Origin of the sequence: Rhizobium sp. BK316 (assembly GCF_014193695.1) — a bacterium.
Lineage (GTDB): Bacteria > Pseudomonadota > Alphaproteobacteria > Rhizobiales > Rhizobiaceae > Rhizobium.
This window is the reverse complement of sequence record NZ_JACHZR010000010.1, coordinates 56,769-112,730: the sequence shown is the minus strand read 5'-3', so window position 1 is coordinate 112,730 and position 55,962 is coordinate 56,769. Positions and strand designations below refer to the sequence as shown.

The 55,962-nt window shown below is 58.2% G+C and carries 50 protein-coding genes (1 of these 50 cut by a window edge); 24 read left to right on the top strand and 26 right to left on the bottom strand.

Annotated elements, in window-relative coordinates:
- Positions 1 to 99: 99 nt before the first annotated feature.
- The 3 genes from FHT87_RS30810 to FHT87_RS31355 are packed head-to-tail and all read right to left on the bottom strand — an operon-like array spanning position 100 to position 5,979.
- The gene (locus FHT87_RS30810) at positions 100 to 3,579 is read right to left on the bottom strand and encodes an error-prone DNA polymerase (RefSeq protein ID WP_183734549.1); all 3,480 of its coding nucleotides are present in this window, start codon (positions 3,577 to 3,579) and stop codon (positions 100 to 102) included.
- Positions 3,576 to 5,024, bottom strand: coding sequence for a DNA polymerase Y family protein (locus tag FHT87_RS30805; RefSeq protein WP_348649400.1), 1,449 nt, complete (start codon positions 5,022 to 5,024; stop codon positions 3,576 to 3,578). Before FHT87_RS30805 ends, FHT87_RS30810 begins: the two co-directional genes overlap by 4 nt.
- 10 nt (positions 5,025 to 5,034) lie before the next feature.
- A complete protein-coding gene (locus tag FHT87_RS31355; protein ID WP_246699698.1) occupies positions 5,035 to 5,979 on the bottom strand; it encodes a hypothetical protein in 945 nt (314 codons plus the stop codon).
- Between the two features lie 162 nt (positions 5,980 to 6,141).
- On the opposite strand from FHT87_RS31355, the gene FHT87_RS30800 reads away from it, so the two are divergent.
- A complete protein-coding gene (locus FHT87_RS30800; RefSeq protein WP_183734551.1) occupies positions 6,142 to 6,579 on the top strand; it encodes a metallopeptidase family protein in 438 nt (145 codons plus the stop codon).
- A gap of 2 nt (positions 6,580 to 6,581) precedes the next feature.
- Here the strand turns inward: FHT87_RS30800 and FHT87_RS30795 are convergent, their stop codons facing one another.
- Together FHT87_RS30795 and FHT87_RS30790 are read right to left on the bottom strand one after the other, a co-directional pair.
- A complete protein-coding gene (locus FHT87_RS30795) occupies positions 6,582 to 6,788 on the bottom strand; it encodes a DUF1737 domain-containing protein (RefSeq protein WP_183734552.1) in 207 nt (68 codons plus the stop codon).
- A complete protein-coding gene (locus FHT87_RS30790) occupies positions 6,788 to 7,693 on the bottom strand; it encodes a CoA ester lyase (protein ID WP_183734553.1) in 906 nt (301 codons plus the stop codon). Before FHT87_RS30790 ends, FHT87_RS30795 begins: the two co-directional genes overlap by 1 nt.
- 113 nt (positions 7,694 to 7,806) lie before the next feature.
- On the opposite strand from FHT87_RS30790, the gene FHT87_RS30785 reads away from it, so the two are divergent.
- The 3 genes from FHT87_RS30785 to leuD all read left to right on the top strand — a co-directional run bounded on the left by FHT87_RS30785 (position 7,807) and on the right by leuD (position 9,309).
- Complete coding sequence (locus FHT87_RS30785) at positions 7,807 to 8,037, top strand: hypothetical protein (protein ID WP_007824784.1); 231 nt, start codon at positions 7,807 to 7,809, stop codon at positions 8,035 to 8,037.
- A 110-nt stretch (positions 8,038 to 8,147) separates the two neighbouring features.
- Positions 8,148 to 8,567, top strand: a complete 420-nt coding sequence (locus tag FHT87_RS30780; RefSeq protein WP_183734554.1) for a glyoxalase/bleomycin resistance/extradiol dioxygenase family protein — start codon at positions 8,148 to 8,150, stop codon at positions 8,565 to 8,567.
- 133 nt (positions 8,568 to 8,700) lie between these two features.
- Positions 8,701 to 9,309 carry a 3-isopropylmalate dehydratase small subunit gene (gene leuD / locus FHT87_RS30775; protein ID WP_183734555.1) on the top strand — a complete coding sequence of 203 codons (609 nt, stop codon included), beginning with the start codon at positions 8,701 to 8,703 and terminating at the stop codon, positions 9,307 to 9,309.
- Positions 9,310 to 9,377: 68 nt separating this feature from the next.
- On the opposite strand, the gene FHT87_RS30770 is transcribed toward leuD, so the two are convergent.
- Entirely contained in the window at positions 9,378 to 10,310 is a 933-nt protein-coding gene (locus FHT87_RS30770) for a pyridoxal-phosphate dependent enzyme (RefSeq protein ID WP_183734556.1), read from the bottom strand.
- Positions 10,311 to 10,491: 181 nt separating this feature from the next.
- Between FHT87_RS30770 and leuB the strand changes: the two genes are divergently transcribed.
- Complete coding sequence (leuB, locus tag FHT87_RS30765) at positions 10,492 to 11,604, top strand: 3-isopropylmalate dehydrogenase (protein WP_183806471.1); 1,113 nt, start codon at positions 10,492 to 10,494, stop codon at positions 11,602 to 11,604.
- A gap of 192 nt (positions 11,605 to 11,796) precedes the next feature.
- The gene (lpxE, locus tag FHT87_RS30760; protein WP_183734558.1) at positions 11,797 to 12,531 is read left to right on the top strand and encodes a lipid A 1-phosphatase LpxE; all 735 of its coding nucleotides are present in this window, start codon (positions 11,797 to 11,799) and stop codon (positions 12,529 to 12,531) included.
- 86 nt (positions 12,532 to 12,617) lie between these two features.
- Here the strand turns inward: lpxE and FHT87_RS30755 are convergent, their stop codons facing one another.
- Positions 12,618 to 14,504, bottom strand: a complete 1,887-nt coding sequence (locus tag FHT87_RS30755) for an MFS transporter (protein WP_183734559.1) — start codon at positions 14,502 to 14,504, stop codon at positions 12,618 to 12,620.
- A 261-nt stretch (positions 14,505 to 14,765) separates the two neighbouring features.
- Between FHT87_RS30755 and FHT87_RS30750 the strand changes: the two genes are divergently transcribed.
- The 3 genes from FHT87_RS30750 to FHT87_RS30740 all read left to right on the top strand — a co-directional run bounded on the left by FHT87_RS30750 (position 14,766) and on the right by FHT87_RS30740 (position 17,111).
- Positions 14,766 to 14,975, top strand: coding sequence for a hypothetical protein (locus FHT87_RS30750; protein WP_183734657.1), 210 nt, complete (start codon positions 14,766 to 14,768; stop codon positions 14,973 to 14,975).
- Between the two features lie 110 nt (positions 14,976 to 15,085).
- Entirely contained in the window at positions 15,086 to 16,120 is a 1,035-nt protein-coding gene (locus FHT87_RS30745) for an aspartate-semialdehyde dehydrogenase (protein WP_183734560.1), read from the top strand.
- Positions 16,121 to 16,289: 169 nt separating this feature from the next.
- Positions 16,290 to 17,111, top strand: a complete 822-nt coding sequence (locus tag FHT87_RS30740; RefSeq protein ID WP_183734561.1) for a lytic transglycosylase domain-containing protein — start codon at positions 16,290 to 16,292, stop codon at positions 17,109 to 17,111.
- A 275-nt stretch (positions 17,112 to 17,386) separates the two neighbouring features.
- Here FHT87_RS30740 and FHT87_RS30735 read toward each other — a convergent pair whose 3' ends face one another.
- Positions 17,387 to 18,034 carry a carbonic anhydrase gene (locus FHT87_RS30735; protein ID WP_183734562.1) on the bottom strand — a complete coding sequence of 216 codons (648 nt, stop codon included), beginning with the start codon at positions 18,032 to 18,034 and terminating at the stop codon, positions 17,387 to 17,389.
- Between the two features lie 58 nt (positions 18,035 to 18,092).
- Positions 18,093 to 18,968 carry a pyridoxal kinase PdxY gene (pdxY, locus tag FHT87_RS30730; protein WP_183734563.1) on the bottom strand — a complete coding sequence of 292 codons (876 nt, stop codon included), beginning with the start codon at positions 18,966 to 18,968 and terminating at the stop codon, positions 18,093 to 18,095.
- Positions 18,969 to 19,243: 275 nt separating this feature from the next.
- On the opposite strand from pdxY, the gene FHT87_RS30725 reads away from it, so the two are divergent.
- Positions 19,244 to 24,022, top strand: coding sequence for an NAD-glutamate dehydrogenase (locus tag FHT87_RS30725; protein ID WP_183734564.1), 4,779 nt, complete (start codon positions 19,244 to 19,246; stop codon positions 24,020 to 24,022).
- A 29-nt stretch (positions 24,023 to 24,051) separates the two neighbouring features.
- Positions 24,052 to 25,437 carry an MFS transporter gene (locus FHT87_RS30720; protein ID WP_246698186.1) on the top strand — a complete coding sequence of 462 codons (1,386 nt, stop codon included), beginning with the start codon at positions 24,052 to 24,054 and terminating at the stop codon, positions 25,435 to 25,437.
- A 47-nt stretch (positions 25,438 to 25,484) separates the two neighbouring features.
- Here the strand turns inward: FHT87_RS30720 and purH are convergent, their stop codons facing one another.
- Positions 25,485 to 27,101: a bifunctional phosphoribosylaminoimidazolecarboxamide formyltransferase/IMP cyclohydrolase gene (gene purH, locus FHT87_RS30715; protein ID WP_183734566.1), complete on the bottom strand. Its 1,617-nt coding sequence runs from the start codon at positions 27,099 to 27,101 to the stop codon at positions 25,485 to 25,487.
- Here purH and FHT87_RS30710 point away from each other — a divergent pair.
- Positions 27,100 to 27,297, top strand: coding sequence for a hypothetical protein (locus tag FHT87_RS30710; RefSeq protein ID WP_183734567.1), 198 nt, complete (start codon positions 27,100 to 27,102; stop codon positions 27,295 to 27,297). The two genes, purH and FHT87_RS30710, sit on opposite strands and share 2 nt — an antisense overlap.
- Here the strand turns inward: FHT87_RS30710 and FHT87_RS30705 are convergent.
- From FHT87_RS30705 to htpX, 3 genes are all read right to left on the bottom strand, one after another.
- Positions 27,294 to 28,961 (bottom strand): heparinase II/III family protein, encoded by a 1,668-nt coding sequence (locus tag FHT87_RS30705; protein WP_183734568.1) that lies wholly within the window; start codon positions 28,959 to 28,961, stop codon positions 27,294 to 27,296. The genes FHT87_RS30710 and FHT87_RS30705 overlap by 4 nt on opposite strands.
- A gap of 102 nt (positions 28,962 to 29,063) precedes the next feature.
- Complete coding sequence (locus FHT87_RS30700) at positions 29,064 to 30,455, bottom strand: RsmB/NOP family class I SAM-dependent RNA methyltransferase (RefSeq protein ID WP_183734569.1); 1,392 nt, start codon at positions 30,453 to 30,455, stop codon at positions 29,064 to 29,066.
- Positions 30,446 to 31,408: a zinc metalloprotease HtpX gene (htpX, locus tag FHT87_RS30695; protein WP_183734570.1), complete on the bottom strand. Its 963-nt coding sequence runs from the start codon at positions 31,406 to 31,408 to the stop codon at positions 30,446 to 30,448. Before htpX ends, FHT87_RS30700 begins: the two co-directional genes overlap by 10 nt.
- Positions 31,409 to 31,519: 111 nt before the next feature.
- Here htpX and FHT87_RS30690 point away from each other — a divergent pair, with 111 nt between their 5' ends.
- On the top strand, positions 31,520 to 31,744 hold the full coding sequence (locus tag FHT87_RS30690; protein ID WP_183734571.1) for a DUF1674 domain-containing protein: 225 nt from the start codon (positions 31,520 to 31,522) through the stop codon (positions 31,742 to 31,744).
- A 48-nt stretch (positions 31,745 to 31,792) separates the two neighbouring features.
- Positions 31,793 to 32,236 (top strand): thermonuclease family protein, encoded by a 444-nt coding sequence (locus tag FHT87_RS30685; protein WP_183734572.1) that lies wholly within the window; start codon positions 31,793 to 31,795, stop codon positions 32,234 to 32,236.
- Between the two features lie 32 nt (positions 32,237 to 32,268).
- Here the strand turns inward: FHT87_RS30685 and acs are convergent, their stop codons facing one another.
- Positions 32,269 to 34,224: an acetate--CoA ligase gene (gene acs, locus FHT87_RS30680; RefSeq protein WP_183734573.1), complete on the bottom strand. Its 1,956-nt coding sequence runs from the start codon at positions 34,222 to 34,224 to the stop codon at positions 32,269 to 32,271.
- A gap of 233 nt (positions 34,225 to 34,457) precedes the next feature.
- Between acs and FHT87_RS30675 the strand changes: the two genes are divergently transcribed.
- The gene (locus FHT87_RS30675) at positions 34,458 to 35,159 is read left to right on the top strand and encodes a DUF1013 domain-containing protein (protein WP_112544952.1); all 702 of its coding nucleotides are present in this window, start codon (positions 34,458 to 34,460) and stop codon (positions 35,157 to 35,159) included.
- A 71-nt stretch (positions 35,160 to 35,230) separates the two neighbouring features.
- Here FHT87_RS30675 and FHT87_RS30670 read toward each other — a convergent pair whose 3' ends face one another.
- Together FHT87_RS30670 and FHT87_RS30665 are read right to left on the bottom strand one after the other, a co-directional pair.
- Positions 35,231 to 36,166 carry a flagellin gene (locus tag FHT87_RS30670; protein WP_183734574.1) on the bottom strand — a complete coding sequence of 312 codons (936 nt, stop codon included), beginning with the start codon at positions 36,164 to 36,166 and terminating at the stop codon, positions 35,231 to 35,233.
- A gap of 415 nt (positions 36,167 to 36,581) precedes the next feature.
- Positions 36,582 to 37,241, bottom strand: coding sequence for a YggS family pyridoxal phosphate-dependent enzyme (locus FHT87_RS30665; protein WP_183734575.1), 660 nt, complete (start codon positions 37,239 to 37,241; stop codon positions 36,582 to 36,584).
- Positions 37,242 to 37,437: 196 nt separating this feature from the next.
- Between FHT87_RS30665 and leuS the strand changes: the two genes are divergently transcribed.
- Genes leuS through holA form a run of 3 tightly spaced genes read left to right on the top strand, consistent with a single transcriptional unit; the run spans position 37,438 to position 41,635 of the window.
- Positions 37,438 to 40,068 carry a leucine--tRNA ligase gene (gene leuS / locus FHT87_RS30660; RefSeq protein ID WP_183734576.1) on the top strand — a complete coding sequence of 877 codons (2,631 nt, stop codon included), beginning with the start codon at positions 37,438 to 37,440 and terminating at the stop codon, positions 40,066 to 40,068.
- Positions 40,058 to 40,579, top strand: coding sequence for an LPS assembly lipoprotein LptE (gene lptE, locus FHT87_RS30655; protein ID WP_183734577.1), 522 nt, complete (start codon positions 40,058 to 40,060; stop codon positions 40,577 to 40,579). Before leuS ends, lptE begins: the two co-directional genes overlap by 11 nt.
- 12 nt (positions 40,580 to 40,591) lie before the next feature.
- Positions 40,592 to 41,635 (top strand): DNA polymerase III subunit delta, encoded by a 1,044-nt coding sequence (gene holA, locus FHT87_RS30650; protein WP_183734578.1) that lies wholly within the window; start codon positions 40,592 to 40,594, stop codon positions 41,633 to 41,635.
- On the opposite strand, the gene FHT87_RS30645 is transcribed toward holA, so the two are convergent.
- From FHT87_RS30645 to hemE, 8 genes are all read right to left on the bottom strand, one after another.
- A complete protein-coding gene (locus FHT87_RS30645; protein WP_183806469.1) occupies positions 41,636 to 42,517 on the bottom strand; it encodes a ParB/RepB/Spo0J family partition protein in 882 nt (293 codons plus the stop codon).
- Positions 42,518 to 42,550: 33 nt separating this feature from the next.
- Complete coding sequence (locus FHT87_RS30640; protein WP_183734580.1) at positions 42,551 to 43,345, bottom strand: ParA family protein; 795 nt, start codon at positions 43,343 to 43,345, stop codon at positions 42,551 to 42,553.
- A gap of 19 nt (positions 43,346 to 43,364) precedes the next feature.
- Entirely contained in the window at positions 43,365 to 43,982 is a 618-nt protein-coding gene (gene rsmG, locus FHT87_RS30635) for a 16S rRNA (guanine(527)-N(7))-methyltransferase RsmG (RefSeq protein WP_183806467.1), read from the bottom strand.
- A gap of 28 nt (positions 43,983 to 44,010) precedes the next feature.
- Positions 44,011 to 45,885, bottom strand: coding sequence for a tRNA uridine-5-carboxymethylaminomethyl(34) synthesis enzyme MnmG (gene mnmG / locus FHT87_RS30630; protein ID WP_183806465.1), 1,875 nt, complete (start codon positions 45,883 to 45,885; stop codon positions 44,011 to 44,013).
- Between the two features lie 65 nt (positions 45,886 to 45,950).
- Complete coding sequence (gene mnmE / locus FHT87_RS30625) at positions 45,951 to 47,273, bottom strand: tRNA uridine-5-carboxymethylaminomethyl(34) synthesis GTPase MnmE (RefSeq protein WP_183806464.1); 1,323 nt, start codon at positions 47,271 to 47,273, stop codon at positions 45,951 to 45,953.
- Between the two features lie 105 nt (positions 47,274 to 47,378).
- Entirely contained in the window at positions 47,379 to 48,644 is a 1,266-nt protein-coding gene (gene rho / locus FHT87_RS30620; protein ID WP_029868909.1) for a transcription termination factor Rho, read from the bottom strand.
- 196 nt (positions 48,645 to 48,840) lie between these two features.
- Positions 48,841 to 49,377: a protoporphyrinogen oxidase HemJ gene (hemJ, locus tag FHT87_RS30615; RefSeq protein ID WP_183806462.1), complete on the bottom strand. Its 537-nt coding sequence runs from the start codon at positions 49,375 to 49,377 to the stop codon at positions 48,841 to 48,843.
- Positions 49,377 to 50,414: a uroporphyrinogen decarboxylase gene (hemE, locus tag FHT87_RS30610; protein ID WP_183806460.1), complete on the bottom strand. Its 1,038-nt coding sequence runs from the start codon at positions 50,412 to 50,414 to the stop codon at positions 49,377 to 49,379. Before hemE ends, hemJ begins: the two co-directional genes overlap by 1 nt.
- Before the next feature lie 401 nt (positions 50,415 to 50,815).
- Here hemE and FHT87_RS30605 point away from each other — a divergent pair, with 401 nt between their 5' ends.
- Genes FHT87_RS30605 through dnaQ form a run of 5 tightly spaced genes read left to right on the top strand, consistent with a single transcriptional unit; the run spans position 50,816 to position 54,435 of the window.
- Positions 50,816 to 51,637, top strand: a complete 822-nt coding sequence (locus FHT87_RS30605) for a pyruvate, water dikinase regulatory protein (RefSeq protein WP_183734586.1) — start codon at positions 50,816 to 50,818, stop codon at positions 51,635 to 51,637.
- Positions 51,638 to 51,671: 34 nt separating this feature from the next.
- A complete protein-coding gene (locus FHT87_RS30600) occupies positions 51,672 to 52,271 on the top strand; it encodes a Maf-like protein (RefSeq protein ID WP_183806458.1) in 600 nt (199 codons plus the stop codon).
- A complete protein-coding gene (locus FHT87_RS30595) occupies positions 52,264 to 53,121 on the top strand; it encodes a shikimate dehydrogenase (protein ID WP_183806456.1) in 858 nt (285 codons plus the stop codon). The genes FHT87_RS30600 and FHT87_RS30595 overlap by 8 nt, the downstream gene beginning before the upstream one ends.
- Positions 53,121 to 53,732, top strand: a complete 612-nt coding sequence (gene coaE, locus FHT87_RS30590) for a dephospho-CoA kinase (protein WP_183734589.1) — start codon at positions 53,121 to 53,123, stop codon at positions 53,730 to 53,732. Before FHT87_RS30595 ends, coaE begins: the two co-directional genes overlap by 1 nt.
- Entirely contained in the window at positions 53,725 to 54,435 is a 711-nt protein-coding gene (dnaQ, locus tag FHT87_RS30585; protein ID WP_183734590.1) for a DNA polymerase III subunit epsilon, read from the top strand. Before coaE ends, dnaQ begins: the two co-directional genes overlap by 8 nt.
- Positions 54,436 to 54,493: 58 nt before the next feature.
- Here dnaQ and secB read toward each other — a convergent pair whose 3' ends face one another.
- A complete protein-coding gene (gene secB, locus FHT87_RS30580; RefSeq protein ID WP_007813799.1) occupies positions 54,494 to 54,976 on the bottom strand; it encodes a protein-export chaperone SecB in 483 nt (160 codons plus the stop codon).
- A 98-nt stretch (positions 54,977 to 55,074) separates the two neighbouring features.
- Complete coding sequence (locus tag FHT87_RS30575; RefSeq protein WP_183734591.1) at positions 55,075 to 55,593, bottom strand: FxsA family protein; 519 nt, start codon at positions 55,591 to 55,593, stop codon at positions 55,075 to 55,077.
- 126 nt (positions 55,594 to 55,719) lie between these two features.
- On the opposite strand from FHT87_RS30575, the gene FHT87_RS30570 reads away from it, so the two are divergent.
- Positions 55,720 to 55,962, top strand: the 5' portion of a protein-coding gene (locus FHT87_RS30570) for a Tim44/TimA family putative adaptor protein (RefSeq protein WP_183734592.1). The gene runs 462 nt beyond the window's last position; 243 of the gene's 705 nt are visible here — the first part of the coding sequence; the start codon lies at positions 55,720 to 55,722; its stop codon lies beyond the right edge, outside the window.

Genomic DNA, 55,962 nt, shown 5'->3' with positions numbered 1-55,962 from the left:
GCTATGACAAGTTGCTCGCAAACTTCATGGGCTTCGTCAAACTCGCCGCTATCGCCATATGGCTCAAATAGTTAAATCGTCACCGCTGCCTAGGGACCATCAGTGGAAATTGCGCCCGCGCGGCATGACACTTGCGGTCTCGGCGAGATCGCCATCCCTCGCCCTCTCCGGCGATCGTCCATCCCCGATCCTTCTGACCAATTCATCCCTTGCCAGTGCATCAGCTTTTTTCTGCTGCCGATGATCTTGCGTCGGTCGCAACACCTCGTCCGAACGCTCGCTCACACCGAAACGTCTCGCCTCGCGCTGAAGGATGCCGAGCAGCGGAGTCATATCTTCGATATGTTCGACGACAGTATGGATGACACCACTCTGGCTCTGCAGCCGGCCGACGATTTTTACCAATCGCGCTCCCATGACGACTGATCGGTATTTTTCGAACATTTTCGGCCAGACGATCGCATTGGCAACACCAGTCTCGTCCTCCAGCGTCATGAAGATCACGCCGCTGGCAGAGCCCGGCCGCTGGCGCACCAACACCAGCCCCGCGATCGTGACCCGCTTCCCATTCGCGACGCGTAGCAGATCGACATTGCGCGTCACGCCTGCCTTGCGTAGCTCCTCCCGCAGGAAGGAAACGGGATGGGCCTTCAGCGACAGTGACAGGTAGCGGTAGTCCTCGATAACCTGTTCTCCCGGCAGCATGTCCGGCAGCTTCGCCTGAGGTTCGGGCTGAAGATCGATATGGCGGACCTGCTCGAAAAGCGGCAGCTCCTCAGTCGCACTCTTCACATCCAGCGCCCGAACCGCCCAGAGTGCCTGGCGTCGTGACAGCCCGATGGATTGGAAGGCATCCGCATCCGCCAGCCGTTCGATAGCAGATTTCTGCAGGCCGGAGCGCAGCCAGAGATCACGTACCGAATTATAACCCTCTCCGCGATTTTTCACGAGTTGCTCCATATCGTCAGAGGAAACGCCCTTGATCTGCAGAAAGCCGAGCCGAACAGCATGACGAGTCTTGATGACCTCTCGCATCTCGCCATGACGGAAATCGATCGCTGCCGGCTCGAAAGCCGCCTCCTCCAGAGTGCATTCCCAATTCGACAGATTGATATCTGCCGGCAGGATTTTCACCCCATGCTCACGTGCATCCCGCACCAGTTGAGCCGGCGCATAAAAGCCCATCGGCTGCGAATTCAGCATCGCCGCACAAAAGACATCGGGATAATAGGCCTTCAGCCATGAGGAGGCGTAGACGAGCAGTGCGAAGGAAGCGGCATGGCTCTCCGGAAATCCGTATTCGCCGAAACCTTTGATCTGGTTAAAGCATTGCTGCGCAAACTCGCGGTCGTAATTCTTTTCGACCATGCCATCGATGAACCGCTTTTCGAAATTACCGATCGTGCCGGTCCTTTTGAAGGTCGCCATCGCCCGTCGGAGCCGATCTGCCTCGGCAGGCGCAAAACCTGCCGCGGTGATGGCGATCTGCATAGCCTGTTCTTGAAACAGCGGAACTCCAAGCGTTCTCTCGAGCACCGTTTCCAGTTCCTTGCTGGGATATTTGATCGGAATGTTCTTTTTCTTGTCTTCCCGACGCTTCAAATAGGGATGAACCATGTTGCCCTGAATCGGCCCAGGCCGGACAATGGCAACTTCGATGACAAGGTCATAGAATCTATCGGGCTTAAGACGCGGCAGCATACTCATCTGCGCCCGGCTTTCGATCTGGAAGACACCAAGCGTATCCGCTCGCCACATCATCCTATAAACCGCCTCACCTTCCTTTCCATGCTCCTTATGGCCGAGATCGGCGAGCGTCTTCTTTACTTCGTAATGCAGCTCAAGCAGCGTGAAAGCTCGTCGCAGGCAAGTGAGCATACCGAGCGCCAGCACGTCCACCTTGAGGATTTCAACATTGTCGAGATCATCCTTGTCCCACTCGATCATGTAGCGATCCGGCATCGCCGTCTTCATGATCGGCACCACCTCATCGAGCCGGTCCCGCGTGATGACGAACCCGCCGACATGCTGGGTAAGGTGACGGGGAAAACTCAAAAGCTCGGAAGCATATTTCAGTACGTTCCGTGTCACCGGATCCTTGATATCGAGGCCGGCCGCCTTCGCGTCCCGCTCCGAGAGATTATCCTCCGACCACCCCCAGACGAGACTACTGATCGCCGACTGTACATCTTCCGACAGACCAAAGGCCTTGGCGACTTCACGGCCTGCCGAACGGGTACGATAGCTGGTAACAGCAGCCGTCAGACCGGCATGCTCGTGGCCATATCTTTTATATATGGACTGAATAACCTCTTCCCGCCGTTCATGCTCGAAATCGACATCAATATCCGGCGGCTCGTGGCGATCCATCGAAATGAAACGGTCGAAAAGGAGGGTACATTTTTCAGGATTAACTTCCGTAATTTCAAGGCAGTAGCAGACAACAGAATTGGCGGCCGAACCACGTCCCTGGCAGAGAACCTTGAGCTCATAACGAGCATGATGAATGATCTTGTAAACCGTCAGGAAATAGGAAGCGTAATTCTTGTCGCCGATGAGCTTTAGCTCGTAGTCGATCTGCTTGGCCACTTTCTCCGGAACGCCATCAGGATAGCGTATTAGCGCACCCGCTCTCGTCAGCCTCACGAGAGTTTCCTGTGGCGTTTCACCTGGATCGTTTTCAGGGGGATAATTGTGTTTCAGCTCGTTCAGCGAAAAACTCAGCTTGCTGAAAAACAACTGCGTATTCTCGACCGCATCTCTGTAATCCCGGAAGACCCTGGATATTTCACGTGAATCCTTGAGATACCGCTCTCCATTGGGCGCCAGAAGGAACCCGGCTTCCGATATCTCCACATGCTCCCGAATTGCGATCACGACATCCGAAAGTGGCCGACGCTCTGGATGGTGATAGAGCGGCTGATTAGTCGCAATCAGAGGTACCCGGTTGCGGGCGGCAAGCATGGCAAGTACTGCAAAAGCCTGCCGGTCGCAGCCGTCATAGGCTGGTGACAGCACCATGAAAAATGCCTTGCGGAACCGTTTTCGGAACCGTTCCAGATATTCTTCAAGAGCAGGCTGGCGGTTCGGATCATTCACGACGGCCCGATCCGGGACGAGGGCAAGCATCATCTCGTCGCCCCATTCCATAAGCTCTGCTTCCGTCAGGATACAGGTTCCCTTGACCGCTTCTTCCTTCAGATTGCCCGCGCTCAGAAGGCGGCAGAGATTTGCCCAGCCTTTCCGGTTGCGCGGATAGGCAAGGACATCAGGTGTTCCATCCGAAAAAACGAGGCGGGCGCCCGGCTGAACCCGGATAGGATCAAGAATGATCTTCGTTTTTCCTTTCTTCTTCGCCTCGGCTAAAATCGCATCCCTGTTCCTGTATCTCTCCTCAAGCTGCTGTGCCTGCGCATGGGCGCGCACCACGCCGGCAACCGAATTCCGGTCCGCAACGCCGAGGCCGCCGAGCTTCAGGCAGGCGGCCTGTACGACCATCTCCTCCGGTTTCGAAGCACCTTCGAGAAACGAAAAATTCGTCCTCGTACCGATCTCGAAGAATGCGGGTTCGGACCTCATGCAAAAACCCCATGCATAAACCAGCGGGGAGCAGGCTCCTCACCGTAGAGACCTCGGCGATAGATCCAAAAGCGATGGCCAACCTCGTCCTCGATCCGGAAATAGTCGCGCGCCTGGACATCGTCGCCATCAATCCACCATTCCATGGCGATCCGTTCCGGCCCTTCGCTTCTTGCGACCTGATGCTGCATGCGCCGCCAGCGGAAAGTCTGCGGTGCACCGTCAGGCACTTCGGAAAATGCAACCTCGACAGGCTCGGGCGTTGCAAAGAGCCGCAGAGGCCTCTCCTCGCGGAAAGGGAGGGCGTGGCCCTGCTCTGTTTTGCCCCGAGCCGGAAGGCTTTCCATTGCCGGCACCGTGATCACGGCGCGTTCAGGCACGTGGCTCTCGCGAAGTTGAAAACTCTGCAGGCAATCCGCGCCAAGCCGCGCCGCAACACGGTCGACAAAACTCGAAAGCGAGATTTCCCCTTGCCGATCGCCTTCGAAATCGCCCTGTGCATCATTGAACGGATCATGCCGCAGCACGTTCAGGCGCAGGATCTCGAAACCATAGCCGGCATCGATATCGTCGTAGATAACCTGCAGCCGCTCCGAAAATAGCCCTGCGACGAGCTTCGGTTCGCGAATTGGCCGCGAAGCGCCGACGGAAATGCGGAAAACCCTGCCATCGACGCGAAACAGCACCAGCTCGAACACCCTTCCACCAGCGCCTCGCGCCTCCAGTGACGGTTTCAGTGACACGGCAACCTGTCCGGTGACGGCAAGGATCTGTTCTTCCGTTCCGATCGGCTCGACCAGGCGGCGTTCGGACGAAAGGCTGGCGACGGGACGCCGGGGCGAGATCGGCTCTTCCTCGCGTCCCAGTGCTTGATCGAGGCGCAGCAGCAGTGTCGGCCCGAAGCGGCGGGTCAGCGGCGCCCGTGGCGCATGGATGACGTCGCCGACATATTTGAGGCCGAGCTTCCTCAAGGCATCGACAGTCTGGCCTTCCAGCCGTAAGGCCGCGACGGGCAGCGGCATCAGCATACGCTCACTCTCCTCATCCTCCACGACGACGCCTTGTCCGAAGCGGGAGACGGCCCAGGAAAGACCCGGCGATGAGGAGATCGCGCCGCGCACATCGAGCCCCATATGGAAGAGCCGCGACAGGATATCCTTGAGAAGCGCGCTTTCACCGCCGAAGAGATGGGCACAGCCGGTAATATCGAGAAACAGCCCGTCCTTACCGTCGAGCGCTACCATCGGCGTATAGCGGTCGCACCAGTCGGCGATCGCTTCCAGCAGCCGGCGGTCGGCCGCAGGATCCTCTTCCACGACATCGAGCGCCGGATACATGGCGCGCGCTTCGGCAACGCCCTGTTCCTTCCTCAATCCCAGCTTCTCGGCGAACTCGTCCAGCGCCGTCAGCCGCATGGCATTGTTGAACTTGCCGGAACAGACGATCGGTGACGCTTCAGGACGCCCTTTCGAACGCCAGGACAGACCCCATCGCTTGCGCGCGATGCGGTCCGTCGCCAGATGCGGAAAGCTGAGCGCCAGAATGCGCTGACTGTTCGCCTGGAGGACGAGCGAAACCTGGTTCGTCGACGGGGAGAAATTCGCGTTCATGGGGGTTCCACTCCAGAAGAAAGGAGAGCGGGGCCGGATTGCGGCTCTTCTCCAGCGTGAGACGGAAAATCGGATTGCCGATGCTGCCGGAAAGTTTTGATCCGTCCGGCAGCGGCCGCAGGTCAGACGGCGCCGGTTCGACATGCAGGCGGAAGGCAGCGCTGCTCGCCTCCTCCTCCCCGGCCTGGCGGACGAGAAAGAGCGGACGACGGACGGCGCGTGCCCTGAGACTGAGCCGGCGGCTTTCGGTCAGGCCGAAATGCAAGGGATTGCCGCGCACTTCGAAGACGATGGCCGAGAAGGCAGCACTTTCGATGGCCACTTCCGCCAGCCAGAGCGCATCCTCCAGCTTGCGCGGCGCGGCATGGAAAAACCTTTCCGGCTTCAGCCCGAAATCCTTCAGCCCCGGAGCATAGGGGCGACCCGCCTCCAGTGTGCCGACGGCATCACCGATCCAGAGCAACGGCAGCAGCCTGCCGGTGTCCTCCTCCTGCTTCTGCAGTCGCGCCGCAATGGCCATCGCCAGTCCACTCGCCGCCCCTGCATCGCCGGAACTCGCCGCGCGGAACTCGGTAATCGCATCGAGCTGCAGACCGCCTTCCAGGGCCTTATCGAACGGTTCAATGCCAAAAGACAGCCGAGGCAGAATGTGCTCCTGACGGCTCTCGCGTCCTTCCGCCAGGGTTTCCCGTTCCGCCGCAGCAAGCGCCGGCGCGGGTTTTCCCTCCAGTCGGGCAATGGTTTCGCGGAGCGCAAAAAGCCGCTCGCGCGCCAGGGCGGTCTGCGCCATGGCGTTCTCTCCATCCGTCTTGTTCCTGTTATGTTCTTATAGATTCCAGAGCTCTAATGAAGAGTCAATGATCATTTCATAAGAATTTATTCCTGCCTTTGATTCCACACTCGAAAATCGGCGATAAAGGCTTTATATGGGCCGACAAAGGAAGGAATACTTATGGCCCGCATAGACCAGAGCGATGATTGGCAAGACCGCCATGCGCCGACGATCAGCACCTTCGAGTCGCTGGCAATGGAGGCCTACAGTCACCTGCCGGACGAATTTCGCAAGCTGACGACCAATCTGACCATCGAAATCGAAGACTTCCCCGATGACGAAGTTTTCGAGGATATGGCGCTGGAAACACCCTTTGACCTGCTCGGCCTTTTCGAGGGGCGCGGCATTTCGGAGCGCTTTACCGTGGAAACAGGCGAGATGCCGAACCGCATCCGCCTCTATCGCCGTCCGATCCTCGATTACTGGGCCGAAAACGACGAAACACTGGGTGATATCATCACCCATGTGCTGATCCATGAAATCGGCCACCACTTCGGCCTCAGCGACGATGACATGGAGCGCATCGAGGCAAGCGCCGAAGAAGCGGCCGAACGCTGACCTTATTGCTCGGACAGCTTCATGTCCGGATGATAATCCTTGCCCTCGACCTCCTTGACGACCGACTGGCCGCACTGCATCTGGCCAGTCGCAGCATTGAAGGCATAGGTGGGCGAACCGGACAGCGACCAGCCCTTGTTCAGCACCGCCGTCACCTTGTGGCAGAAGGAAGCGTCGTCGGGACCGGTCAGGAAGCGATAGAGTTTCATCAGGCGGGCTTTCTTGCAGAAATCAGGCGAGCTTTATGGACTAGAGCTTCCGCCTGGACAAGATGCAGCCGCTCGATCATCCGTCCGTTCGCATTGATGACATTGAGTTCCTTGGTGACCGGATCGGCGAAGGCGGCAATGATGGCCTCCGCCTCCGCAATCTCTTCCGCGCTCGGCCCGAAATGCCGGTTGGCGGCTGCAATCTGCGCCGGATGGATCAGCATCTTGCCGGCAAAGCCCATGGCGCGGCCCTGCCCGCATTCGGCATCGAAGCCATCGCTATCCCGGAAATCGTTGAACACGCTGTCGAGCGCATCGAGACCATAGGCCTTTACCGCCAGAACGACCTGCATCAGCCAGGGCACGAGATAGGTCCGCCCCGACTGCGGCAAAACGCCCGTTTCCTTGCGCAGATCATTGAGCCCGACGACCAGACAATCGACCCGCGATCCCGGCGTGCGACCGGATTCGGCAATCGCTGCGGCATTCAGCACGCCGCGCGGCGTCTCGATCATCGCCCAGATGCGCAATTCCTCCGGCGCATAAGCCTCGGCAAGCAAGTCGCTGATATCAGTCACATCCTGTGGCTCATCCACCTTTGGAAGCAGAACGGCATCGGGCGAAAGCGCCTTGACGAGTTCCAGATCCGCCAGCCCGAATCCGGATGACAAAGAATTGATACGGATGATCCTTTCCTTGCTCTCGAGCGGAGGCCCGGCAAAAAAGGCCTTCAGATTGTCTCGCGCTTCTGCCTTCTTCTCGGGCGCGACGGAATCCTCCAGATCGAAAATAACCGCATCGCAATCAAGGGAATGGGTCTTTTCAAGCGCCCGCGCATTGATGGCGGGCACGCTCAGCACCGAGCGGCGCAGACGCTGGGAACGAAGAGGTGGTGTTCGGCTCATGAACAATTAGTGCCAAGCTTCGCAAAGCCCTGCAAGACAACAAAAAGCCATGCTTACCTTGCAGAGAGGAAAAAGAAGGACCACATTCCTTTCCGTAGAAAGGTCTCTAACCAATGCAGAACATTCGCTCCATCTTCTTCATGCTTGCCGGCGCCACCGTTTTCGTGGCCATGCTGCTTCTTACCTTCTCGGTCACACTCGCCGTCGGCGGCATCCTGACCGTGCTCATGGTCGGCCGCGCCCTTTCGATGAAGATGAAGCCCGCTCCCGTCCGTGCCCGCGCCGATGGCAAGCGCGAGATGCGCATCTGGAACGACGGCCGCGGCACGATCATCGATCTCTGATCGCTTTTCGCTGAAAATTCTGACCGACATTGTCGGCTCACGTTCCCATACTACGTCCTTGAAGCAGCCAGGCATTCGGCCGGCACTTTAAAAACGAATGGAGGACGAGCATGGATGCGACGGAGAGCAACCAGACCAAGATGCCGCCGGTCAAGAATGGGCTGCTTCCCTATCTGACGGTCGACGGCGCAGTAAAGGCTGCGGAATTCTACAAGAAGGCTTTCGGCGCCGAAGAAGCCTATCTCGTACCATCAGATGAAAGCGGCCGGACGATGCATGTGCATCTCTATATCAACGGCAGCTCGCTGATGCTGTCGGATGCCTATCCGGAATATGGCCACCCCTTCAAAGGCCACGAGGGCTTCGCCATACAATTGGTGATCGACGATATCGATTTCTGGTGGGACCGCGCAGTCGCTGCCGGCGCCGAAGTCGTCATGCCGGTCGAACTGATGTTCTGGGGCGATCGCTACGGCCAGCTTCGCGATCCGTTTGGCGTCCTCTGGGGCCTGAATGCACCATCGAAGTAAGAAGACACACAATTGGCCGGCTGCGCGAAACGTCGCGTGGCCTCCGTCAGCGAAAGATTCTTCTTCATTTCGGCGGAAAACTGGAATAGATGCAAAATCAGAAAGTACGTTTTGCTGAAATGGAGCATGGGTCATGGATAAATTCGTGAAGCTCACGGGCGTTGCAGCGCCCCTGCCGGTCGTCAATATCGACACCGACATGATCATTCCGAAGGACTATCTGAAGACCATCAAGCGCACCGGCCTTGGCAAAGGCCTTTTCGCCGAAGCCCGTTACAATGAAGACGGCTCCGAAAACCCTGATTTCGTGCTGAACAAGCCGGCCTACCGCGATGCCAAGATCCTCGTCGCAGGTGATAACTTCGGCTGCGGCTCCTCGCGTGAGCATGCTCCGTGGGCACTGCTCGATTTCGGCATCCGCTGCGTGATCTCCACCAGCTTCGCCGACATTTTCTACAACAACTGCTTCAAGAACGGCATCCTGCCGATCAAGGTCAGCCAGGAAGACCTCGACAAGCTGATGGACGATGCCGAGCGCGGCTCCAACGCTGTTCTGACCGTCGACCTTGAAAACCTCGAAATCACCGGTCCGGACGGCGGCTCGATCAAGTTCGCCCTCGATGAATTCAAGCGTCACTGCCTGCTGAACGGTCTCGACGATATCGGCCTGACGATGGAAAAGGGCAAGGCGATCGACGACTTCGAAAAGAAGAACGTCGCCTCGCATCCCTGGGCCGCCTGAGCCCCGACGAATTGCCTATCAATCAAGCCGGGCTTCTCGCCCGGCTTTTTCTTTTCTTTGGTCGCAGCTCAGAGAAACTTCTCTTTCCAGGCATCAAGCTTTTCGAGCGACACGCCGATGCCGCCGCAAACTTCGATCAGCGGATTGTCGAAGCGGGAGAGCAGACCGGCATGCACGTCCGCAACGGCAAGCGCCGCACCGCAGGCCGGCTCCACCAGAATGCGCTGCGCGTCGGCAAATTTCAGGCAGGCGGCCACGGCATCGGCATCGCTGACGAGAACGCTTTCGATCGGATGATGTTTCGGCAGGTCGAAAACATATCGCGCCACCTGCCGCGCGCCAAGCGACGTGGCAATCGAGGTGATGGCCGGAAGCGAAACACGCTCATTGGCCTTGAGGCTGGCATTGAAGGAGGCCGCCCCTTCTGTCTCGACGGCAATAACAGGCACGTCGGAAAGCCCGTTCCGCTTCAACCCTTCGACAATGCCGGCAAGCAGCCCGCCACCGCCGACACTGGTAACGACGCAATCGAACTTGGCACCCTTCGCGACGACTTCGTCGATCAGCGTGGCATGGCCATCCCACAGGAGCGGATGGTCGAAAGGATGCACATAAGTCGCCTTGCGGTTCCCAGCAAGTTCGATCGCATGCGCATTGGCCTCATCAAAGACAGATCCATGGACCAGCACATTGGCGCCCGTTGCGGCAATCGTCCGGCGCACGTCCGGCGCCGTCGTCTCTGGCACCACGATGGTGACCGGCACGCCGAGCGCCCGCCCGGCATAGGCTGCCGCAATGCCGGCATTGCCGCCGGAGGCGCAAAAGATCTCGCGCGCACCGTTTTCAACCTCGTGCTGGCAAAGCCGGCCGACCCCCCGCAGCTTGAAGCTGCCGGAGGGCTGCAGCGCATCGAGCTTCAGCCAGAGCGGCTTGCCGCTGAGGCTGTAATCAGCCGCGGTTTGGACGAGGGGCGTATCAAGATGGAGAGGCGCGAAAGACATGGGAGAATATCCGGAAAAGAACAGGCAGGGCTGTCGTTCTAGCCCGTTTACGGCCACGGGAGCAACCTTGCCGGACATCACATGACGCGGAGGCAAGCGTACCGATTCACCCTTTCTCTCGCTTGAAATGCCCATTTCCGGGGTCTAAGAAACCGCAACCTGTTTTTCCGCGGAGGCTTTCATGACAGTGCGCAATCTTTTCCTGCTGCCGGGCGACGGCATCGGCCCCGAAGCCATGGGCGAGGTCCGCAAGATCATCGCCTATATGAACGAGGCAATGAATGCCGGCTTCGTCACCGACGAAGGCCTCGTTGGCGGCTGCGCCTATGATGCACATGGTGCGGCAATCTCCGAAGACGACATGAAGAAGGCGCTTGCCGCCGATGCCGTGCTCTTCGGCGCCGTCGGCGGCCCGAAATGGGATAGTGTTCCCTACGAAGTGCGCCCGGAAGCTGGCCTGCTGCGCCTGCGCAAGGATCTGGAACTCTTCGCCAATCTGCGTCCGGCGATCTGCTATCCCGCACTTGCTTCCGCTTCCTCACTGAAGCCGGAACTGGTCGAGGGTCTCGACATCCTCATCATCCGCGAGCTGACGGGCGGTGTTTACTTCGGCGAGCCGAAGGAAATCATCGATCTCGGCAATGGCCAGAAGCGCGGCATCGATACCCAGGTTTACGACACTTACGAGATCGAGCGTATCGCCGGTGTCGCCTTTGAAATGGCCCGCACCCGCAACAACCGCGTCTGCTCGATGGAAAAGCGCAACGTCATGAAATCAGGCGTGCTCTGGAACCAGGTCGTGACCGAAACGCATAAGGCGAAATATTCCGACGTGCAGTTGGAGCATATGCTGGCCGATGCCGGCGGCATGCAGCTCGTGCGCCAGCCGAAGCAGTTCGACGTCATCGTCACCGATAACCTCTTCGGCGACATGCTGTCAGACGTTGCCGCCATGCTGACCGGCTCGCTCGGGATGCTGCCGTCGGCCTCGCTCGGAGCACCTGACGGAAAGACGGGCAAGCGCAAGGCGCTTTATGAGCCGGTTCACGGCTCGGCACCTGACATTGCCGGCAAGGGTATCGCCAATCCGATTGCCATGATTGCCTCCTTCGCCATGTGCCTTCGCTATTCCTTCAACCTGGTCGAGGAAGCAGATAACCTTGAAAAGGCGATAGCCAACGTGCTCGACAAGGGTATCCGCACTGGCGACATCATGGCACCAGGCAGCCGCCAGGTCGGCACCGTCGAGATGGGTGACGCCATCCTCAACGAGTTCAAGGCACTTTCTGCCTGATATTTCACGTGAAACGCTTTCGGCCCTTCGCACCCGTGCGGAGGGCTTTTTAGTTGGCACGGTCTTATCCATCGGCGTCCAGAGCGGTCGTTACCAAGATTAAAAAGAATTATCTGAGGAAGCCGTTCTCTGTCGTAATCCTGTGCATTTTTACCGCCTATCTCATACCCAAGGGTTATACGGATAGTAGGAATGCGGGAACTTTTAGTCTCCTTGGACAGGCGCTGGCGCAGAAATGGATGCGTCATGCCACCATTGCGGTGGCGCGCATGTCTTTTCATTACGCTGAACGCCGTCACCCTTTCCATGCTGATCTTCGATGCACCGATTGGTGCCGGCCACCTGCCGGAACCCATTCAACGCTTCGGGGAGATGTTGACCGATTTCGGCGATTCCGCCTGGCTGATCCTCACCAGCGTCCTGCTCTTCTTCCACGGCAGAGCTGGCTACAAGCTCTTGAAAAGCGCAAGGGCCAAGGCCCAGGCGCTCTATGTAAGCTGGATCGGCGCCTATCTGTTCACGACCGTCGTCTTTTCCGGCCTGCTCGCAAACCTTCTGAAACGCACGATCGGTCGCGCGCGCCCCGAACATTTCCAGGATCTCGGCGTGCTTTCCTTCACGCCCTTCTCCGGCCATGCAGCACTGGAGAGCTTCCCGTCAGGTCATTCGACCACGGTGGGCGCTTTCTTTGCCGCCCTTGCCCTGCTCTTCCCGCGCTACCGGGTTCCCTTTATCGCTTGCGCCATCTGGTTCGGCATGACGCGTGTCATGGTCGGCGCGCACTATCCGAGCGATGTCATTGCCGGCCTCGCCTTCGGCGCCTGGTTCTCGCTGCTGACGGCAATCGTCTATGCCCGTTACGGCCTGCTTTTCAAACTTGCGCCGGATGGCTGGCCGATGTCCAAGCGATACTTCCCAGACGCATAAGAAATGGCGCCTGAGAAAATTGGCACATGAAAAACCCGGCGCCTTTCGAGCGCCGGGGTCTTTGATTTCAATATGTTCGCCACGCCTTAATCCAGCGCATGAATATCCCGGTTCTTGGTTTCCGGCAGGAACAGCACGCCGATGACCAGCGTGATCGCCGCGAAGACGATCGGATACCAGAGGCCATAATAAATGTTGCCGGCGGCCGCACTCATCGCGAAGGCCGTAGCAGGCAGCAGGCCGCCGAACCAGCCGTTGCCGATATGATAAGGCAGCGACATGCCGGTATAGCGAATGCGGGTCGGAAAGAGCTCGACCAGCAGGGCCGCGATCGGGCCGTAGACCATCGTCACGTAGAGCACGAGCACGAACAGGATGGCGGTCGTACCAACCCAGTTGACGCGAGCAGGATCGGCCACCATCGCGAACGAACCACCGCCAGGGATCGTGAACACGGCCATGTCTGTGATGCCTTTCGCCTCATCCGCCGTCAGCAACTTGCCGGCAACGAGTTTGTCGGCTGGCAGTGTTTCCTTCTGACCGGCGCGTATCGCATCGGCGTTGAGAGCGAGTTCCGGATTGGCGGCAATGAAGGCATCGAGCTTGGCATCCGCAACCCTAGCCGCACCGCGCTTCAGCGGGTAGCCAGCATCATGAAGAGCAAGATTGACGTTCTTTTCGAAGGCCGCATTGGTCTTGGCCGCATCGGCACCGGCTGCGACGGCATCGAAACTGGTGATCGTACGATCACCGATCTTCACGATTGCTGGCTGGCCGGCCGGACCTGACACCACATCATAAGGCACCGAGTTTTTGGTCAGAAACGCTGTTGCGATATCGCAAGAACTGGTGAACTTGGAGGTGCCCGTCGGATTGAACTGGAATCTGCAATCCGCCGGATCGGCCGTTACCGTTGCCCGGATCGTCGCCTGTGCCTCAAAGAGAGCTGGATTTGCCGTGTAAGTCATCGCCTTGAACAGCGGGAAGTAGGTGACCGCCGCAATCAGCAGGCCCGCCATGATAATCGGCTTGCGGCCGATCCTGTCCGACAGTCCGCCGAAGATGACGAAGAATGGCGTGGCGAGGAACAGGGCGATCGCCACCATGATGTTGGCCGACTGCAAATCGACCTTCAGCACGTTCTGCAGGAAGAACAGGGCATAGAACTGACCGCCGTACCAGATGACCGCCTGGCCCATGGTAGCGCCGAGAAGCGCGATCAGCGCGATCTTGGCATTCTTCCACTGGCCGAATGCTTCCGTCAGCGGTGCCTTCGATCCCTTGCCTTCCGCCTTCATGCGCTGGAAGGCGGGTGACTCGTTCATCTTCAACCGGATCCAGACGGAAATACCGAGCAGGACGACCGAAACGAGGAACGGAATACGCCAGCCCCAGGCGGCGAAGGCGGTCGAGCCCATGATCGACTGGACCGTGACGATGACGATCAGCGACAGGAAAAGGCCAAGCGTTGCCGTCGTCTGGATCCAGGACGTAAAGTAGCCGCGGCGGCCGTTCGGCGCGTGTTCGGCAACATAAGTCGCCGCACCGCCATATTCGCCACCGAGAGCCAAGCCCTGCAGCAGGCGCAGGCCGATCAGGATGATCGGAGCTGCGATGCCGATTGAGGCAGCCCCCGGCAAGATGCCGACCAGGAAGGTCGACATACCCATGATGAGAATCGTCACCAGGAAGGTGTATTTACGGCCGACGAGATCGCCGAGGCGGCCGAAGACCAATGCGCCGAACGGACGCACGAGGAAGCCCGCAGCGAAGGCGAGCAGCGTGAAGATGTTACGCGTCGCTTCCGGATACTGGGTGAAATAGGTCGCGCCGATATAGGTGGCGAGCGAACCGTAAAGATAGAAATCATACCATTCGAAAACCGTGCCGAGCGACGAGGCGAAGATGACCTTCTTCTCCTCGCCCGTCATCGGACCGGCTTTCACACCGTCGACGCTTGCGACATCTGCCATTGTCTGTCCTCCACAGAGTGATGAGCAACGATCGCGGCCTACTCTCCTCACAGCATACTTCTGGCCACGACACGCCTGACGGAAGTTTGACAGAAAAGACGAGTCAGAAAGAGGGATGCTTTGGGATTATGACTTTAGTCTAATTTTTGTGCGTGGATCACCGCAGGTACGGCACGCCCCGCGAAAACCGCGAGAAGCATACGCATGGACCCCCTCTGTTTTTCGTTGCAGTCATTACAACGGGGTCGATGCCGCCCGGCAATGGTGCCCTCTGCCTGCTCCAACTGCATGCGCAAAAACCTTGACTCCTGTGGAAAACCTTTTATGAGCAACGGTGGAAAAGGAATATCCATGGTTCGCTACGAGCACGCCATCGCTGAGCACAATCACCCGGCAGAAGATGCCGGGCTGGATTTTGCCGTTCCGGTTTCTTCCAAAACCAAGGCCAAAACGACGACGAAAACCGTCTGACGTCTCTGGCCTGCCGCTCTCTCCCCGGCCCGGCTGGGGACAGGAAGCCGCGATAATTTCGCGCTTCCCCCTCACGGACAAGAGGAGAGAAGAGAAAGAGAGCTTGAGAAATGGGTTTCAAAGTTGCAGTTGCGGGAGCGACCGGAAATGTCGGGCGGGAAATGCTCAACATTCTCTCCGAGCGCGGTTTCCCGGCCGATGAAGTCGTAGCACTTGCCTCGGCCCGCTCCCAGGGTACGGAGGTTTCCTACGGCGACCGGACGCTGAAAGTCTCCAACCTGGAGAACTACGATTTCTCCGACACCGATATCTGCCTGATGTCGGCCGGTGGCGAAGTTTCCAAGCGCGTCTCCCCGAAGATCGGCCAACAGGGCTGCGTCGTCATCGACAATTCCTCGGCCTGGCGCTATGACGCCGAGGTGCCACTGATCGTTCCGGAAGTAAATCCGGACGCGATCTCGCTTTTTACCAAGCGCAACATCATCGCCAACCCGAATTGCTCGACCGCCCAGCTCGTCGTTGCGCTGAAGCCCTTGCACGACTTCGCCAAGATCAAGCGTGTCGTCATCTCCACCTATCAGTCGGTCTCCGGTGCCGGTAAGGATGGCATGGACGAGCTCTTCAACCAGACGCGTGCCGTCTTCGTTGCCGATCCGATCGAGAACAAGAAGTTCACCAAGCGCATCGCCTTCAACGTCATCCCGCATATCGATACCTTCATGGAAGACGGCTATACGAAGGAAGAATGGAAGGTTCTGGCTGAAACGAAGAAGATGCTGGACCCGAAGATCAAGGTGACCTGCACCGCGGTTCGCGTTCCCGTCTTCATCGGCCATTCGGAATCGGTCAACATTGAATTCGAAAACGAAATCACCGCCGACCAGGCCCGCGATATCCTGCGCGAGGCACCGGGCTGCCTCGTCATCGACAAGCGCGAGGACGGCGGTTACATCACGCCTTACGAATCTGCCGGTGAGGACGCGACCTACATCTCGCGCATCCGCGAGGACGCAACCGTCGAGAACGGCCTCAACATCTGGGTGGTCTCCGACAACCTGCGCAAGGGTGCAGCTCTCAACGCCATCCAGATCGCCGAACTGCTCGTCAATCGGGGTCTCGTCAAGCCGCGCAAGCAAGCAGCCTGATACCATTTGTAAACCATAATATGCTAAAGCCCTGCTCGACGAGTGGGGCTTTTTCGGGCAAATACCGCCGTATAAGCGTTCGCTAAAAGGCGACCGTGACAAAATCGCCGGTGACTGGCATTCTCTTGCCCGGCCCGAAAGCTATGCAGATCGAGAGCGGGGTTTCTCAATGCGCATGACAAAATTGATTCTGGCGGCCGCCGCGGCAATGGGCGTCCTCCATGCGGTACCGGCGTTCGCGCAAGGTGCCCAGTGCGGTAACACCAGTGCCGGTTTCGAGGCCTGGGTTGCCGATTTCAAACAGACGGCGGCAGCCAATGGTGTGAGCCAGTCCGTCCTCAGCCGCGCCTTCGCCAATGTCAGCTACAACAAGCCGACGATTTCGGCCGACCGCGGCCAGAAGAGCTTCAAACTATCCTTCGATGCTTTCATGAAGAAGCGCGGCGGTGCCGCCATCATCTCTCGCGGACGGTCGATGAAAGCCGCCAACCAGGCTCTTTTCGCCTCGATCGAGCGCCGCTTCGGCGTTCCGGCCGGTCCGCTGATCGCCATCTGGGGCATGGAAACCGGCTTCGGCAGCTATATGGGCAACCAGCATACGATGTCCGCAGTCTCTACCCTCGCCTATGATTGCCGCCGCTCGGAATATTTCACAGACCAGCTTTATGCAGCCTTGCAGCTCGTTTCGGAAGGCTATCTCAGCCCGCAAGCCCGAGGTGCTGCCCATGGCGAAATCGGCCAGACGCAATTCCTGCCACGCAACGTGGTGCGTTACGGCGCTGACGGTGACGGTGACGGCCGCGTCGACATGGTCGGTTCCCGAGCCGACGCGCTGGCCTCGACCGCCAATTTTCTCAAGGGCCATGGCTGGCGTGCCGGCGCCGGCTACCAGCCGGGCGAACCGAACTTCGTAGCCATCCAGGGCTGGAACGCCGCAACGGTCTATCAGCAGGCAATCGCCTATATCGGCCAGCAGATCGACGGCAATTGAAGAGACGTCCAGTAGGAAAAAGATACGGCGCCGCATGCGAATGCGGCACGGGCAAGAACATCGGCAAAGAGATGGTTATTTTCGAGCGCGTGCCTACTGCATGAGTGAGGAGCGGATCAACACCACTCCTTCAAGACGAACGGCAGCAGGATAGCGACCGGCACTGCCCTACTTGTATTCTTGAATTTCACCACTTCGAAATTCATGACCAATCCGCGCGCGTAGCACTCCACAAGCGAGCTTATTGGAATATCTTAAAAGACCGATAAAGCGGTCTATCCCCAGATTTCGGGACGGATGAAGTCGAGTGTCTCAGAATCCATCACCCAGAGCTCGCCGGTCGAAATATCGAACCAGGCGCCATGAAGCTCCAGCTTACCTTCTTCCTCGAGCGCCTTGATATCAGGAAAAGTCCTGAGATTACTGATCGAGTTGCGGATGGAGACCCGCTCCAGCGCGGTCTGCCGCTCGGCCTGCGTCATGACGTCGTTGCTGCCGATCTGTTCGGCGGCCGGGCGGACGAGCGACATCCAGCGACCGATGAAATCGCCCGGCGACAAAGGCTCGGCATCGGGATCGAGTGCTGCGCGAATGCCGCCGCAGCGGCCATGACCCATGACGACGATATTCTTGACCTTCAGGGCCTGCACAGCGAATTCGAGTGCTGCCGACGTGGAATGGAAATGGCCGTCCGGTTCAAAAGGCGGAACCATGTTGGCAACGTTGCGGATAACGAAGAGTTCACCAGGCCCTGCATCGAAGATCAGTTCGGGGGCCGCGCGCGAGTCGCTACAGGCAATGACGAGCGTTGTCGGGTTTTGCCCGTTTTCCGCAAGCTGCCGATACCGATCGCGGGCATCGGCATAGCGCCCGCTCATGAAGTTGCGATAACCAGCCAGAAGGGAGTTGGGAAAGCTCATCATGCCCCTGGATTAACGCGCGCGTGAGCCAAGATCAATGCTGCGCTGCAAAGCGTGGGGCCTATTTTTTCCGCCGTTGGGCAGGATGGAGGAGGTGACGCATCTGCACCATTGCCATGGGCGTCGAAAGACTCGAAGCATCGCTTGCCAGCATCAGTTCGCTACTGCCGCGCTTGACGGCGCGCGCCAGCACTTCGAACACGCTTGCGGTCGCCAACTGCAGCGCCTTTTCGTCCTCCATTCCCGAAAGCAGGCGGGACAGGAAGAGAGCCGCGAGCAAATCCCCGAGGCCATTCGGTGGGTTCTCGACGACACGATGTTCGGCAAGCAGGGCATGTTTCCCGGAGAGATAGAGGTTACCGGTGCTGCCCGTCATCATCGGCACTGCCGACGTGACCAGCATGCGCGAAGGGCCGAGCGCGAGTGCAGCTTCCATGACCGCACTGTTATCATCAAGCGCAGCGCCCGAAAGCCAGGCAAGCTCGTAGCGGTTCGGCGTTGCGAGCGAGGCAAGCGGTATCAAGTGGTCACGGATCGCCTCGGCCGTTACCTCCGGCACGTAGAGGCCACCAAGATCGCCCATGACTGGGTCGCAGACATAGAGCAGTTCTGGGTCCTTCTCACGCAAGGACGCAACGAGTTTCGCAACAGAGCGAGCCTGGGCCGCATTGCCGAAATAGCCCGACAGGACGGCCTTGACCTCGCCGATCCACGGTGCGCGGATGAGATCGTCGATCGCCGCCTCGAAATCGGCCTCGGCGAAGGTAAGCCGTGTCGAACGGCCATGACCGGGATGCCAGGGCAGCACGATCGTCGGCAGCGCCCAGACCTGATGGCCGAGCGTTTCCAGCGCGAAGACCGCAGCACGGTTTCCGACCGATCCGCGCACGACATGGCTGGAAATGACGATAACTGCGCCTGCTGCGTTTTCCGACATAGTATCCGAATCCGAATTTTGACCGCCGTTGATGATCTTTTTGACGAGGCGCTGTCAACCATTCTTCACGCGAGCGTGGAAATGTGCGGCGGGGCGGAAAGCCGGATAAGGACGCTTTGCCGTCCACCGACACAAAACGACCCAAAAACTTTCGAAATCTCTCGCCAGCATAGTCAAAAAAGCACGAAAACTACTTTTCGAAGCCCTTTTTTAAAGATTCTTTCGAAGAGCCTTCTGCTAACTTGCCCATATCAGAACAAATCGGGGGGTGATCCATGGCTGCCAGAAACAATCCGAAACGGGAAAAGCAGATCGAAAGCGCGCGCAAGATCGCGGCTGCGACCGGCGAACCCCATCTCGACCCCGAAATCCTCTTCGGCCGGGCCAGTAGCGACGACCTCGAACTCTACACACCGGAAATGCTGGCGCTTTCCGCCGTGCATTCGGCAGCCGAACTCGCCGCCTGGAACGGCAAGACGGCGCGCGTCAGCATCGATACGATCGCCGACGTCAACCCCGATGGCATCGCAGTCTCCATTCTCTCGGTGACCGATCACAACAAGCCTTTCCTCTATGAATCCGTGATGGGCGAGGTGACCAGCACCCATCGCGACATCTACATGGCGGTTCACCCGATCCTGATCATGGAAGACGGCAAGGCTCCGGAACTTTACTCCGCTGATGTGCCGAGCGATCCGGCAAAACGGGTCAGCCATATCCAGCTTCATGTCTCGCCGCTCGCCGCCTCTCAGGCCGCCGATCTCATCAAGCGCATCAAGGCAGTGCTCGAGCAGGTGGAGCTTGCCGTTTCCGACTGGAAGCCGATGCTGTCGCGCGTCGACGAGGTGATTACAGAGCTTTCGAACTACAATGCCAGCCGCAAAAAGGCCGACCGTGATGAGGCGGTCGCCTTTCTGACCTGGCTGCGCGACGAGAATTTCACTTTCCTCGGCATGCGCGATTACGTCTATTCCGGAAAGGGACCGGATGCGAAGGTCGAACGTGACAAGGGAACGGGTCTTGGCATTCTCTCCAACCCCGATGTGCTGGTTCTGCGCACCGGCAAGGACGCCGTGACGACGACGCCGGAGATTCTCGCCTTCCTCGATGGTCCGGACTTCCTGATCGTCACCAAAGCCAATGTGAAGTCCACGGTCCATCGCCGCGCCTACATGGACTATGTCGGCGTCAAACGTTTCGACGCACAGGGCAACGTGACAGGGGAGCTGCGCATCGTCGGCCTCTTCACCTCGACCGCCTATACCTCGTCGGCCACGGAAATCCCGCTGTTGCGCTCCAAGATTGAAAAGGTGAAGGAGCATTTCGGCTTCGACCCGATGAGCCACTCGGGCCGCATGCTCGACAACACGCTTGAATCCTATCCACGTGACGATCTTTTCCAGATAGATACCACGCTGCTTGCACGCTTCGCCGAGCAGATCAACGATCTGGTCGACCGCCCTCGCGTGCGTGTCCTACCGCGCATTGATCATTTCGACCGTTTCGTTTCCGTCATCGTCTTCGTGCCGCGCGAAGAATATGACTCGATCGTACGCGAACGCATCGGTGCCTACCTGAAGACCGTCTATGACGGCCGCGTTTCCGCTTATTACCCGGCCTTCCCGGAAGGTGGCGTCGCGCGTGTGCACTTCATCATCGGTCGCTCCGGCGGTAAGACGCCACGCATCCCTCAGGCCAAGCTCGAGGAGACGATCCGCCAGATCACCGCGCGCTGGGACAGCCGCTTCGAGATGCTCGCTGGCCCCAAGGCGCCGAAGCTCGGCGTCAGCAACGCCTTCCAGGAAGCCTTCACGCCGGATGAAGCGGTTGGCGATCTGCCCGACATAGCCGCATGCGCCGCCGGCGAGCCGATCCGCATCGAATTCTACTATCGCCACGACGATGAACGCGGCCGCATCCTGTCGCTGAAGATCTTCCATTGCGGCGAACAACTGCCGCTGTCACGCCGCGTGCCTCTCCTCGAAAACCTGGGCTTCAACGTCCTGAGTGAACGGACCTTCGATATCGAAGTTCCGGCCGCCGACGGCGCCATCAACATCGTCGTGCTGCACGACATGGAACTCGAGGCTCGCAGCGGTGCGGACATTGACCTCGCACGTTTTGGCGCACCGCTCGAAGAAGCCTTCGTCGCAGCCTTCAGCGACACGATCGACAATGACAGCTTTAACCGGCTGATTCTGTCGGCCGGTCTCTCGGCCCGCGAGGTTAGTGTGCTGCGCGCCTATGCGCGCTATCTGCGCCAGGCCGGCATCGCCTATTCGCAGGATTATATCGCAACCACCCTCGACAAATATCCTGTTATCGCCGCTTCGATCTTCCGCCTGTTCCGCGACACGCTCGATCCGAAGCTGTCGGAAAAGGCGCGTATCAAGAAACTCGCCGAACTGCATCAGGCAATCGAAGCCGAGCTTGCCGACGTGCCGAGCCTGGATGACGACCGTATCCTGCGCCGCTATGTCAATATCGTCGATGCAACGCTGCGCACCAATTATTTCCAACGCAATGCCGATGGGACACCGAAGGCGATGCTTGCCTTCAAGCTTGACCCGCACCTGGTCGATGGCCTGCCGGAACCGAAGCCCTTCCGCGAAATCTTCGTCTACGGTGTGGAAGTAGAAGGGGTGCATCTGCGCTTTGGCCGCGTTGCCCGCGGCGGCCTGCGCTGGTCGGACCGCGCCGAGGACTACCGCACCGAAGTTCTGGGTCTCGTGAAGGCGCAGCAAGTCAAGAACGCCGTGATCGTCCCCGTCGGCGCAAAAGGTGGTTTCTATCCCAAGAAACTGCCGGTCGGTGGCAGCCGCGAAGAGATCTTCAACGCAGGTCGTGAAGCCTACAAGACCTATATCCGTACACTGCTTTCCATCACCGACAACATCTCCGGCGCCTATATCCTCCCGCCTGACAATACGGTGCGTCTCGACGGCGACGACCCCTATTTCGTCGTCGCGGCCGACAAGGGCACGGCAACCTTCTCCGACACCGCCAACGCGCTCGCCCAGGAGGCCGGTTTCTGGCTGGACGACGCCTTTGCGTCAGGCGGCTCGGCCGGTTACGACCACAAGAAGATGGGCATCACCGCCCGCGGCGCCTGGGAAACAGTGAAACGCCACTTCCGCGAAATGGACATCGATATCCAGACGACACCCTTTACGGTTGCCGGCGTCGGCGACATGTCGGGTGACGTTTTCGGCAACGGCATGCTGCTTTCGCCGAAGATCCGGCTGGTCGCCGCTTTCGATCACCGCGATATCGTCATCGACCCCGATCCCGATATGGAAAAGACGCTTCGTGAGCGCCAGCGCCTCTTCAATCTTCCGCGCTCGAGCTGGCAGGACTTCGACAAGTCCGTGCTCTCGAAAGGCGCCATGATCATCTCGCGCTCGGCAAAATCGGTTACGCTGACGCCGGAGGCTGTGGCAGCAATCGGCATCGACAAGGCGGTCGCCACGCCCTTCGAGATCATGACGGCGATCCTGAAGAGCCCGGTCGACCTGCTCTGGTTTGGCGGCATCGGCACTTACGTGAAGGCAGCGTCGGAAACTGATGCGGAAGTGGGCGATCGCGCCAACGATCCGATCCGCATTACGGCCGACGAGGTACGCGCCAAGGTAATCGGCGAGGGCGCCAATCTTGGCGTTACGCAGAAGGGCCGCATTGCCTATGGCCTGAAGGGCGGACGCAGCAATTCGGATGCTATCGACAACTCTGCAGGCGTCAACACGTCGGACGTCGAGGTCAATATCAAGATCGCGCTGGCAAACGCCATGCATGAACAGCGCCTCAGCCGGGCGAAACGCGACCAGCTTCTCGGCAGTATGACCGACGAAGTGGCCGGCCTCGTGCTGCGCAACAACTACCTGCAGTCCCTCGCGATCTCGCTGACATCTCGCAAGGGAACGGCAAACGGCCTGGAACTCGGCCGTTTCATGAGCGTGCTGGAAGCAGCCGGCCAGCTGAACCGCAAGGTCGAGACGCTTCCCGACGACGCCTCGCTGTCCGAACGCTACACGGCCGGACGGCCGCTGACGCGCCCCGAGATCGGCGTGCTGCTCTCCTATGCCAAGATCGTGCTCTTCGATGCGCTGATCGCCAGTGAATTACCTGATGACCCTTATTTCGTCAGCACGCTCTTCAACTACTTCCCGGCCAAGATGCAGAAGTCGAACGCATTCGACATCGACACTCACCGGCTGAAGCGGGAAATCGTCGCGACTGTCCTCGCAAATGAGGCGATCAACCGCGGCGGGCCGAGCTTTGCCGTGAGCATGATGGATGCCACAGCGGCCTCTGCCTCTGAGGTCGTGCGCGCTGCGATCGTCGCCCGTGACGGCTTTGATCTCAACCGGCTATGGGCCGAAACAGATGCCCTGGACAACAAGGTTTCCGGCGAGGTCCAGAACCGGATTTACGAGGAAATCACCAATAGCTTCATCGTGCTGACACGTCTACTGCTGAAGACCGGCATGACTCGAGGCGGCATGGCTGAAATCATTAGCCGGCTGCAGGCTGCCCTGAAAAAACTCAAACCAGCCTTTGCCGAGCAGGCGGCAACCGAAGTCTCAGCGCGCCAGCAGGAGTTCCAGCAGTCCGGCCTGCCGGAAAAACTGGCCGCCGAAATTGCAGCCCTGCCGACCCTCGCCCTCGTGCCGGAAATTATGCAGATCGCTGAACGGACCGACGAGGCGCTGCCGCGTGCAGCCGAAAACTACTTTGCCGTCACCCGGACCTTCCGCGTCGGCCGGCTGCTTGCCGCGGGTAACCGCATCATCACCTCCGACCATTACGAAAACCTCGCCCTTGCCCGCAGCATCGACCAGATCGCCAGCGCCCGTCGCGATATCGTGATCTCCGCACTTTCCGATCACGGCAAGGAAAAGCAGCCGGTCCAGGCCTGGCATGCGCAGGACAGGATCCGCATCAACCGTATCGTCGAGGAACTTGCGAGCCTCAGTGATGGCGCAGACCCGAACCTCGCCCGCATCACTGTTGCCGCGGGCATCCTGACCGACCTTGCGCGCGACCGGGCGAGATGAGACAGTCCGCCCCAAAAAGGAGCGGACGCTTGAATCGCATTGACTGGACAGGAACGCAGCCGCCGAAAGCCACGGAGAAGGGCATATGGGGCTGGATGCTCTTCGATTGGGCAGCCCAGCCTTTCTTCACCGTGGTCACCACCTTCATTTTCGGCCCCTACTTCGTCTCGCGGCTAACGGCTGATCCGGTTACCGCCCAGACGACGTGGAGCAATATGGCGACGATCTCTTCGATCATCATCGCCATCCTATCCCCCATACTGGGCTCTATTGCCGACCAGTCCGGCGCACGTAAACCCTGGATCGCCTTCTTCGCCGTCATCAAGATCGTCAGCCTCTGCTGCCTGTGGTTCGCGGCACCCGGCTCGCCGGTCATCTATCCCGTCATCTTCATGATCCTCGCCTCGATTTCGGCAGAATTTTCTATCGTCTTCAACGATTCCATGATGCCGCGCCTCGTCGGCAAGGATGAAGTGGGCAGGCTTTCCAACACTGCCTGGGGCCTCGGCTATCTCGGCGGCATGATCGTGCTGATCGGCGTCGTGGCGCTGCTGGCCGGCAGTCCGGATAGCGGCAAGACAATTCTGGGTCTCGATCCGCTTTTCGGCCTCGACCCTCATACGGGCGAGGATGCGCGCATCACCGGGCCGATCTCGGCCGTCTGGTATCTGATCTTCATCCTGCCGATGTTTTTCTTCACCCCGGATGCCCGCAAAGGCCTGCCTTTTGCCTTTGCCGTGCGCTTCGGTCTTAGGGAATTGCGCAACACGCTCGGCGAACTGAAGACGCGCCGCAGTATCCTGTCCTTTTTCATCGCACGGATGATCTATCAGGATGGCGTCAACGGCCTGCTGATCCTCGGCGGCGCCTTCGCTGCCGGCATGTTTGGCTGGGCGACGATCGAGATCGGCATCTACGGCATCATCCTTAACGTCGTCGCGATCCTCGGCTGCCTGATTGCCGGACGTATCGACAGGGCCATCGGCTCGAAAACAACGGTCATCATCAGCCTCACCATGCTGTTGCTGGCGACAATAGGCATCATCTCTACCGGACCCGGCTACACCTTCTTCGGATCGATGCCGCTTTCAAATGCCGATAGTGGCGGGCTATTCGGCACGGCTGCCGAAAAGGCCTATATCCTCTACGGCCTGCTGATCGGCCTTGCCTTTGGACCCGTGCAGGCCTCGTCGCGCTCCTATCTGGCGCGCAGTGTCAGCATCGAGGAGGCCGGCCGCTATTTTGGCATCTATGCGCTCTCGGGCCGCGCCACGAGCTTCATGGCGACGCTGCTATTTTCGATCGTGACCTATTTGACCGGATCGGCGCATCTCGGCATGTCGACGCTGATCCTGTTTCTCGCCGGAGGCCTGGTGCTGCTGATCCGGACGCCCTATCCGGCGGATCGCACGTAACGGGTTCCCCCGGCCCGCAAGACCGGGGGACAAATTGGCTGTTTCGCTTAGTGGCGGAAATGGCGCATGCCGGTAAAGACCATCGCGACATTGTGTTCGTTTGCTGCGTCGATCACCTCCTGGTCGCGCATCGAGCCGCCCGGCTGGATCACAGCGGTGGCGCCGGCGGCAATCATCGACAGCAGGCCATCTGCGAAAGGCAGAAACGCCTCGGAGGCGACCGCCGAACCATGCGTCATCGGAACGGCAAGGCCGAGCGCCTTGGCCGCTTCCTCGGCCTTCAGCGCCGCGATGCGGGCGGAATCGACGCGGCTCATCTGACCGGCGCCAATACCCGCCGTCTGGCCATCCTTGGCGTAGACGACGGCATTGGACTTCACATGCTTGCCGACCTTGAACGCAAACTTCATGTCTTCGAGCTCCTGGGCCGTCGGTGCACGCTTGGTCACGACCTTCAGTTCAAGATCTTCGACCATGCCATTGTCGCGGCTCTGGACGAGCAGGCCACCGGAAACGGTCTTGGCGGTGATGCCGACCGCACGCGCATCCGGCAGGCCGCCGGCTGAGAGCAGGCGCAGGTTCGGCTTGCGGGCGACGATCGCCTTCGCTTCATCTGTGACGTCAGGCGCGATGATGACCTCGGTGAAGAGCTGGATGATTTCTTCGGCCGTCGCCGCATCGAGCGTCTGGTTCAGTGCGATGATGCCGCCGAAAGCCGAGACGGAATCGCAGGCAAGCGCACGCTTGTAGGCTTCGAGAAGCGTTGAACCGGTCGCGACACCGCAGGGATTGGCATGCTTGATGATGGCGCAGGCCGGCGACTTCTCCGGCAGGAACTCGGCCACGAGTTCATAGGCCGCATCAGTATCGTTAATATTGTTGTAGGAGAGTTGCTTGCCCTGCAGCAGGACGGCTGTCGAAACGCCCGGGCGCTTTTCGCCCGTCACGTAGAAGGCAGCCTTCTGGTGCGGGTTTTCACCGTAGCGCATCTCTTCCTTTAACACGCCGCCAATAGTGCGATGACGCGGCGTATCGATCGACAACGCCTCGGCAAACCAGTTGGAGATGGCAGCGTCATAGGCGGCAGTGCGGGCATAGGCTTTGGCCGCCATGCGCTGGCGGAACGCGTAAACCGTCTTGCCGGCATCGCCCGAAAGCTGCTCGATCAGCTCCGCATAGTCGGCCGGATCGGTGATGACGGTGACATAAGCGTGGTTCTTGGCCGAAGCGCGGATCATTGCCGGGCCGCCGATATCGATATTCTCGACCGTTGTCGGATAGTCACCGCCGGCCGCGCGCACATCCTCGAAGGGATAGAGATTGACGACCAGAAGATCGATGCCGTCGATGCCGTGAGCCTTCATGGCTTTCTGATGCTCGGCATCGTCGCGGATTGCCAGCAGGCCGCCATGCACCTTCGGGTGCAGCGTCTTCACGCGGCCATCCATGATTTCCGGAAACTGCGTCACTTCGGAAACGTCGGTCACGGCAAGTCCTTCGGCCGCGATCGCCTTGTAGGTGCCGCCGGTCGACAGCAGGCGCACGCCACGCGCAGAAAGGGCGCGGGCAAGTTCAATGATGCCGGTCTTGTCGAAGACAGAGAGCAGCGCGGTCTTGATCTCGACCTTGTCAGGGGCGGGGATTTTCTTGGAAATGACGGCCATGAACCTTCTCCGTTCGGGCTTCGGGAGACATCCGGGCAAGGGACGCTTGATGGGGCCGCGTTATCACAGCTTGGAGCCGGCGCAAACAGCCGCCGAAGCAATTCCAGCAAAAGTGTGCATCGGTTTTACGTTCGGAATTGCACAAAAGCAAAGAGCGAAAGCATTTCCATGTTCAGAGAAAACGGAAATGCTTTAGCCCTTGCGTGATAAGAACCAGCGAATTTCAGGTTTCTCTGCCAAATCGAAGTCGATCTCGATCTGGTCCGAACTGCTGATGCCGGCGCTGTCGGCAAAGAAAATATCTTCCGAGATCAGCACCTCGTTGCCCGGCGAGGAAAACAACCAGCTTTCACCATCCGGCGCCGTCAGCAGCACGGATTCCGTGTCGTTCTGCCGCGGCACGATGGATGGATGGATGTGGAAGCGGGCAACCGCCCGCAATGGACCTTCGCTGTGATACCGGTCATCGGCGACGAAACGGTCCATACCGGTCACGATGGAGCCGGCGGCATTGAGCGTCAGCTCCCGTTCATGGATGACACCGAAGGCATCGAGATAGCCATCATGGCTTGCCTTGATGCCTTCACGACCGTCCTCGGTCTCCACGCGCTCGGCGATGACCGTTTCCACCGGCTCCGTCATCATATGGGCCAGAAAAGCCGAAGGAGAGAACCGGCTGGAGGACGTATCGTTCAGGACCACAGTGGAATGGGCAGCCGTGGTGCGCGCCATCTGGGTATAACGCTGGCCGGCGAATTTCGGTGATCCTGAATTGACGATAAAACGGTAACGACCAGAGGACATTTCGAAGGAGAGACTGCCTGCATGGGCTGTTCTGAAGCAGCCGGGCGAGGGCGGTCCGGTATCGGCAATGATCACCGTTTTGCCGGCCGCAAGTCGCTGATAGCGCGAATGCGGCAGCGCCTTGAAGGGCTGGCCCGCCGTCTCGTCATAGCGCAGCACGGACATCAGCTCATCCGCCAGCGTGGATGTCGCACCGTTGAAAAGTGCCAGATCGCCGTCCTGATGACGGAAGAAGCGCAGGGCAGGATACATACGGTCAATACCCGAAATCAGCTTCTGCGGCAGGTCGTGGCCGAGATTGACGTAAGTTTGTCTCAGCGGCAGCAGGTCGAGCAGCAACTCCAGCCCGATGCGCGGGTTGCGGGAGATATGACCTCCGTCAGGCAGAATCTGGCTATCGAATTCGCGGTCGAGCGCCTGAGCTGCCCGCCGCACTGTCGCGGCACGCACCGGCATGGCAACAGAGGCTGTGGCGAGCGCGATGCGGAGGCGGAAGCGGACTTCGCCTGACGAATAGGGTGCCATACGGCGCAGGTAGCCGATATGGAAGGCAAGCGACTTCATGAAGCGGCGATAGAAACCGCGATCGGCATTCTGCAGGACAACCGGAGAATGCGACAACCAAGCAATGACGCGCTGCGAGACGACATCGGTCTCCCAGGCGATGCCTTCGATCCGGCCTCCGTGAATCGAGAGCCAACTATCGACGATCATACGAGCGACGGCCGAACCGCGCTCGCTCTTATTGGCCCGCATATGCCGCAGCCAACCAAAGCTGTGGAGCCTGACTGCGAAAGCGCGCGATGGGAGGGTCAATGTGAAAGGGGATTTTCCGCCTGTTTCCAGCATACGTCCGGCAAGCGGAAAACGGCCGTCTATGATTTCTTCCGCGACGTGTGAATCGATGCCTCTCAGATCCGTCGGCGCTACGATCAGGCGTTCCGGCACCGATATGGCATGGCGGGAAAAGCGCAAACGCAGAAGTGCGGCACGGCGCGTACCGCGCCGCCAAGCTTCCCGAACATACATGCTCGCAAGACGCCGACCGGACTGCATATCAATTGTCTATTGACCCTCGTGGTTAAGAATAGATGAATCAAAACCGATTTCATTACCCACGATGTATTATTTTGTGATGAAATTAGAATATAATAATCGTCAGTTGCGTCTGAGCACTGCTGCATAGAAACCATCGAGGCCGGACGCAAAACCGTCAGGCATATCCAGCATTGTGGGAAGCGTGCGGAATTCGCCCAGCGGTGTGATCGCCTGGCTCATACCGGGCCATTTTCCTGCATCGATCGGCACACGTTCAACACCCTTCACATCTTCGAGAACGCGCTCGACGACCTCTTCGCCTTCCTGCGGATCGAGCGAACAATTGGAGAAGACGAGCAAGCCGCCGGGATTGAGAAGCGTAACGGCATGGCGCAGAAGACGTTCCTGAAGTGCTGCCAGCTTGGCGATATCCTCGGCACCCTTCGTCCAGAGCACGTCGGGATGCCGGCGGGTCGTGCCCGTCGACGAGCAGGGGGCATCGAGAAGGATCGCATCGAAGCGCTCGGACGGTTCGAATTTCGTAAGATCCGCCGCGACCGTTTCGGCTTCGAGGCCAAGCCGCTCAAGGTTGGAGCGCAAGCGCTTCAGCCGGTTTTCGGATTGGTCAATCGCCGTCACCTTACCGCCGGCAAGGATGAGCTGCGCGGTCTTGCCGCCCGGCGCGGCACAGAGATCGGCGACGCGCTTGCCGGTGAGATCGCCGAAGAGCTTCGCGGGGATGCTTGCTGCCGCATCCTGAACCCACCATTCACCCTCTTCAAATCCATCAAGCGAGGGAATACCGCCCTCGAAAGCGGAAAGCCGCACGCCGCCGGTTGGAAGTACCGTGCCGTTCAGGCGTTCCGCCCAGCCTACAGCATCGGATTTCACGGTGAGATCGATGGCGGCCGGCTCAAGCTGGGATTCGGAAATGGCAATAGCCAGCTCTTTCCCATAGGCTTTTTCAAGCCGCTCGATAAACCACATCGGCATCGGCGGAATGTCTGCGATGTCTGCGAGAATGTGCTCCTTCTCGCGGCCAAGACGGCGCAGGATGGCGTTGACGAGCTTAGCGAAACGGCGGTTGCGCGGATCCTGATTGGCCTGCTCGACTGCAAGGTCGACGGCGGAATGATCGGGAACGTCAAGGTAGAGAATCTGCGCGGCACCAACGGCAAGCACATGATGCAAAGCTCGAGCACCTTCCGGCAACGGCGTTTCGAGCAGCGAGGCAATGGCGGCATCGATGCGGGGCAGATGCCTGAGCGTGGTGTTGAGGATGGCGCGTACCAGCGCACGATCACTTTCCCCAAGCACCTTATAGGCTGGATTTCCATGCTCGTGATCCAGCGCGCCATCAAGCGGCAGTTTCTTGTCGACGACGGCCGCAAGGATCTTCGCAGCCGCCGCGCGCGCCGGCAGGCCGGGTTTTACCGGCACTGGCGCTGAGCGTTCTGCGGAAGGCTTATATTTATGAACTGGCTTCTTCTTGCCGTCTGAATTCAAGACCACGGACCCTTTGGCGGTTGCGAGTCACCGCGGCCAGAACCGGCATTCGGGACCGATCGCGATTTGCGTGTCGGATTAACAGCGCGAACCGGCTGCGTCGAGACGTCGAAGCCTCCGCGCGCCATTTCCTGCAGGGCAGCGATGCGGTTTTCGGTGTCCGGATGGGTCGAAAACAGGTTGTCCATGCGCTCGCCGGAGAGCGGATTGATGATGAACATGTGCGCGGTGGCCGGGTTGCGCTCCGCATCATAGTTCGGCACATGTGCTGCGCCGCGAGCGATCTTCCCAAGCGCAGAGGCGAGCCACAGCGGGTTGCCGCAGATTTCAGCACCACGCCTGTCGGCCGAATATTCGCGCGTACGGCTGATCGCCATCTGCACCAGCATGGCCGCAAGCGGCGCAACGATCATCGCGACGAGCACGCCGATGAAGCCAAGAGGATTGTTGTTGTTTTCGCGATTGCCACCGAAGAAGAAGGCAAAATTGCCGAGCATGGAAATCGCACCGGCAAGCGTAGCCGTGATCGTCATGGTCAGTGTATCGCGGTTCTGAACGTGAGCAAGTTCATGCGCCATCACGCCCGCAACCTCTTCCGGCGAGAGAGCTGCCAGCAGGCCGGTCGATGCGGCAACAGCAGCATTTTGCGGATTGCGGCCGGTCGCAAAGGCATTCGGCTGAGGGCTGTCATAGAGATAGACCTTCGGCATGGGCAGAGCGGCATTACGGGCTAGATCGCGCACGATTCGGAAAAATTCCGGCGCGTTGCGCTCATCGACCTCCTGTGCCCGATAGGCCGACAGCACCATCCGGTCGGCATTCCAGTAGGAGAAGAAATTCATGCCGGCAGCGATCAGAAAGGCGATCATCATGCCGCCCCGGCCGCCGATCAAAAAGCCGACAAACATGAAAAGCGCCGTCATGAAGGCAAGCAACATGGCAGTACGCACAAGGTTCATCAGAGGTCTCCATCTCCTTGATTGCGACGCGATGCTTTAAATCCTGGCGCCGACGCACTATGATTTGGTTATTCGCCAGCCATTTTCAATATTTTTAGGCGGGAGTGCAGCATGCAGACGGCCGATAACGACAATGTGGAAACCCCGGTTTCCGAAGGCTCCGAGCCGCCACGCAAGATGCTTTCCCCTGCTGCCATGCGTGCGCTTGCCGAAGCCGAGGAACGTCGCAAGAACGTCAAGCCCGCCGAACTGCCGCCAGAGATCGGCGGACGGGGCGGGGCGGAACCCTCCCGCTTCGGCGACTATGAAATCAACGGCCGCGCGATTGATTTCTAAGTAAATATTCCTATTGACTTTCGCATGTAAGAGGAATTTATTCCTCTTATGATGAAGTTGACTCCTGTTTTTCTCGTGTTCCTTCTCGCCATGCCTGCTCTTGCGGCACGGAATGAGATCGACGGACCGGTTTCGGCTGAAATCATCAGGGTCATTGATGGAGATACGCTGCTGGTCACCGCGACACCCTGGCCACAGCAGACGATGGAAGTGTATGTCCGAATTCGCGGCATCGACGCACCCGAAATGCATTCGAAATGCCCTGAAGTCAGGAGAGCTGGTCGCGAGGCGCGGCACGCGCTGGAGCAAATGACCTCAGGCGTTACGGGCATCAAATTGACCGATATCAGTGGTGACAAATATTTCGGACGAATTCTCGCCAATGTCACCTTACCCGACGGGCGCAATCCTGCACAGGATCTGCTCACCGACGGGCTGGTTCGCTCCTATGATGGCGGCCGCAAACCACCGATTTCCTGCACGGAAGAATGAGGCCGCTCCTGATGGTGGAGCAGCCCTTTAACTCAAGCCGTAGCCTTGTTCTGCCGGTTGGCAATCAGATCGTCGACGACAGCCGGATCTGCCAGCGTGGAAGTATCGCCAAGCGAACCGAAATCGTCTTCGGCAATCTTGCGCAGGATGCGGCGCATGATCTTGCCGGAGCGGGTCTTCGGCAGGCCCGGTGAGAACTGGATCTTGTCCGGGGCCGCGATCGGGCCGATTTCGGCGCGGACATGTTTGACAAGCTGCTGGCGCAGTTCGTCCGAACCTTCGTTGCCCGCCATCAGCGTGACATAGCAATAGATGCCCTGGCCCTTGATCGGGTGCGGATAGCCGACGACGGCCGCTTCGGAGACGAGATTGTGCGAGACGAGGGCGGATTCGACTTCCGCCGTACCGAGACGGTGGCCCGAAACGTTCAGAACGTCGTCAACGCGGCCGGTGATCCAGAAATAGCCGTCTTCGTCGCGACGGCAGCCATCGCCCGTGAAATACTTACCCTTGTAGGTGGAGAAGTAAGTCTGGATGAAGCGTTCGTGATCGCCATAAACCGTGCGCATCTGGCCCGGCCAGCTGTCGGTGATGCAGAGATTGCCGTCGGCCGCCCCTTCCAGCACCTTGCCCTCATTGTCGACGAGTTGCGGCTTGACGCCGAAAAAGGGCTTGGTGGCCGAGCCTGGCTTTAGGTCGGTCGCGCCCGGCAGCGGCGTGATCATATGCCCACCGGTTTCCGTCTGCCACCAGGTATCGATGACCGGGCAGCGTTTGTCTCCGACGACATTGTAATACCATTCCCAAGCTTCCGGATTAATCGGTTCGCCTACCGTGCCGAGCACGCGCAGGCTCTCACGGGAAGAGCGCGTCACGAAATGGTCGCCGGCGCCCATGAGCGAACGGATCGCCGTCGGCGCCGTGTAGAAGATATTGACTTTATGCTTATCGATGACTTCCCAGAAGCGCCCCTGATCCGGGAAATTCGGCACACCTTCAAACATCAGCGTGGTGGCACAATTCGCGAGCGGTCCGTAGACGATATAGGAGTGGCCGGTGACCCAGCCGACGTCAGCCGTGCACCAGAAAATATCGCCAGGGTGATAATCGAAGACATATTCGTGCGTCATCGCCGCATAGACGAGATAACCACCCGTCGTGTGCAGAACACCCTTCGGCTTGCCCGTCGAACCCGAAGTATAAAGGATGAAGAGCGGATCTTCGGCCCTCATCTTCACCGGTGGGCATTCCGGCTTCACCTTGGCGATTTCCTGGTGGTACCAGAGGTCGCGGCCTGGCGCCCAGCCTGTCTTGCCGCCGGTACGGCGCACGACGAGCACCTTGTTGACCGCCACATATTGACGGGCGGCGATGTGGATGGCCGTATCTGTATTGTCCTTCAGCGGCACCGGCTTACCGCCGCGGATACCCTCGTCGCAGGTGATGACGAAGGTGGATTCACAGTCGACGATACGGCCGGCGAGCGCTTCGGGGGAAAAGCCGCCGAAAACGACGGAGTGGACCGCTCCGATGCGGGCGCAGGCGAGCATCGCGTAGGCTGCTTCCGGAATCATCGGCATATAGATGGTAACGCGATCACCCTTCTTGACGCCGTGCTTCTTCAGCACGTTCGCCATCCGGCAGACATGCTCGTAGAGCTCGTTATAAGTGATCTTCTTATCGATATAGGGATTGTCCCCTTCGAAGATGATGGCGGTCTGGTTGCCGTTCGTCTTCAGGTGACGGTCGATGCAATTGTAGGAAACATTCGTCTGGCCGTCCTCGAACCATTTTATTGAGACCTTGCCGGTGAAGGACGTATTTTTGACCTTGGTATAAGGCTTGAACCAGTCGATCCGCTTACCGTGTTTGCCCCAGAACTTGTCGGGGTTTTCAATGCTCTCCTCGTACCATTGCTCGTATTTAGCCTGGTCGATCAGCGCACGGGTCTTCACCGGCTTGGAAACCGGATAGATATTCTCCGACATGGAAACTCCTCCTCACAAGGCTATGCAACGGCCGATGGTTCCGACGCAGCGACCGGGACTCGAATTGCGCAATTCATATCAGGTAGTCTGATGACGGCAATTAGACAAAGGTCATTTCATTTCTGAAGAATTGCAATTCTGCGACAGTGCGATTATATAGCGCCATATTTCCCGGACATTGTGGTGACAATCCACGGACCGCGACCGGCGCGGACGATAGAAGGACTATATCCATGGCTCAACAGCTGCTCATGCCGAAGGCGACTGCCATCTGGCTCGTCGACAATACAGCCCTGTCTTTCGACCAGATCGCTCAGTTCTGCAAACTGCATCCGCTCGAAGTCAAGGCAATCGCCGATGGCGAAGCCGCGCAGGGCATCAAGGGCCTCGACCCGATCGCCACCGGACAGCTTTCTCGCGATGAGATCGCCCGCGCCGAAGGCAACCCGAACTACAAGCTGAAGCTCTCCGAACCGAAGGTCCGCGTGCCGGAATCCAAACGCCGCGGCCCGCGCTATACGCCGGTTTCCAAGCGCCAGGACCGCCCGAACGCCATTCTCTGGCTGGTTCGCAACCATCCGGAACTGAAGGATGCCCAGATCTCGCGTCTCGTCGGCACTACCAAGTCCACGATCGAGCAGATCCGCGAGCGCACCCATTGGAATTCGGCAAACCTGGCACCGATGGACCCGGTCACGCTCGGCCTTTGCAGCCAGATCGATCTCGACATGGAAGTGGAAAAGGCGTCCAAGGGCCGTCCGTTGCCGACCGCTGCCGAACTCGGCGCAACGTTGCAGTCCGCTCAGGAAACCGAGCGTCTGACGCCAAGCTACGAGCGCGAGGAAGAAAAGGAAATCGATGCCGATGCCGTTTTCCGCAAGCTGAGCTCGCTGCGTTCGACGCCTAAGGACGAGGATGAAGACGATCAGTTCTGAGATCGTCATATCCTGAAATGAATAAACCCCGCCAATGGCGGGGTTTTTTGTTGCCGTTCTCCTGCGCGCTATTAGCTGCGGAAGAGCGAGAGAATGTTCTGTGCCGAGGAATTGGCGATCGAGAGCGACTGGATCGCAAGCTGCTGCTGCGTCTGCAGGGCAGAGAGCTTGGAAGACTCTTCTTCCATGTCAGCGTCGACGAGGCGGCCGACGCCTGAGTCGATCGAGTCACCCAGGGCGCTGACGAAGGTTTCCTGCAGCTGAATTCGGGTCGATATCGAGCCGAGCTGCGAGCCTGCATTCGTCAGGGCCTGGAGCACGAGTTCGACGCCGGAAAGCGCTCCGTCAAGCTGGCCTTGCGTGAAGTTGGTAATATCGAGAGCATAAATTGACGGCATGACGATAACCGTGTTGCCATAGGTCCCGTTGAATGCAGTGCCAATGATGCCGCTCGTCGTCTGGATCGTACCGTTGCTGTTCATGCCGAACAGCACATTGCCGAGCGTGCCCGCATCAAGAACATAGTCAGTCATCTTGACCGAGACGGCATTGGAACCGTCACGGACGAATGAGGAGACGACGCTCTTCGTGCCCGAAGCACCGGCAACCCAGTTTTCACCGGAGAAGGAAGCCGACTGAGCAATGCTTACCAGCTGTTCCTGCAGCTGGTCGAGTTCTTCCTGGATCTTGGTCTTGTCGACGCCCTTTTCGGTCGCGGCGACGATCTTGGCCTTGATTTCCGTGACGACATCGATGGCATTGTCCATCGCGGTATAGGCAGTGTCAACCTTGGCAGCGCCGAGGCCGAGGGCGTCGGAAACGGCCGAGAGGGCCTTGTTGTCCGAACGCATGGTCGTTGCGATCGACCAATAGGCAGCGTTGTCAGCAGCCTTGTCGATACGATAACCCGAGGAGACGCGGCCCTGGGTATCCTTGAGGCTGTCGTTTACGCCGCGCAAGGTCTGCAGCGCTGCCATGGCAGCGTTGTTGGTGAGGATGCTTGTCATGTTCCGTTTTCCGCAATCAAAGTGAAAGGGGTCATCCGGACGAGTCCGGTAACGGCGACGCTTCATGCAAAACCCGAGAGAGCCGGGTCATTGCCGTTAACGAATGGTTGCGCCCAACATAGTTAACAATTCCTCAATTAGCCTTGCGGAAAATTTAATTTAAGCTCTCGTTAGGGCTTGCGGCCGCAATCGATCGGCTTTGGGAAAGCTTCGGAAATCGGCAGGAATTCCTCAATGATTTAAGAAGCTTAGGAAGTTATCGCGGGTGCTGCTCAATTTGAGCTTAACCAGAGAAATCGCCCGCTTAAACTTTTTTCGTATTAATGAATATTATCGCTTTCCAAACAACGGCCGCTGGATACCCACTCAAATCATGAGTAATCCTCTGATTCGAAGGGCACTCTTGCGCTATTCGTTAACGTGCGCCGAAAATCGCCGAGCCGACGCGCACGCTGGTCGCGCCGAACGCTATGGCAGTTTCATAGTCGCCGGACATGCCCATCGAAAGCTTTTTCAGGCCGCATTTTTCGGCGAGCGTAGCGAGCAGGGCAAAGTGCGGGCCGGGATTTTCTTCTGCCGGTGGAATACACATCAGCCCTTCGATGGTGAGGCCGAGCTCATCGCGACAAAAGTGTATGAAAGCCGCTGCATCATCTGGTGCTATGCCAGCCTTCTGTGGCTCCAGGCCAGTATTGACCTGCACATAAAGACGCAGCACCTTGCCCTGCCGCTTCATTTCCTCGGCTATGGCACGGGCAATCTTCTCACGGTCAATGGTCTCGATGACGTCAAAGAGCGCAACTGCTTCGGCAGCCTTGTTGGATTGCAGCGGACCGATGAGGTGCAACTCGATGCCGGGCATTTCCTTTTTCAGCTCCGGCCATTTTCCCTGGCTTTCCTGGACGCGGTTTTCTCCGAAGACGCGCTGGCCCGCTTCGATTGCCATGCCAATGGTGTCGGCCTCGAAGGTCTTCGAGACAGCCACAAGCTCGACGGAGCGTGCGGAGCGCCCCGCATCCCGCTCTGCCGCAGCGATCTTGGACCGCACCTCGTTCAACCGCTCTTGAAGTTCCATCGCGCTGCCCCGACATCACACATAATTCACTGGCAATGCACTAATCACCTGCAGTGGCCTTGCCAAGACTTCTCTCCACGAAATCACCCCAAAGCCGAGATCGAACGCCTGAAGCGCCCGCAAAACTTGACGCTTGGATGGTTTCATGGTGAAGGTCTCGACCAACCTCCCCTGATTTTCCGGAAATTCTGATACTATGGCTACCGAACGTTACAATCCGCGCGATGCTGAGCCCCGCTGGCAGCAAAAATGGAACGAGGAAAAGGTCTTCGAGACCGACAATTCCGATCCGCGCGAGAAATATTACGTCCTGGAAATGTTCCCCTATCCGTCGGGCCGTATCCACATGGGCCATGTCCGCAACTATGCCATGGGTGATGTGGTGGCACGTTACAAACGCGCCCGTGGCTACAACGTCCTTCATCCGATGGGCTGGGATGCCTTCGGCATGCCGGCAGAAAATGCAGCGATGGAGCGCGGCGTACACCCCGCCTCCTGGACCTATCAGAATATCGGCTCGATGAAGGCACAGCTGAAGGCGATGGGCTTGTCGCTGGATTGGTCGCGCGAATTTGCGACCTGCGACGTCGAATACTACCAGCAACAGCAACACCTTTTCCTGGACTTCCTGGAAAAGGGTCTCGTTTACCGCAAGCAGTCCAAGGTGAATTGGGATCCGGTCGACAACACCGTTCTCGCCAATGAACAGGTCATCGACGGCCGTGGCTGGCGCTCCGGCGCGTTGGTGGAACAGCGCGAATTGACGCAATGGTTCTTCAAGATCACCGATTTCAGCCAGGACCTGCTGGACGCGCTCGATACGCTCGACCAGTGGCCGGAAAAAGTGCGCCTGATGCAGAAGAACTGGATCGGCCGCTCCGAAGGTCTGACGGTCCGCTGGGAAGTCGTTCCGGAAACCGCACCTGCCGGCGAAACTGAAGTAACGGTCTATACAACGCGCCCAGATACGCTGTTCGGCGCTTCCTTCCTGGCGATCGCCGCCGATCATCCGCTCGCCAAGGAGATGGCGGGCAAGAATGCCGATATCGAAGCCTTCTGCGAGGAATGCCGCCGCGCTGGTACTTCTCTTGCCGCACTCGAGACGGCCGAGAAGAAAGGTATGGATACGGGCATCCGCGTGAAACATCCGCTCGATCCTTCCTGGGAGCTGCCGGTCTACGTCGCCAACTTCGTTCTGATGGATTATGGCACGGGCGCCATCTTCGGCTGCCCCTCCGGCGACCAGCGAGACCTGGATTTCGCTCATAAATATGGTCTGCCGGTCGTGCCGGTCGTCATGCCGAAGGACGGCGATGCCGCAAGCTTCACCGTCGGCGATGTCGCCTATGACGGCGAAGGTGTAATGATCAACTCGCGCTTCCTCGATGGCAAGTCGACGGACGAAGCCTTCCAGGTCGTTGCCGACAGGCTGTCTTCCACCCTGCTCGGCAATGCGCCGCAGGGCGAACGCAAGATCAATTTCCGCCTGCGCGACTGGGGTATCTCCCGCCAGCGCTACTGGGGCTGCCCGATCCCGGTCATCCATTGCGATGACTGCGGCGTTATCCCGGTTCCGAAGAAGGATCTACCAGTAAAGCTGCCGCAGGATGTGACTTTCGATCAGCCCGGTAATCCGCTGGATCGCCACCCGACCTGGCGTCACGTCTCCTGCCCGCAATGTGGCAAGGATGCGCGTCGCGAGACGGATACGATGGACACCTTTGTCGATTCGAGCTGGTACTTCACCCGCTTCACGGCACCTTGGGAGAAGCAGCCGACGGACCCGGCCGCAGCCAATCGGTGGCTGCCGGTCGACCAGTATATCGGCGGTATCGAACACGCGATCCTGCACCTGCTTTATTCGCGCTTCTTCACGCGGGCAATGCGCGAGACCGGCCATGTAGACGTCAAGGAGCCCTTCAAGGGCCTCTTCACTCAAGGCATGGTGGTCCATGAGACCTATAGCCGCGGCACCGGCATGCACCGCGAATGGATTTCGCCCGCCGATATCCGCATCGAGGAGATCGATGGGAAGCGCAGCGCCTATCTGCTTGATGGAGGCGAGGAAATCGCCATCGGCTCGATCGAAAAGATGTCGAAGTCGAAGAAGAACGTTGTAGACCCCGACGATATCATCGCGTCTTACGGCGCCGATACTGCTCGTTTCTTCGTTCTGTCCGACTCTCCGCCCGATCGTGACGTCATCTGGTCCGAAGCCGGGGTCGAAGGCGCTCATCGCTTCACGCAGCGCCTCTGGCGCCTGATTTCTGAAGCGGCAGAGGCATTGTCCGCCGTCGAACCCAAACCGGCAAAGGAAGGCGAAGCACTGGCGATCTCGCAGCTTGCGCACAAGACGCTGAAGGCCGTCCAGAACGATTACGACAGGCTCTGGTTCAACAAGGCAGTCGCCCGCATCTACGAACTCGTCAACGCGCTGGCAGGCCCGCTGACGAAGGTGGCAAACGGCGAGGGCGATCTAGCTTATCGGGCCGCCATCCGAAACGCTGCCGAGATCCTGGTCCAGCTCGTTGCACCCATGACGCCACACTTGGCCGAGGAATGCTGGATGACCCTCGGCAACAAGAACCTCATCGCCCATGCGGCCTGGCCGGATTATGACGAATCGCTCGTCGTCGAAAACGACGTGATCCTTCCCGTGCAGATCAACGGCAAGAAGCGCGCCGAATTGACAATTTCGCGCGACGCAGATCAGAATGCCGTCACCGAAGCCGTGCTGGAATTGGACGCGGTGAAAAATGTCTTGAACGGTCAGGCACCGAAGAAAATCATCGTAGTTCCACAGAGGATTGTAAACATTGTCGTCTGATTTCGCCCGCAAGCTTGCGCGCCGCGCCGGCATCGTCACGATCCTTGCCTCCACGGCGTTCCTTTCCGCCTGCCAGGTCCGGCCACTTTATTCCGAAAATACCGGCGTTACCGAAAAGCTCGGTTCCGTCGGCTTTTCCGAAGCAAGTACGCGTGTCGGACAGGTAGTTCGCAATCGTCTGATTTTCCTGGCTTCCCGCGGTGCCGGTGAAGTTGAGAAGCCGGACTACATGGTTGATATGCAGGTTTCGTCATACGTTGCCGATACTTTGCTTGTTCAATCCTCCGATACGTCTCGCGCAGGACGCGCGAACGTGACGGTCAGCTATACGTTGCGGACGACGAAGGACAATCAGATCATCAAGGCAGGTAGCCGCTCGGCAACGTCTCTGGTTGACTTCCCGAGCCAGGAATTTGCCAAGCAGCGAGCAATTCTCGATGCGGAAAATCGCGCCGCCAATCAAGCGGCCGAATTCGTGGGAGCGGATCTTGCCGCCGCACTCAGCCGCTAAAGGAGCGGTGGCGTGGCGGAAATCAAATCCCATGAGTTCGAAGGATTTTTGCAAAGATCCGCTCGCCAGTACCGCATCTATCTGATCTATGGCCCGGACCGCGGACTTGTTTCCGAGCGGGCCGGCATGATCGCTGGAAAGACGGGCATCGATCAGAACGATCCGTTCTCCGTCACCAAGCTTGATGTCGGCGATCTACAGAAAGAGCCTGGCCGGCTGGTCGATGAAGCCCAGTCCATCGGTCTTTTCGGCGGCGAAAAGCTGATATGGGTAAGGGGTGCCGCAAACGAGAAACATCTCGTCGATGCTGTTTCCTTTCTATCGGGTGCTTCCCTCGAGGCAGCCAGTATCATCGTCGAAGCAGGCGACCTGAAGAAGGGATCAGCTCTACGCAAAACGGTCGAGACCGCTCGCACTGCTGTTGCCATTCCCTGCTACGCCGACGATGGCCGCGCACTGAACGCATTGATAGACGGCGAACTCTCCGCCGAAGGACTAGGCATAACCCCGGCTGCCAGGCAAGCCCTCATCGCACTGATCGGTGGCGATAGAATTGCGTCCAGAAATGAGATTCGCAAACTGGCGCTCTATTGCCGGGGCATGGGAACGATCGATGATCATCACGTTACCGAAATAATTGGTGACGCCAGCGCCATTTCAGTCGACGATGCTGTTGATGCGATATTGAGTGGCGACAGCAATACCTTCCTGCACGCAATGCAGAAGATCACGAGTTCCAAGACCTCGGTTTTTCTAGTTCTCCAGGCCTGCCTCCGACAATTTCAGCTTCTCGATACAATGCGTGCGGAGATGGATGAGAAGAGACTGCCGCCCGCCCAAATAATGCAGACGCTGGGCAGGCATCTTCATTTCCGCCGCAAGCCGATTATCGAACAAGCGTTGAAAAGCTGGAGCGCGGACGCCATTTCCCGTGAAACAAAACGTCTGCAGGCCGCTGTCCTGCAGACGAGACAGCGTCAGATATTGGAAGACAGCATCGCCATGCAGACGTTGCTCTCCACCACACTGCAATCGGGAAGGCGCCCTCAAGCCTGATTAGCGGCGTTCCAGAAGTCGGCAGACTTCCTCGAGCTGCTCCAGAGACTTGTAGGAAATGCGGATCTGACCGCCACCCGCCTTATGATTGATGGACACATCGAGCCCAAGCGTATCTGACAGCGTGCGCTCCAGAGCCAACGTATCGGAATCCTTCGGGCTCTTTTGAGCAGGCGCCTGGGGCTCCGACTGCGCCTTGATGTCGTTCTGCGCGAGCTTCTCCGCATCGCGGACCGACATGCCCTTAGAAACGATTGTACGCGCGAGTGCGGAGGGATCCGACGTCGAAACCAGCGCACGCGCATGACCCGCGGAAAGGCTTCCGGCAGCCAGCATCTCACGGACGGGGTCAGGCAGCTTCAACAGCCGCAAGGAATTGGCGACATGGCTGCGGCTCTTGCCGATAATCTCACCGAGATCATTCTGGGTATATCCGTATTCAGCAATAAGCTGCTCATAGCCAAGCGCCTCTTCGAGCGCGTTGAGATCCGAGCGCTGGACGTTTTCAACGATCGCAATTTCCAGCGCCGTTTTATCGTCCACGTCCCTGATAATCACAGGGATTTCGATCAAACCCGCCAGTTGCGCAGCACGCCAACGTCTTTCGCCGGCTATGATTTCATAGCGATCCCGCGCGAGCGTTCTGACGACGATCGGCTGGACGATACCGTGCTGACGAATGGAACTTGCAAGGTCGTGAAGCTCGGCATCATCGAAAAAACGGCGAGGGTTGCGAGGGTTGCGAGTGACGAACTCGATGGGGATCATCCGGTCGGCGCTGACCGCAGACCGCTCCGCCTCAGCCGGAACAGGCTGATCCATTTCACCTATAAGGGCTGCGAGACCACGGCCAAGCCGTCTTTTCGATGTATCGTCATTCATGTCCAAAACTCGCTTACTCTGTCGTGCGCTCTTTCAGGCTGCCAGCCTCTGCCGCTCCCGCTGGATGACTTCCGATGCGAGCTGCAGATAGGCCTGGCTGCCGGCACACTTGAGATCATAGAGGATCGCCGGCTTGCCATAAGATGGCGCTTCTGAAACACGAACATTCCGCGGGATAAGCGTGTGATACACCTTCTCACCGAGGTGAGTCCGTACGTCGTTGACGACCTGCTGCGCCAGGTTGTTGCGAGCGTCGAACATCGTCAGCACGATACCTTGGATGTCAAGCTGCGGGTTGACCGTCCGCCGCACCTGGTTGACCGTCTCCAGAAGCTGGCTCAAACCTTCGAGCGCGAAGAACTCGCACTGCAGCGGCACCAGCACCGAATGGGCAGCCGCCATGGCATTCATCGTCAGGAGGTTGAAAGAGGGAGGGCAGTCGAGGAGGATGTAAGAAAAAGACAGCGCCTCTGAAGAGGACAACGCCTTCCTGAGCTTGAAGACGCGATCGCTCTGCTGGGAGATTTCCATCTCGACCCCAAGGAGATCCATCGTCGACGGGACAATAAAGAGATTAGGTACGGCCGTCTCCAATGCGGTCTCAGCGACGCCGGCTTCCCCGACCATCAGATCGTAAGAGGAAAGCTTACGATTGCGACGATCGATACCCAAACCCGTGCTTGCATTTCCCTGTGGATCTAGATCGATAATCAGCACCCGCTCACCGATGGCGGCGAGAGCGGTTGCCAAATTGATTGCGGTGGTCGTCTTGCCTACGCCACCCTTCTGATTTGCGATGGTGATAATCCGATTACGTTCGCCAGCCATTGCCGCAATATCCGCTTTGTTAAACCAAGCGCCGGAGATTTGATATTTCGAGAATTACAGAATCTCGCTCAACAGCGCTATTGTGTTCTAGCAGATCGAAACTCCAGCGACCATGCGCTTTCCGGATTTCCCTCTGGTAATCCCGGCCTTTATGAAAAAACGCGCGATTATTTTCTTTGCCAACCATCCAAGGCGACGCAAATTCGATCAGCTTTTCGAGATCGGCGAGGGCTCGGGCGGAAATGGCATCGCAGACAGGGACAGTAGCTGGCGCATCCTCGATTCGGATGGCATGCACCTCTCCTCTCGCGCCGGTTTCGCGCAGGACGGTTCGCAGAAATGCTGCCTTCTTATTGTTGCTCTCCACCAGATGCACCCAGCCAGCTCGCTGTTCCGCCAAGAAGATCGCGGTAATCACTCCGGGGAAACCACCGCCGCTTCCGAGATCGACCCAAGTTTGAGGGCGAGGAGAGATCTGGAATATTTGTGCGCTATCCGCGATATGCCGACTCCACATATCGTCCATGGTAGAAGGAGCGACAAGGTTGATCGCCCTGGCCCATTTTGTAAACAGCTCCGCGAAAAGCTGAAGACGCTCATGTGTTTCACGTGAAACACGTAATCCGTTTAATTCCATTCCCAAAGACTCTCAAACCTTGCAGCCACTACGCGACTTGCTTACCGATGCCCTCGTGACGGCGCAGATGTACCAGCAGGAGCGAAATCGCCGCTGGTGTCATGCCATCCACTTTAAGGGCCTGGGCGATGTTGGTGGGCTTGTGTACACTGAGTTTATTTTTCAGTTCGTTCGAGAGTCCCGACAACATGCTGTAATCAAAATCATCTGGGATTAAACGCGCCTCATCGCGTCGCTGCACATCAATAGCCGCAGCCTGACGGTCCATGTAGACCGAATAGCCTGCTTCAATCTCCAGCGCCTCCACCACCTTCTTGGAGAAAGTGCCCAGACCATCCCATATCCTGCGCAGATCCTCAAAACCATATTCGGGATAGGAAAGAAGTTCATAAGCTGTTCGGCGCTGACCATCCAGGTTGAGGTTGAGACCTGCACGACGAGCCTCGCTAGGCGTTACCGACAGTGATTGGAGTTGTGACCTGGTGCTCTGGAGTTCGCTCTGATATGCCGCAAAACGGTCACGCCGATCCATGGAAATGCATCCGAGATCGATTGCCATCGGTGTAAGTCGGGCGTCAGCATTATCAGCGCGAAGAGACAATCGATATTCCGCCCGCGACGTGAACATTCGGTACGGTTCCGTAACGCCGCGTGAAGTCAGGTCATCGATCATCACGCCGATATAGGAGTCTGTGCGACTGAGGATCATGGGCGCAGAACTGCTGCTTGAAAGTGCTGCATTGAGACCGGCAGCAAGCCCCTGCGCGCCGGCTTCCTCATAGCCAGTCGTTCCGTTAATTTGACCAGCAAGAAAGAGCCCTGGGAGTTTCTTGACCTCCAATGTCGCCGACAGCTCCCGCGGGTCGACGTGGTCATATTCAATCGCGTAGCCGGGATGCAGGATTTCCACATGTTCAAGACCCGGGATTGTCCTGATAAAGGCGGTCTGCACGTCGGCCGGAAGCGAGGTCGAGATCCCATTCGGATAGACGGTATCGTCATCCAGTCCTTCAGGCTCCAAAAAGATCTGGTGTCCATCCCTCTCACCAAATTTGACGAGCTTGTCCTCTATCGAAGGACAATAACGAGGGCCTACGCCTTCGATTTGGCCCGAGTACATTGCCGATTTCTGCAGATTCTCTACGATGATGCGATGCGTTGCCTCGGTCGTCCGCGTAACCCCGCACTCGACCTGCCGATTCACGATGCGATCCGTCATGAAAGAAAAAGGAATCAGCTCGTCATCCGCTGCCTGGCGCCCAACCGAATCCCAATCGATCGTTTTTCCATTCAGGCGCGCTGGCGTCCCCGTCTTCAGTCGACCCAATTTCAAGCCCAAGCGCCCGAACGTCACCGAAAGCCCCAGGGAAGGCGGCTCCCCCGTGCGGCCAGCAGGGGTCTTCTCGTTTCCTATATGGATAAGCCCCCGTAGGAATGTGCCTGTGGTGATAACGACGGAAGGGCTCGCGAAAAGCCTTCCATCCTTCATTATTACGCCAGCGACTCGATTATCCCTTATATCTAAGTCAAATGCGTCGCCTTCGATTATCTCAAGGTTTTCGATGGCCTCAATCGCATCCAGCATCGCGAGACGATAAAGCTTGCGATCGGCTTGCGTGCGCGGGCCGCGAACCGCTGCACCTTTCTTCTTATTCAACATACGAAACTGGATGCCCGCCGCGTCAGCAACGCGGCCCATGAGACCGTCCATCGCATCGATCTCACGCACGAGATGTCCTTTGCCAAGCCCGCCAATGGCCGGATTGCAGGACATGACACCGATCGTATCGCGGCGATGTGTGATCAGAGCGGTTTTCGCACCCATTCTTGCAGCCGCAGCGGCCGCCTCCGATCCGGCATGGCCACCACCGATCACGATAACATCATAGTTACTAGCGCTCATGCGCAACTCCAAAAGGTTTCACGTGAAACTATCCCCGTTCGGTCGCATCGAATGTTCCACGTGAATCATTTTCCGATACAGAACTCCGAAAAGATGACGCCAAGAAGATCTTCGACGTCAACGCGTCCGGTGATACGCCCCAAATGATCACCTGCGAGCCTCAAAGATTCCGCCCTGATCTCCAAACTCTGCTCTGCCTGATCGATTGCCGCTGATAGGGCGCTCAAACATTTCGAGAGTGAATCTTTATGCCGCCCTCGTGTCGGGACGGATAAGGATAATCCCCCAAACTTCCGTTCGATAAAGGAAGAAACATAGTCCCGAAGCTCCGGAAGACCCTCACCCGTCATTGTGGAAATCTGAAGGTCATAGGAATCGACCGAAGGATACAGATCGCACTTAGTGCCGACAATAACATGCGATGAGGCGCGCTCCAAGTCGGCAGGATCCACCGGTAGCGCCGAACCCATATCAGCCAGAAAGAGGACGAGATCGGCATTGGTCAGCGCCATCTGTGCTCTCTTGATACCTTCCTGCTCCACGATATCGACTGTGTCTCGCAGGCCCGCCGTATCATAGAGCTTAACCAGATACCCATTCAGATTGATATCCACATGGAGAACATCACGGGTCGTCCCCGCGATATCGGTAACGATTGCCACATCCCTTTGCGCAAACCAATTCATCAAGCTGGACTTACCAGCATTGGGCGCGCCGGCAATAACGACCTTAAAACCATCGCGGACGATCTCTCCCATTTCCGCATGGGAAAGATGATCTTCCATTTCTCTCCGGAGCTCTGCCAGCGACGTCCAGACTTGATCGGAAACAGATCCAGGAACATCATCCTCGTCCGGAAAATCAAGTTCCGCCTCGATCAGCGCTCGAGAACGCGTAATTCGTTCCGCCCACGAATCATATAGGCGCGACAGACCACCTGAACTCTGCTCAAGTGCCAGACGACGCTGCATTTCAGTCTCGGCCGCAATAAGGTCCGCTAGTCCCTCGACCTCAACGAGATCAAGTTTGCCATTTTCAAAGGCACGGCGGCTGAACTCTCCTTCCATCGCAAGTCGGGTTTGCTGAAACGATGCTAGTTCTCTCAAAAGAGCTGATATGACCGCTTTCGAACCGTGGACCTGGAACTCTGCGGAATCCTCTCCGGTGAAAGACGCCGGACCCGGAAAAAAGAGAACCAGTCCAGAATCGATCGTCAAACCGTTCCGAGTCCGAATCGTTCGGTAGGCGGCAGATCTTGGTGACGGAACTCCGCCGATCAGATCTTCCAGGATAAAACGGGTTTGCGGGCCACTGACACGAACAACAGACACGCCTGACGGCGGAGCGCCGCTTGAAAGAGCGAATATGGTGTCGTTCCACGTTTCCATACGGTCTTCAGCCTATCAGTTCGCTTCCAGATCAATCTAAAACAGAAAAAGGCTGGCGGTCGCATAACGACTCACCAGCCTCGATCTGAGGAATCCGGCTAATGATCAGGTATTCATCGAGTCGAAGAAATCACCATTATTCTTCGTCTGCTTCAGCTTGTCGATGAGGAATTCGATTGCATCAGTCGTGCCCATGGGAGCAAGGATACGGCGCAGGACGAAGATCTTCTGCAGATCCTGCCGCGGAACGAGCAGATCTTCCTTGCGGGTCCCTGACTTGAGAATATCCATGGCCGGGAAGATACGCTTATCGGCAACCTTGCGGTCGAGAACGATTTCCGAGTTACCGGTACCCTTGAACTCTTCGAAGATGACTTCGTCCATGCGGCTGCCGGTGTCGATGAGCGCCGTCGCGATAATGGTCAGCGAACCACCTTCTTCGATATTACGTGCCGCGCCGAAGAACCGCTTCGGGCGCTGCAGGGCATTCGCGTCAACACCACCGGTCAGAACCTTACCTGAAGAAGGAACGACGGTGTTGTAGGCGCGACCAAGGCGAGTGATGGAATCGAGCAGGATGACGACATCGCGGCCGTGTTCCACAAGACGCTTGGCCTTTTCGATCACCATTTCGGCGACCTGGACATGCCGGACCGCCGGCTCATCGAATGTGGAAGAAATGACTTCTCCGCGGACCGACCGCTGCATGTCCGTGACTTCTTCCGGACGTTCGTCGATCAGCAGGACGATCAGGTAGCATTCCGGGTGATTCGCGGTGATCGAATGAGCGATGTTCTGCAGGAGAACCGTTTTACCCGTACGCGGCGGAGCAACGATCAGACCGCGCTGGCCTTTACCAAGAGGCGCCACGAGATCGATGACACGCGGCGAAAGATCCTTGGAGGTTGGAACATCAAGTTCCATCTTGAAACGCTCGTTCGGATAGAGCGGCGTCAGGTTGTCGAAGTGGACCTTGTGACGGATCTTTTCCGGATCGTCAAAGTTGATCGTATTGACCTTTAGAAGCGCGAAATAACGTTCGCCCTCCTTCGGACCACGGATCGGACCCTCGACCGTATCACCGGTCTTCAGTGAAAAACGACGGATCTGGGAAGGGGAGATGTAGATATCGTCCGGGCCGGGCAAATAGTTGGCATTTGCGGAGCGAAGAAACCCGAAACCATCCTGCAGGACTTCAACGACGCCTTCGCCGATAATTTCGATATCCTGACTGGCAAGAACCTTGAGGATTGCAAACATGAGCTCCTGCTTGCGCATCGTGCTCGCATTCTCCACCTCGAGCGATTCGGCAAAAGCCAGAAGATCCGTCGGGGATTTACTCTTAAGTTCCTGAAGCTTCATTTCAGCCATGAAGTGACCAATACTCTTTATTTTAGAAGGGGAAAGGCGATGTTGGGTCGTATTCGGTACTGCGAAAGGGCTCGCAGGCGACTGAACTCTACACACATGCCACGAAGATGAGATGGGCGGAAAATAGCGAGTCGGAACCCGGCCCGCAAGAGGGCTGCTTAAAATGACTGAAATTTAACCCGCACCGCCCCTGGCATCAAAAAGGCTTCACCACGACAAGGATCACGATGAGGATCATCAACACCGTCGGCGCCTCATTCATGAAGCGCCAGTAACGGGCCGAGCGACGGTTCTCATCCCGTTCGAAGGCCCGCACAGCCCTGCTGAAAAAGACATGGACAATGGTCAGAAGGACAACCAACCCGATCTTTGCGTGCAGCCAGCCCCCCTGAAAATCATAGACCGACCAGGCGAGATAAAGACCGAGGACCCAGGTCAGCATCATGGCCGGGTTCATGATGATCCTGAGCAGCCGGCGCTCCATCACCTTGAAGGTCTCGGACTGAATAGAGCCGGGTTCCGCATCCGTATGGTAGATGAAAAGCCGGGGCATGTAGAAAAGCCCGGCCATCCACGAGATCACCGCGATGATGTGGAGGGCCTTGATCCAGAGATAGAGATTGTCGGGGTTCCAGACGAAGAGCCCGACGGCCAGAAGAGCAAAGAAGATCAGCGCAAAATGCGCCCGGCGGCGGGCATAGGCACCCGGCTTTTGATCCGTCTGCTTTTCCATCACGCGGCCCCCGCGCCACGCACACGCTCGACGAGCAGGCGTACATTCTCCGGATCTGCCTGCGGTGTGATGCCATGACCGAGATTGAAGATCAGCGGTCCATTTCCAAGCACCTGAAGAATGTCGTCGATACCTTCCTCCAACGAACGACCGCCAGCCACAACCCGCATCGGATCGAGATTGCCCTGCACCGGTCCGTCCTTCTGCAGCTCGGCCGCAAAAGCGAGCGGGACGGACCAGTCGAGCCCGATCGCATCAGCGCCTGTCTTTTGCCGATAGGTCTTCAGCATGTAGCCCGCACCCTTGGCAAAGGCGATGATCCGCGCCTGCGGCCGCCGCGCCTTGATGGAAGCAATCATGCGAGCAACGGGTCGAATAGCAAAAGCCTCGAATTCTCTCTCTCCGAGAACACCGGCCCAAGAATCGAAGATCTGCACCGCATCAGCGCCCGCATCGATCTGCGCCACGAGATAGTCGGCCGAAACATCGGCAAGCAGCATCAGCAAATGCTCGAAAGCACGCGGATGCCTGTAGGCAAAGAGACGGGCAGGCGCCTGGTCCGGCGTGCCGTGACCGGCAATCATATAGGTAGCCACCGTCCACGGCGCTCCGCAGAAACCGAGAAGCGTCGTCTCCAAAGGAAGCTCTTTCCTCAGACGCCTCACCGTCTCCAGCACCGGCTGCAGGTAACCGACGACATTCTCTCCATCCAGGCCGGCAATACCCCTCTCATCGATCGGATCCATTTCCGGACCATGTCCCTCGGTGAAACGCACATTGCGCTTCATCGCATCAGGAATGACCAGGATGTCTGAAAACAGGATGGCAGCATCAAAGCCGTAGCGCCGTATCGGCTGGAGCGTAACCTCTACGGCATAGTCCGGCGAATAACAGAGATCGAGGAAACTTCCTGCCTTGGCGCGTGTTTCTCTGTATTCCGGCAGATACCGGCCTGCCTGTCTCATCAGCCAGAGAGGAGGTGGGGTCAGCGTTTCACCGTCGAGAACCCGCATGATTTTCCGGCGCATTTCGCTCAAGCGCTTCTTCCCTATAAAAATCCAAAGATATTTAAAAGGTTTCTATTTCTTAGAGTCGGTGTCTATCAAGGATTAAAATCCATCCACGGACAGCGCTATTTGTCACGGCGGACACGAATAGCCCGCACAGAAAACGCCGTTTGATTCCCAAAACCAGGGAAAATTCGAATCAGACAGCGATTCCAGAGGTTTCACTAGATGTCATTTGAAACCCTTGCTGTGGATAAGCTGTGAATCCCGACGGGACCTTTGGTTAAAGTCCCCATCATCCACAAGCTGATGCAATATGACATCGCCAAATCCGGAATGTGGAAAAGGGGACATGTTTTCCCTTGCCTCGATCCCGGCCCGCCCATTAGCTCTTCGCTATCCAGTCTTTTCAACAGGCAGCGGAAAATAGCGTGGAGAACAGAACCAACTTCTTCCATCTGCATCTGATTTCTGACTCCACCGGGGAGACTCTGATCTCGGCTGGCCGGGCTGCATCAGCGCAATTCAAGTCCGCCCAGCCAATCGAGCATGTCTATCCGCTGATCCGCAACCGCAAGCAATTGATGCCGGTTCTCCAGGCGATCGACAATGAACCCGGCATCGTGCTCTACACGATCGTCGACCGCGAACTCGCAAGCCTCATCGATGAGCGCTGCGCGGAAATGGGTGTGGCATCCGTCAATGTCCTGGAGCCGGTCATCGGTGCGTTCCAGATCTATCTCGGTGCGCCGTCAAGGCGCCGCGTCGGCGCCCAGCATGTCATGAACGCTGGATACTTTGCGCGTATCGAGGCCCTGAACTTCACCATGGATCACGATGACGGTCAGATGCATGAAGACTATAATGAGGCCGATGTCGTCATCGTCGGGATCAGCCGCACGTCAAAAACGCCAACCAGCATCTATCTTGCAAACCGTGGCATCAAGACGGCGAACATACCGATCGTTTATGGCGTGCCTTTGCCCGAGGGTCTGCTGACTGCAACCAGACCCCTGATCGTCTGCCTCATCGCCACCACCGACCGGATTTCCCAAGTTCGGGAAAATCGCCTGCTCGGAACGACACCCGGTTTCGACCGTGAGCATTATACCGACCGGGCGGCAATCTCGGAGGAGCTGAAATATGCACGCTCCCTCTGTGCCCGGCATAATTGGCCGATGATCGATGTGACGCGGCGCTCGATCGAGGAAACGGCGGCGGCCATCGTTGCCCTGCGGCCGAAGCTGCGTTAAGCGCTGAACAACTGAATTGTTGTCGAGGACCTGGATGACACCGAAGCTCGTTCTTGCATCGTCGAGCCCGTTCCGCCGCATGCTGATGGAAAATGCCGGCCTCGCTTTCGAAGCGCATGCTGCTCAGATCGACGAGCGGGCAATAGAAGCGCCGTTGGAAAAATCCGGGGCGACGCCGGATGAAGTAGCGCTCGTTCTGGCGGAGGCAAAAGCGGAATATGTCAGCCGGCGCTTCAGCGCCGCGCTGATCATCGGCTCGGACCAGACGATGTCACTCGGCTCTCAGGTTTTTCACAAACCGGAAGATATGACCGATGCTGCCAATCATCTGCGTGTGCTTGCAGGCAAGACACATCGCCTGAACAGCGCGATCGCCATTGTCAGAAACGGTGAAGTCTTGTGGCGGCACGTCGCGCACGCCGAACTGACGATGCGACCGCTGACGGACGATTTCATCGCGCGTCATCTGGAACGCGTCGGTGCAAAGGCACTGGCGAGTGTCGGGGCCTATCAATTGGAGGGGGAGGGGATCCAGCTATTCGAGAAAATCGACGGCGACTATTTCACGATCCTTGGCCTACCGATGTTACCGCTCCTTGCAAAACTCCGGGAACTGGAAGCGATCGATGGATGATTCACGTGAAACACTAGGGCCGAAAGCGTTTGTCACGGGCTTTCCAGTCAGGCACTCGCGCTCACCGCTGATCCACGGTCACTGGCTAAAGGCGCTCAATCTGCCCGGCAGTTACCGCGCCCATGAGGTCGCCCCGGAAGCCTTTGCGAATTTTATCGCCTCCCTGCGAGACGGTAGCGCTGGTTTCATCGGCGGCAACGTCACAATCCCTCACAAGGAATTGGCCTTCAAATTGGCCGATGAGCCCGATGAACTCTCGGAAGAACTCGGCGCCTCGAATACGCTGTGGCTGGAGGACGGAAAACTTGTCGCCACCAACACGGATGGCCGCGGCTTCACTGCTAATCTCGATGAACGCCATCCCGGCTGGGACCGGCACGATAGGGTCGTGATCTTTGGCGCCGGCGGTGCGAGCCGAGCGGTCATCCAGGCCGTCCGTGACCGAGGTTTCAGCGAAATCCACGTCGTCAATCGCACGGTCGAGCGGGCGCGGGAACTGGCCGACCGCTTCGGCCCGAAGGTCCATGCCCATCCGATGGCGGCTATCGGCGAAGTGATGAAAGGGGCCGGACTATTCATCAACACTACGTCTCTTGGGATGGATGGGGATGCGGCACCGGTGATCGACTTTTCGCCGCTGGCCCCGGATGCTGTCGTTACCGACATTGTCTATGTGCCGCTGAAAACGCCGATCCTCGCTCAGGCGGAGGAGCAAGGTTTCGCCATTGTCGATGGCCTTGGCATGCTATTGCATCAGGCCGTGCCGGGATTTGAAAAATGGTTCGGCAAACGGCCCGTCGTCGATGAAACGCTGCGGGCTCTGATAATAGCGGATATGGAAAAACACTGATGCTGAAGATCGGCCTCACCGGTTCCATCGGAATGGGCAAGTCGACGACGGCGAAGCTCTTTGCGGAAGCTGGTGTTCCGGTTAACGATTCCGATGCGGTCGTCCATGATCTCTATGCTGGCGAGGCAGCCCCTTTGGTCGATGCGGCTTTCCCCGGCACGATGAAAAACGGTGTTGTTGATCGTCAGGAACTTGGCCGCCAGCTCGCTCAGGACCCGGCTGGTTTCAAGCGGCTTGAACAAATCGTCCACCCTCTGGTGCGCAGGCGGGAGAGTGAATTCCTGGCGCGGCAGGAGGACGCGGGGGCAGATATGGTAGTGCTCGATATACCCCTGCTTTTCGAGACCGGCGCCGAACAGAGGGTTGATGTTATTGTCGTCGTCAGCGCCGATCCACAGATTCAGCGACGGAGAGTGCTTGCACGTCCGAACATGACGGAAGAAAAATTCAATATGATTCTCTCTCGCCAGACACCCGATGCGGAAAAACGCCGCCGGGCTGACTACGTCGTGGACAGCGGCCACGACATCGAGGTGGCAAGGGAACAAGTGGCAGATATCATCGCCGACCTGAAGAAGCGGATAGCGAAGGACGAAGCCCCGCATGCGTGAAATCATTTTCGATACGGAAACCACCGGCCTCGACAATCGCTCGGACCGCATCATTGAAATCGGCGGCATCGAACTCCTCAACCATTTTCCGACAGGAAGGACGATCCATCTTTTCGTCAATCCGGGTGACCAGAAGGTTCATCCGGATGCGCTCGCCGTGCATGGCATCACTGACGAATTTCTGAAGGACAAACCGCCCTTTGCTGATGTCGTCGACCAGATCCTGGAATTTTTCGGCGACGGCAAATGGATCGCCCACAACGCCACCTTCGATATGGGTTTCGTCAACTCCGAACTAGCCCGGATCGGCTTGCCACCCATCCTGCCGGATCGGGTCGTCGATACGCTCTCGCTTGCCCGCCGTAAGCATCCTATGGGTCCAAACTCGCTCGATGCGTTGTGCCGTCGTTACGGCATCGACAATTCGCACCGGACGAAACACGGCGCCCTTCTCGACTCCGAGCTTCTGGCCGAAGTTTATATCGAGATGATCGGCGGTCGGCAGGCAGCACTCGGTCTTTCGGGTCCCGCAAGCCAGCGCACGGGTGAAGTCGCGGTGGAAGAGGTTATCGTCGCCACCATCATCGAGCGGCCGCGGCCGCTGGCGCCGCGATTGAGCGAAGAGGAAGCCGAAGCCCACAACGCCTTGATCGCCAAACTTGGACAGAAGGCAGTCTGGTCCAAATACGATCAATTCGACTGAAACAAAAATGCCCGGGTTTTTTGCCCGGGCATTTGAATATCCAGCCTGTGAGAGCCGCTCAGTTCGGAACGGCCTGAACCTTGGAGCGAGCCTGCTCTTCGGCAACGCGCTGCGCGAACATCTGCGCGAAATCGATCGGATCGATCATCAGCGGCGGGAAGCCGCCGTTGCGGGTGACGTCGGCAATGATCTGGCGGGCGAACGGGAAGAGCATGCGCGGGCATTCGATGAAGAGAACCGGCAGCATGTGCTCCTGCGGGAAGCCGGCAACGCGGAAGACACCGCCATAGACGAGCTCGGTATGGAATACCGTCTTATCGCCTTCCTTGGCTTCAGCGATCAGCGACAGCACGACATCGAAATCCGTTTCGGACAACGGGTTAGCGTTGACGTTCACATTGATGTTGATCGCCGGTGCCTTGTCGCGGGCCTGAAGCGAGCGCGGTGCGCCCGGGTTTTCGAAGGAAAGATCCTTGACGTATTGGGCAAGGATCGAAAGGGTCGGGCTCGCTGCGCCGTTGCTGCTGTTATCGTCTGCCATGGGCTTTTCCTCGAGGGGCATTGAATGGTGCCGCCATCTAACATTTCGGGGATAGGCTTACAACCCTGGGCCTCCGGCGCAGTTAATACGCCGCCGCATCAGTCACCGAGCTGTTTGCCGGACCAGGGCGACTTGCCGTTCGGCTCGCGATGATAGTCCTCTTCATCGAGATCGACCACCTTTGAATCGCCCGACTTGTCTGGCCGGCCTCGAAAATCCGGACGCGAGGACGCCGAAAAACCGCCGCCGGCCGTGCCAACGACAACGAAACGCTTTGCGATCGACCGCCAAAGCAGATTGCGAACCTGCGGGATAAGAAGCAGGATCGCCAGTATATCCGAGAGAAAGCCCGGGATGATGAAGAGCAGCGCGGCGATTACGGTCATCGCCGGATTGAGCAATTCCCGTCCAGGCATGGTACCGCTGCGCCCCTCGGCGGACATGCGACGCAGGATGCTGATACCTTGCCGGCGCAAGAGGAATGAACCGACGACAAAGCCCAGCACGACAAGCGCCAGCGTCGCGGCAAGTCCAACTGCGCGGCCGACAATCACGAAGCCGGCGATCTCGGCAAGCGGCAGAAGCAGCCCGAAAACCGGCAGCATGGAAAAACGCATCTCTTTATCCCGAGTGGCTCGGGCTCCTCTTGGCACTGGCGAAGATACCAGCCATGATTTGAATCATTCGTATAGCCGGACTATATGGGGTTAGATATTAGGGATGTTAACAGCGAACGGCGGGATATGAGTTCAAACGACTTCATCACTTTATTTTTCTTGGTGGCGGCGGTGCTGATTTTCTTTCAGCTTCGGTCCGTTCTTGGACGTCGCACCGGAAATGAGAAGCCGCCGCGTGATCTCTATACGCCACGGGACGCCGCGCAGAACGATACCGCCGATGCCGGCAAGGTCGTAACTCTGCCACGACGCGATGCGAATGGCGAAGAGGAAGATCGCTTTTCCGCCATCGACGCTTTCGCACCGGCC

Coding starts and splice junctions, on each gene's coding strand:
- FHT87_RS30810 (WP_183734549.1), bottom strand. CDS start 3,579: ATGAGGTCCGAACCCGCATTCTTCGAGATCGGTACGAGGACGAATTTT.
- FHT87_RS31355 (WP_246699698.1), bottom strand. CDS start 5,979: ATGGCGCAGACCGCCCTGGCGCGCGAGCGGCTTTTTGCGCTCCGCGAA.
- FHT87_RS30800 (WP_183734551.1), top strand. CDS start 6,142: ATGGCCCGCATAGACCAGAGCGATGATTGGCAAGACCGCCATGCGCCG.
- FHT87_RS30795 (WP_183734552.1), bottom strand. CDS start 6,788: ATGAAACTCTATCGCTTCCTGACCGGTCCCGACGACGCTTCCTTCTGC.
- FHT87_RS30790 (WP_183734553.1), bottom strand. CDS start 7,693: ATGAGCCGAACACCACCTCTTCGTTCCCAGCGTCTGCGCCGCTCGGTG.
- FHT87_RS30785 (WP_007824784.1), top strand. CDS start 7,807: ATGCAGAACATTCGCTCCATCTTCTTCATGCTTGCCGGCGCCACCGTT.
- FHT87_RS30780 (WP_183734554.1), top strand. CDS start 8,148: ATGGATGCGACGGAGAGCAACCAGACCAAGATGCCGCCGGTCAAGAAT.
- leuD (WP_183734555.1), top strand. CDS start 8,701: ATGGATAAATTCGTGAAGCTCACGGGCGTTGCAGCGCCCCTGCCGGTC.
- FHT87_RS30770 (WP_183734556.1), bottom strand. CDS start 10,310: ATGTCTTTCGCGCCTCTCCATCTTGATACGCCCCTCGTCCAAACCGCG.
- leuB (WP_183806471.1), top strand. CDS start 10,492: ATGACAGTGCGCAATCTTTTCCTGCTGCCGGGCGACGGCATCGGCCCC.
- lpxE (WP_183734558.1), top strand. CDS start 11,797: ATGCGGGAACTTTTAGTCTCCTTGGACAGGCGCTGGCGCAGAAATGGA.
- FHT87_RS30755 (WP_183734559.1), bottom strand. CDS start 14,504: ATGGCAGATGTCGCAAGCGTCGACGGTGTGAAAGCCGGTCCGATGACG.
- FHT87_RS30750 (WP_183734657.1), top strand. CDS start 14,766: ATGGTGCCCTCTGCCTGCTCCAACTGCATGCGCAAAAACCTTGACTCC.
- FHT87_RS30745 (WP_183734560.1), top strand. CDS start 15,086: ATGGGTTTCAAAGTTGCAGTTGCGGGAGCGACCGGAAATGTCGGGCGG.
- FHT87_RS30740 (WP_183734561.1), top strand. CDS start 16,290: ATGCGCATGACAAAATTGATTCTGGCGGCCGCCGCGGCAATGGGCGTC.
- FHT87_RS30735 (WP_183734562.1), bottom strand. CDS start 18,034: ATGATGAGCTTTCCCAACTCCCTTCTGGCTGGTTATCGCAACTTCATG.
- pdxY (WP_183734563.1), bottom strand. CDS start 18,968: ATGTCGGAAAACGCAGCAGGCGCAGTTATCGTCATTTCCAGCCATGTC.
- FHT87_RS30725 (WP_183734564.1), top strand. CDS start 19,244: ATGGCTGCCAGAAACAATCCGAAACGGGAAAAGCAGATCGAAAGCGCG.
- FHT87_RS30710 (WP_183734567.1), top strand. CDS start 27,100: ATGAACCTTCTCCGTTCGGGCTTCGGGAGACATCCGGGCAAGGGACGC.
- purH (WP_183734566.1), bottom strand. CDS start 27,101: ATGGCCGTCATTTCCAAGAAAATCCCCGCCCCTGACAAGGTCGAGATC.
- FHT87_RS30705 (WP_183734568.1), bottom strand. CDS start 28,961: ATGCAGTCCGGTCGGCGTCTTGCGAGCATGTATGTTCGGGAAGCTTGG.
- htpX (WP_183734570.1), bottom strand. CDS start 31,408: ATGAACCTTGTGCGTACTGCCATGTTGCTTGCCTTCATGACGGCGCTT.
- FHT87_RS30690 (WP_183734571.1), top strand. CDS start 31,520: ATGCAGACGGCCGATAACGACAATGTGGAAACCCCGGTTTCCGAAGGC.
- FHT87_RS30685 (WP_183734572.1), top strand. CDS start 31,793: ATGATGAAGTTGACTCCTGTTTTTCTCGTGTTCCTTCTCGCCATGCCT.
- acs (WP_183734573.1), bottom strand. CDS start 34,224: ATGTCGGAGAATATCTATCCGGTTTCCAAGCCGGTGAAGACCCGTGCG.
- FHT87_RS30675 (WP_112544952.1), top strand. CDS start 34,458: ATGGCTCAACAGCTGCTCATGCCGAAGGCGACTGCCATCTGGCTCGTC.
- FHT87_RS30670 (WP_183734574.1), bottom strand. CDS start 36,166: ATGACAAGCATCCTCACCAACAACGCTGCCATGGCAGCGCTGCAGACC.
- FHT87_RS30665 (WP_183734575.1), bottom strand. CDS start 37,241: ATGGAACTTCAAGAGCGGTTGAACGAGGTGCGGTCCAAGATCGCTGCG.
- leuS (WP_183734576.1), top strand. CDS start 37,438: ATGGCTACCGAACGTTACAATCCGCGCGATGCTGAGCCCCGCTGGCAG.
- FHT87_RS30645 (WP_183806469.1), bottom strand. CDS start 42,517: ATGAATGACGATACATCGAAAAGACGGCTTGGCCGTGGTCTCGCAGCC.
- FHT87_RS30640 (WP_183734580.1), bottom strand. CDS start 43,345: ATGGCTGGCGAACGTAATCGGATTATCACCATCGCAAATCAGAAGGGT.
- rsmG (WP_183806467.1), bottom strand. CDS start 43,982: ATGGAATTAAACGGATTACGTGTTTCACGTGAAACACATGAGCGTCTT.
- mnmG (WP_183806465.1), bottom strand. CDS start 45,885: ATGAGCGCTAGTAACTATGATGTTATCGTGATCGGTGGTGGCCATGCC.
- mnmE (WP_183806464.1), bottom strand. CDS start 47,273: ATGGAAACGTGGAACGACACCATATTCGCTCTTTCAAGCGGCGCTCCG.
- rho (WP_029868909.1), bottom strand. CDS start 48,644: ATGGCTGAAATGAAGCTTCAGGAACTTAAGAGTAAATCCCCGACGGAT.
- hemJ (WP_183806462.1), bottom strand. CDS start 49,377: ATGGAAAAGCAGACGGATCAAAAGCCGGGTGCCTATGCCCGCCGCCGG.
- FHT87_RS30600 (WP_183806458.1), top strand. CDS start 51,672: ATGACACCGAAGCTCGTTCTTGCATCGTCGAGCCCGTTCCGCCGCATG.
- FHT87_RS30595 (WP_183806456.1), top strand. CDS start 52,264: ATGGATGATTCACGTGAAACACTAGGGCCGAAAGCGTTTGTCACGGGC.
- coaE (WP_183734589.1), top strand. CDS start 53,121: ATGCTGAAGATCGGCCTCACCGGTTCCATCGGAATGGGCAAGTCGACG.
- dnaQ (WP_183734590.1), top strand. CDS start 53,725: ATGCGTGAAATCATTTTCGATACGGAAACCACCGGCCTCGACAATCGC.
- secB (WP_007813799.1), bottom strand. CDS start 54,976: ATGGCAGACGATAACAGCAGCAACGGCGCAGCGAGCCCGACCCTTTCG.
- FHT87_RS30575 (WP_183734591.1), bottom strand. CDS start 55,593: ATGCGTTTTTCCATGCTGCCGGTTTTCGGGCTGCTTCTGCCGCTTGCC.